Genomic DNA, 57671 nt, shown 5'->3' on the forward strand with positions numbered 1-57671 from the left:
AAAGCCTCCGCATCAAGCGGAGGCTTTTTTGTTTCTGAGATAAAGTGGATTTTTAAAATCCCTCGCACTCTTCATTGAAATCAGGCGTGCCAGTTCAAGCCCAACCACGGGTACCATCATTAAAGCCTCTGTATTAACGTACAACGTTTTTTAGCTACATTTTAGAATTACAGGCACTAAGCCTATCTGGTTTGCGGTAGCTTTTTAAATTGAACGTTTTTCAATCTCTTTAGTCTTACTTCTACGACTCAATAAAGACGGAGTTAGTTGTAGAACATTGCTCATGCTTTCATATATTGTTTAATGGAGGAACGATGAATATTATCTCTAAGCTTCTGTACCTATTTGCTTTTACATTAATTCTTTACCCATTGTGGGGCATGTTAAGTCCATTAACTTTTTTAACTGAATTAATCGAAGATTATCCAAAAGCAATAGAGGCCGCACCTTTGCAAGTTAGAATCGTCGCGTTACTTATGCTTATTGGTAATGGCTTCTTGGCAAGCGCATTATTTACTATTAGTGGATTTATCAATAATCCCAATAGACTCTACAAAATAAAATCGGCAGGCTTACTTTTGCTACTTTATCCGTTTGTATTAACGGTAATTAACGCATTGAGTGGGGTGGTTTTACATAGCCATTTAACTGAGGCGGCATTAGTCATTGAACTATCAGCCCAAACCTTATTTTATAGCGTTATGGGTCTTGCTTTAATTGGCATATATCAAGCGCAGAAAAAAAGGCTATATGAAGTTTAAAATTAGGAAAGCCCAATTTAACAGGGCTTTTTAAGATTTGATCATGGCAAAGTGAGTCTAAATACACTTAGCCGGTTTCGGTAAACCTGCGATTTTTGTCGCTTGCTTTGCGGGTCCTACTGGGAATAGGGTGTAGAGGTACTTAGAGTTACCTTTATCTGCTCCTAACTTTAAACCAATAGCTTTAACTAACACTCTAATAGCTGGGCTGGTTTTAAACTCTAAATAAAAGTCTCGGACAAAGTTGACCACTTCCCAGTGCGCTTCAGTAAGAGTGATGTCTTCTTCAGCGGCAATAATTGGAGCAAGCTCAGGAGTCCAGTCATTAACAGACTTTAGGTAGCCTTGGTGATCCGTTTCGATTTGTGTTCCGTTGAATTCAATCATTTTACCAACTAATAACTTTATTAAATTTAAGACTGAGAGAGACAAACTCATCGTAATTGATTTGTTTTGTGTCTTTTAAAAGGCTTGTAAGTCCACGAGCAATGATATCTTCTTGCAATGCAGCCACATTATACTCTTTTAACTGTGTGGCCCAAGCTTGTTTTAGCAAGCAGTTAACCGAATTACCCGTCAGCAAAATAGAATCCGATTGCCTCGCATAGCGTAAGCAGGTCTTTAATGCAGAACTTTGCTCAGGTGAGCTTTGTATTAGGTGTAAAATCATTAGAAAACGATAACCTCATCCACTGCATTTAAATGGCTAGCAATCTCTTCTGGTGCGCTTAAGGTTACGCCAATCCGCAGTTCTTGTTCTGACAGTCCCAACTCTTGCATAGACTCGCTACACACCAAGACTGTATCTATGTCATACAAAGGTAATGCGCCTAATGTCGCAATATAGTCTTTAGCTCCAATAGACTCAGGATCTTGGTCTTTAAGCAGAGTTAACACTGCCTCATTAGTAAATAACAAGCTAACTTCTTGCTCAAAACTTGCGCTGAGCAAAGAAAAATCAAGGCCTTCTCGGCCATGTGCAGTACCATGAGGTGGCTGCTTGAAAACAATACACAATTTTTTCATAAACGCTTTTGACCTTGCAAAAAAGATTAACTCAAAAGTTAAAAGCAGACTAATCTATCAGCCGATTCTATGCCGATCACTAACTCACCCAGACCGCCCATAATAAACGGCGCCTGCATATTCCAGTGGCCGTGGCCACTCTCTTTTGCATCAGACTCGGACATAACGCCACGACGCAGTGCAGCGGAAACACAATTAACTAAGGCTGTACCGTATTGGTTATGCAATTCAATCCAAGCTTGCATTAGGTCGAATTCATCGCTGGCTGGACTATTGAGGTAATTGGTATTCAACACACCATCCTGATAGAAAAAAATCTTATCAATACTGTGGCCACTCTCTAATGCGGATTTGGCGAAACGGTAGGCACTGTAACTTGCTGCGTTACCGTATGCGGCAGAGTTAACCTGGATTATAAATTTGCTCATGGTAAAAAAAATGGCCCTGTAATAGGACCATTTTAACTCAATTAAATTTAATTGGTATTAGTCATCGCCGCCAATGCCCATTAAATGCAGTAGGGCAACGAAAAGGTTTAAGAAATCTAAGTATAAAGCGATAGTAGCGCGAATATAGTTAGTTTCGCCGCCATTAACGATTTTGCTTGTATCGTAAAGAATAAAGCCCGTCATTAACAGTGCGATACCCGCATTGAGTGCCATAAACACCATGCCGTTACCTAAGAATAAGTTAACCAGTAGGCCTACAACCATAATCACAAGACCAGCGATTAGGAAACCACGCATGAAAGAGAAATCTTTCTTAGTCGTTACTGCATAGCCAGAAAGTGCAACAAAGATAACAGACGTTAAGCCTAACGCTTGCATAATTAGCTGTGGACCGTTTGCCATACCAGCATAGTGGTTAAGGATGTAACCAAGCGATGCGCCTTGCATACCTGTGAAAGCGAATACCCAGAAGATCCCAGCACTAGAATCAGCTTTTTTAAGGGTTACAAACAATAACACTAAGCTACCAAGAGATAGACCAAGAGACATCATAGGGCTGATGGCTAGAGCCATTGCCAAACCCGCACACACTGCAGAGAATGCAAGTGTCATAGAGAGCAGCATATACGTATTTTTCAGCAGTTTATTTACCTCTACGGTAGTACTGCTATACGCGGTTTGTTGTGTCATATCTTTCATTTCTTTCTCCGAAGACAAATATTCAAGCTATATAATTTGAGCACAAGATTAACAAGGAGTTCCCTAAATTAGATAAAAGGAAGTAAACCTTGCGTTAAGTTATTGAATCATACAGCAGCTAAACCAAGGTATAAAGCGCTTAACCGCCAAAATTAGCTAAGTTAAGCGTAGTTAATCTAACCAGTCTTTATGAAGTTTCTCGCTATCGCCCAAATAATCAAGTACCCAAGCCATGGCAGGGGACTTATTGGTAGCGTTCCAGGCTAAACAGCACGGACTTGTTTTATTGGGCCTTTCAAGCTGCTTTTCAATTAATGCACCGGTTTTAATAAAGGGAAACGCAAAGTGGGCAGGCATATAGCCCACACCTAAACCTTCTCGAAAGCAGTTAATGGCGCGGATCCAGTCAGGCACAACTAATCTACGTTGATTTTCTAACAACCACGTCATGCGTTTAGGGATCTCTCGAGAGGTATCTTCTAGACAAATAGAGGGGTATTGTCTTAACTCATCGTCAGAGAGTGGACGGTCGATATCAGCAAGAGGGTGATTTTTACCGACGAGAAAACACCATTCAATTTCGCCCATGTCTCTAAAGTGATAATCACCACCAACAGGAATAGCCGTTGTTGCACCAATCGCAATGTCACTGCGCCCAGTCGCAATTGATTCCCACACGCCGTTAAACACTTCAATGCGAATAATTAGCTCAACATTGTCAAAGGTTCGATAAAAATCGGCGATTAAATTACTTATTTTGTCTGCGCGTACGATGTTATCGAGCGCAATTGATAGAGTGGGTTGCCAACCATTGGCAACACGTATGGTGTCTGCACGCATTGCGTCAATATCAGTGAGTAATGAGCGTGACTGTTTAACGAAGTGCTCTCCGGCTGCAGTTAAGCTAACGCTTCTGTGGTGGCGAACAAAAAGCACCACGCCCAGTTCTTCTTCTATTTGTTTAACTGCATAACTTACAGCTGACGGGACTTTATGTAATTTATTGGCTGCGGCTGTAAAACTGCCCACCCGAGCTACCATATCGATAAGTTGAAGAGACTGTTCTGAAAGCATGGTTCACATCCTGCTGTGATTTTTTTTGATAGCTAATGTGAAAAATAAACGTTTCACAGCACATTAGCAAGTGTTTACACTGCGCGACTTTAATAAATCAAGATCAGAATTTCGAATTATGAACTCACTAACAAGTGTAAAATACTACATTTTTCTAGCATATCTAGCAGTATTGAGCATGTTGGGCTTTATTGCCACTGACATGTACTTGCCTGCATTCAAAGCAATTGAAGACACAATGGCAACATCACCATCACAAGTCGCAATGTCTTTGACATTCTTTTTAGCTGGCTTAGCGCTAGGGCAGTTACTGTATGGTCCTTTAGTTGAGCGTTTTGGTAAACGCAATTCGCTAATCTTAGGCTTAGTATTGTTTGCTGCAGCCAGTTTCTCAATAGCCGTTAGTGATTCGATGTTAGTGTTCAACATTTCACGTTTTATACAAGCATTAGGTGCATGTTCTGCAGGCGTTATTTGGCAAGCTATCGTTATTGAAAAATATGATGCTGCAAAAGCTCAGGGTGTTTTTTCTAATATTATGCCGTTAGTGGCGTTATCTCCAGCACTTGCTCCAATCCTTGGCGCATTTATTTTGCAGTCGTTAGGATGGCAGAGCATTTTCATTACTTTAACCGGTATGGCTGCAATAATGATTTTACTAACGGTTTGGTTTGTGCCGGCTGAAACTAAAGCTATTAGTCATGATAAGAAAGAGATTAACTACTTATCTATTCTTAAAAATACTAAATACCTAGGTAACGTAGTTATCTTTGGCGCGTGTTCTGGTGCATTTTTCTCATACCTAACGCTTTGGCCAGTTGTGATGGAGCAACATGGTTTTGATGCGACTGCAATTGGACTGAGTTTTATTCCGCAAACTATTACCTTTATTTTAGGTGGTTATGCGAGTAAAACCCTTATTCGTAAAATTGGTGCAGAGAAAACCCTAAAGCTTTTACTATCGGTATTTGGCACATGTGCAATGTCTATTGCTGTTGTGACTATTTTACTTCAGGGTCTGTCTATCTACCCGTTACTGGCTATATTTTCTGTTTTAGCAGCATGTAGCGGTGGTATTTATCCGATTGTTGTTAACGGTGCATTACAGGAATTTCCTGACAACGCGGCAAAAGCTGCTGGTCTACAGAACTTCCTTCAGATCAGCTTATCGTTTGGTGCTTCAAGTTTAGTTGCTATGTGGGCCACAAGTGGTGAAGTCGCGATTGGTTGGGGGATCATGATCTGTTCTTTCATCGTGTTTATCGGCTTTAAACTACGTAACTACAAGAGCTGGAATGAAGTGAGTGAAGAGATTGTAATGCCAGATCCTGCACGTATCGCAATCAATCAGGACGAGAAATAACCAAGTAGGTCTTCTCTAACAGTAAAGTGATAATATTTTCTAATTATCACTTTACAAGATTATAAGAGCGCTATATTATTCGCGGCGTTCGGAGAGATGGCAGAGTGGTCGAATGCACCGGTCTTGAAAACCGGCATGGGTTTATAGCCCATCTAGGGTTCAAATCCCTATCTCTCCGCCATATTTATGATAAAGCCCTTAGCAGAAATGTTAGGGGCTTTTTCGTATCTATAACCATGGTTTACAGCGTACATATGTAGGGGCCAAACCCCTATCTCTCCGCCACATTTAGAATAAGCCCTTAGCACGAATGTTAAGGGCTTATTCGTATCTACAAGCTAATCGGTTAATAACGTATCCATAAGCTCGTGGTTTATGCCTTATCTATGTAAGATTCAAATCTCTACCTTTCTTAATTTGAAAATTAGCGAAAACGCTAAGGGTAGCTGTTGTTTACCGGACTTATCTTGGCGCGAAATAAATAATACGATTCTAAAAGCGCACTCAAATTATCTTTAGAAACCTTCAATTCAAGTCTATTATCAAATATTTCTATAAACTCATTCGTTAACCTAAGCGCTAGAAAGCTAAAACAAAAGCTATTATTGTCATTGCAAATCAATCGCCAATAACTAAGGTTTATAAGATGCAAAAGACAATACTCGTGACAGGCGCAACGGATGGCATTGGCTTAGAAACCGTAAAAATGCTGGCAGAGCAGGACCACAGTCTAATTATTCACGGCCGAAACCCGACTAAGCTTGAAGCTGTTGCAAAGATGGTTATCGATAACTATGGCATTGATGTAGCAACAATAGTTGCAGATCTATCGAGTATTCATGCCACACAAGCCATGGTGGCAGAAATCAAACAACGTTTCCCTGTTATTGACGTATTAATTAATAATGCTGGGGTATTTGCTGCTAGTGAAACCACGACGGCCGATAACCTTGACGTCCGCTTTGCGGTAAACACAATTGCTCCTTATATTTTGACAAAGGGTTTACTGGCTTTAATTGCTGATGATGGCCGGGTTGTTAATCTATCTTCTGCTGCACAAGCAAGTGTTGAAGTCAGCGCGTTAAAAGGTAATAAATCCCTAGCAGATGGTCAGGCCTATGCGCAAAGTAAACTGGCATTAACTATGTGGTCTCACGCATTGGGCTTAGCTGAAAGTCAAAAGGGCAGTAACAAAGTTATAGTGTCTGTTAATCCAAAATCATTGCTTGGCAGTAAGATGGTAAAAACAGCTTATGGCATTGCTGGCGGCGATCTGTCTGTTGGCGCAGATATTTTAGTTCGTGCAGCGCTGGCTGATGAGTTTCTCACTGCCTCAGGGCAATATTTTGATAATGATATTGGCGCATTTGCATCACCGCATCCAGATGCTTTAGATTCCTCAAGAGCAGCGGAGCTTATCAAAACTATTAATGAGCTGATAATCCTTCAATAGCCTCATAACTAAATACTCGCTAAAAAGGCCTGCATGTTTGCAGGCCTTTTTATTGCCACGACGAGTTATTCCAAACCCAACTCACCGACAAAACAATTATCAATAATAAGCATAAAATGATTATCTATTAACGGACATTATCAATTTTATAGAAGTGGTTAGACTAACATTCTCAGTTTGCAGAAGTTGATTCATCAACAGAGCAATAGAGCAGTCGCAGCGCCATAAGGTCGTAGCGCGTCTTAATTTACAAACGAGAGATTGAAAAATGAATTACCAAGGAAAAGTGTATCGCCCTTGGGCAGAGGCGAAAAGCATACTTATACAAATCACCCTAGGCTGCAGCGCTAATACCTGCACGTTTTGCAGTATGTTTGATGATAAGCGTTTTAAAGTTAGAGAGTTAGAAGATGTATTTAACGATATAGAACGATTAAGGCATTACTATTCACATATAGACTCTATATTTCTGATTGATGGCAATGTAATGGCGGCACGAACTGATTACCTATTAAAGGTATTTGATAAACTGCGAAGCACCTTCCCTGAATGCAGTAAAGTTTCAATGTATAGCGGCTTAAATGACTTTAGACGTAAGTCGGTAGCCGAACTTAAAGAACTAAAAGATGCTGGATTAACCATGACATATTCGGGTCTAGAGTCAGGTGACCGTCAGGTACTTGATAAAATCAAAAAGAATATGAGCCCAGAGCAAGCCATAAAAGGCATGCAAATGGCTAAAGAAGCGGGAATACAAACCCTGCTATCTTTTATCTTTGGCTTAGGTGGTAAAGAGCGTTCTCATGAGCATATAGCTGCCACTACCGATCTGTTAAACCAAATGCAGCCTGATGAGATAGCCCCTATGGCATTAGCCATTCAACCAGGAACAGTGCTAGAACAAGAAGTTAAGCGTGGAGAGTTTATCATGCCGACTGAACTACAAATCTTGCAAGAAGAGCAATACTTACTCAATCATCTCGATTTTAATACTTTCTATTGGGGTGACCATGGCAATAATATTGTGTCACTAAAAGGCGCATTACCTGATTGCCAAGCAGGCTTCTTAGCTAAGGTAAACTCAGCCATTGATGTTAGATCGCAAGCAGAAGATAGAGTCATCCAGACTTTCTCTTGGTGATGCAATTGGCGACAAACAAGGTTAGCCATTGTTAATCTCAGATTAAAAGCCTTATAAATAAACCGTCCGCTACCAATAAAACGCGTTAAGCAGTTACCTGTTAGCGGACAATTAGAGCTAGCCTTAAGGTTTGCTCACAGGGCCAATATAAAATGTCTATTTCGATCTCTATTTCGATGTTTATGACTTAGCAGCTTTTAACGCTGTTTCCCAATAAGCTGGCTGGCCATAGTATTGGTTAAAGAAGTCGATAAACGCTCTTACTTTAGGCGCGATTAAGCGAGAACTTGGGTAAATAGCCCAAATAGAGGCGTTTGAAGCAAACGGATAATCTGTCAATACTTCAACTAATTCACCGCTTACCAGTTGTTGGTACACACTCCAAATAGAGTTAACCGATAGACCCAAACCGTCTATGGTCGCATCACGCATTGCATCACCATTATCTGTTCTAAAACATCCTTTAGTCTTGATACTAAAAGGTCCTTTATCTGTTTCAAAACTCCAGGTATCTAAGTTCATTAAGTTAATACATTGATGATTGCTAAGTTCTTGTGGCGTAGCCGGGGCGCCGTGCTCTTTTATATAAGCTGGCGAGGCGCATACAACGCGTCTGTCAGATGCAAGTTTACGCGCAATTAACGATGAGTCTTTCAGTTCAGCAATGCGGATGGCGACATCAAAACCGCCATCAACTAAATCAATAATGGTATCTGAAAAGCGTAAATCTACTGTCAAATCTGGATATTGCTGCATAAAACTTTTCATCGCACCCACCATATGCAATCGGCCGAACGAAGCGGGGGCTGTGACTCTCAGTGTGCCACTTGGTGATGAAAAGCCGGCGCCAACAGCGGCTCTAGCTGCTTCAGCTGTTGCGAGCACTTCTAGTGCATGGGGCAGGAAGGATTCACCTTCTTCAGTTAATGACACTTTACGCGTGGTACGGTGCAAAAGGCGTACACCTAGACTTTCTTCTAACTTATTAATATGTACACTTGCAACCGCTGGTGAAAGCCCTAGCTCTTGCCCCGCAAGACTAATATTGTGGGTTGAGGCTAAACGTACAAACAATTTTAAGTGTTCTAGATTCATAGCACCTTATTTATTTCCTAAAGAGTTCTGCTAAAAGTAACTCAATTTTCTTTAAATGCTAATCAAAACTTTACCTATATAAAGCTAATTCAGCCTTGAATTGCCTTTCCATGTGCTTATTAATACATTTCGGGAATGTTATCAGGTTGAGCTTCAGACTCACATTTTTAAAATACATACTTTTAAAACAAAAAAGCCCGAGTGCTTAGCCCGGGCTTTCAATTCAGTAAGAACCATTGTTTAACTGACAGTTGCTGGTTCGCTTATTGGCTCTTCAACCCGCGATTTACTGCCTATCATGCGCTTGATATCTTCAATCATAATGTACAAGCAAGGGATTAACACTAACGTCACTACAGTCGCAAACAACACACCAAAGGCTAAAGACACTGCCATAGGGATCACCATCTGCGCTTGCATACTGGTTTCCGTCATAATCGGCACTAAGCCAATAAAGGTTGTTAGTGAAGTCAGTAAGATTGCTCTAAAACGTCGACAACCGGCTTCAAGTACCGACAACTTCATGGCTACACCGGATTCTCTGGATTTATTGATGTAATCTACCATCACCAAAGAGTCATTCACCACTACACCCGCTGCTGCGATAATACCAAACACCGAAAGGGCACTTAAGTCCAAACCAAGTAACATATGCCCAAGCACTGAGCCAATCACACCAAATGGGATCACAGCCATAATCATAATCGGCTGTGAATAGGATTTAAGTGGAATAGCGAGTAGGCTGTATATCACCAACATAGAGATTAAGAAGTCTCTTAATTGCGTATCAGCGCTATCAAGCTGCTCTTGAATATTGCCTGACACCTCACTTTTTACGCGAGGATACTTAGCTAATAACTCAGGTAGGAAGTTATCGCGAATATCTTTTGCTAATTTAAATGGCTCTGCTTGGTCAGCATCAACCGAGCCCCACACATTAATCGTACGGTTACCATTTTCGCGGCGAATACTATTCACTCCATCAGTCACCACAATAGCGGCAACTTCAGACAATGGGATTTCAGCGCCTTGTGGAGTTTTAATCATCACATCAGAAACCTGAGCAATAGAGTTACGTTGCTCCTCAGGGTAACGCAGCATCACTTTAATCTCTTCACCGTTGCGCAAAATACGCTGGGCTTCAAGACCGTAAAAACTATTACCCACCTGACGAGCGATATCGGCAAGGGTTAATCCTAAGCTATGGGCTAGGGGTTTTAGTTCAAACTGGATCTCTTTAGCACTCGATTGACGACTATCATTGACATCGCCAACACCTTTTAGGGTATTTAACTTAGCCTTTAACTCTTTTGCTGCTGCAACTAGCTGAGCGTCATCTTTACCTTCTAACCTAAAGCTAATATCACCGTCATCACGGCCACCACCAAACAAGTTGTCTTGAATAGTGAAAGACTTCATTCCAGGGATAGACGGCATGTTTTGACGCCAAAGTTCGGCAACGGCAAAAGTATCGATAGGACGAATTTCAGGGTCAACGAGTTTTGTTCTGATCTCTGCAGCCGTTCGACCGCGAAGCTCAACCTGAAGATCTGAAATCATATTCTGGCCGTACTCAGCTTCAATTTGCTTATCGACTTGTTTAAGCGCTTTCTCAATGGCCAAAGCTGCCGACAAGGTAGAACGCTCAGACGCATCAATGTTCATCTCAAATGAGATCCGCGGGAAATCGTGTGGGATTTTAGGTTGACCAATAAAGCGCACTAAACCACCGGCATATAGGCCTGCGCACACCATAATCAAGCTAATGAACACCATAATAACCGTGTAGCGATACTTAACTGCAACTTCTAACGACGGGCGATAGTACTTAATGATTAAAATCTTTAAACCGCTATCGACTTTATCTTGCAAGAAGTTAACGATGTTTCTTAGCCAATCTAAAGGATTCTTAGAGCCAGGTTTAACTATGGTCTTTTGTTTCATTCTCGCCAAGTGAGCCGGCAAGATAAGCTTAGACTCAATCAATGAGAAGATAAGACAAAGAATAACCACAAATCCGATAGCTTGGCCAAATGCTGAAGAAGGGCCGTCATCCATGGTTATCGGTAAAAATGCCGCAATGGTAGTGAGAACACCAAAAGTTGCAGGCATCGCAACACGCTTAACACCGCGAATAACATTATCTAATGTCTGGCCTTTTTCTTCGCATTCTGCGTGAGCACTTTCTCCCATCACAATGGCATCATCGACCACAATACCCAGCACTAAGATAAAGGCAAAAAGACTAATCACGTTGATCGTGACATCTATCATTCCTAGCGGCATGAATAGCAGGGTACCAAGGAAACACACAGGCAAGCCCATCATTACCCAAAACGCTAGACGAACACGTAAAAACAGAGCTAACAATATGAAGACTAATACCGCGCCGCTTTTCATGCTGTCTAACATGAGATCTAAGCGACCCTCAAGGTAATAAGTCATATCCACCCAAGGCTCTAACTTAACGCCTTGTGGTAACACTTTTTGTTTTTCTGCAATGTATCCTTTAACGACATCAGCAACATCAGTAAGACTTTGATCGTTAGCAGCACCAATAAAGAAAGTAACTGAGTTTTTCCCGTTAAACTTTGAGTATTGAATGCCTTCTTCAAAACCGTCGATAACAGTTGCTACATCACCAAGTAATAGCGTAGTACCATCTTCAAGAGTAATAAGCGGTAAGCTTTCAAACTCATAACCGACATAAGCTTGGTTTTGTACGCGAAGGTTGATATAGCCGTTTTCTGCGCGAATTTGTCCAGCAGACATATTACGCGAATAACCACGCACTGCTTCAGCGACATCGTTAAACCCTAATCCAAATTCACGTAATCTATCTTTACTGACTTCTATAGCGATTTCATAACCGAGACCACCGTAAAAATCTGTGATGTTTACTTTTGGAAGTTGTAGCAATTCATCATGAATTTTTTCGCCAAGATCTTTAAGTTGCTTTTGCGATAAGTCACCATAAAGACTCATATACATTACTTCTTGACGGATCTTAATCCGTTCAACCTTTGGGCGCTCCATCCCATCAGGGAAACTGGAAATAGAGTCAATTTCAGATTTTACTTCCTCAAGCACTACCTGAGGGTCGTATGAATCTTCAATTCTAAAATAACCCGACGACATATTACGGTTAGAGTAGGTGATAACGCGTTTAAGACCTTGAACACTTTCAAGTGCTTCCTCAATCTTAATCGTGATCCCTTCTTCTACTTCTTGCGGCGCTGCACCAGGATAGACCGCATTGAACTCTAACCAGTTAATTTCAACTGCGGGGAAAAACTGTTTACGGATCGTATTAGCGGTAAGAAGACCACCTAACAAGATGATAATCATCAGTAAGTTTGCCGCAACACTGTTCCGGGCAAACCAAGCGATAATGCCTTTATTAGTATCGATCATGAATTAGTCCTTCTCTTCCATCGCTAATTGCGTGGCTTGCGGCTCTTTCGTATCATCATCGAGCGTTGCTTCTTGCGGCAAAGCGAGCTGCATGCCTTCAATAGGATAATCAAGCGCAGAAGTGATCAAATTGGCGCCTTCTTCAAGGCCAGCAGATACAATCACTTTTGAACCTATTTGGCGCACAATAGTAATGTCTTTATACCTAAGCTTACCTTCATGATCTAAGATAGCGACTTGGTTATTTATGACTAGATGCCTTGGTAGTTCAGCGACTTGTCCTGCATGGCTACCGTCAATACTTGCGGTGACATAAGTGCCATAACGCAACTCACTACCATTTGAGCCCTTGCTATTCGTTTTAAGACCGTAAGGGTCAACAACTTCAGCCACTAAATAAGTCATTCGGCTACGATTATCAATAACGCCTTCACTTCTCACGATTGTTGCAGGCCATTGCTGCATTTGCCCTGCAAATTCACCGGTTAATACAACCTCGGCGCCTTTGCCTTTACTATCTAAAAACTGCAGCTCTTTATCGGCGATTGGTAAGCGTATTTCGGCGTGAGCAGTACTTAATACTTTTCCAAGGGGAGTCCCCATACTCACGTATGATCCTAAGCCGATATTGCGCGCTTCAATGAGTGCATCATATGGTGCTTTGATAATGGTTCTTTCTAAATTACGATTAGCGCGTTTAAGCCCAGCTTCTGAAGAGTTAAGCTTGGCAACTTCTTGCGCCAGCTGTGGCTTACGTAAACTGAGTTCTGTTGGAACGCCATTTTCAATACGTTTCCATTCTTCCTCAGCAACTTTACCAAATGCTTTTTCTTGCACTAAAGTTGCTCTGGCTGAAGCCATATTAGCTTTGGCATCGATTAGCGCAGCTTCATAATCACTTGGATCGATTTTAGCTAAAACATCGCCCTTTTTAACAAATCCACCTTTGACAAAGGCTTCTGATAAATAAACAATTTCACCGTTTACTTGTGATACCAGTTCTGTTTCATATTTGGCACTGACAACACCGTAGGAGCTAACAGCAAAGCTCATTGGATGGATCTCTACCGCTTGAACAGACACAAGTGGGGTCGTATCCAATTCTTCTTTCTCTTCTGGTGGTTTTTTCATTGCTGACATGCCAATAAACCCAGCTACGCCAACGGCGATAACGACTATAGGTAAAATGATCTGTTTTTTTGTAGCCACAAACACGTCCTCTTGTTGAAGCACTCCACTCTATACACAATCTTTTACTGCTTGCTAAAGATAATATGAGCAAATCTAATTAGAATTTTGATTGTATGTTAATTGAATTGGTGAATTGTGACAGGCTGATTATGTAAACGTGTGTGACGAAAAACGCGTATTACCTCGATTACGTTTTAAGTTTTATCTTCACAAAATCTGTGCGCCAATTGAGAGGTGTTATCTATACTATTGATATAAAACCATTTTGTTAAAATTTATTTAAGTTTCAAACTAACCCATGTTCAAAACTACTCTTTTAACGGTTATTTACATTTATGTAAATAATTAGCAATTATGGGCATTCAGCTGCCAATGATTGCTGTGAATTAGGCGTAGTTAATATTATTTCTGCTCATTTTGTCTTATTTGTTTACCTTAAAGCGTAAAGTCATGCTTGCTAATGGTTGTTTTTGATTGAACTGAACAGCTAAAACGACTCATCGGTCTTCGTAGCACATAAGCAAAACATTGGGTTAGTTTAGAATACGGTAGGGCAGTTAAGTCTGTATGGATGTGTTGCGATGTTCGGGCTATATATCGAAACTGCTAATAGGTAATATTCTGGTAATAAGTAGTATTCTGGCAATAGGTAATATTAAAGGGGGGATTAATCGCTGCATAAGCCTAAAGCTGGCCAACCTGCAGGTTTTGAACTTGATTATTGCTGCCTAAGCGACCTTAAACGTAAAAGGGCAACCATTATTAAAGGCGCCCAAATAAAAAAGCCCTAACTTCGATGACTCAGTTAGGGCTGATAAGTTTTGCGTTAAAACACGAATTTATCCGCAGCACTTTTTATATTTGTTACCGCTTCCGCAAACACATGGGTCGTTACGGTTTGGTGTTTTTTCAAATCGAGTAGTTTGAGGCTTATTTAATAAACCTTCAAGTAACACGATGTTTTCAGCTTGGTCAGCATCAACAGTGATCACGCCCACCAGCTGGTTATCAGCAAGTAACTGGTTCACTTCAGCTTCTCTTTCTGCTGTTTGCACAACAAGTTGTAGCGGGTTTTCAGTCGTGCCCACTTTTATTTCACGCTTTGTATTGTAACCATAGCTTTCGTGCTTAGGCTTTGGCGTTTTACGGCCTTTAAAAAAGAATTTGTCAGACATCGCTATGGTGCTCAGTGTAGATAAACATAAATTTAGGCAAGCTTATACTATAAAAACCGTTCAAGTGGTACTTAAGTCGGTATTTATCGCCTTTTTTAAGCCAAAAATTAGCCGTTCTGTGATTTAACGTTACCAGTTACGGCTATAGCTGGTGGACATATTTTGCAGAACCAACTTTTAGCAAATCTGTCTAAATAGTCAGTGCTGTAATACACTTTTTTAGGTTTCTGGCGAAGAAACGGCTGCCACTTTGTCATATAAGGCTAAATTTATTGCCTTAGCGAGATATCTTAGACGTTTTGGTATTTCCGCATCAGCTAAAACTTTGTTAAAATCGGCGCAAATTAAAGGAGAGCTTTACTATGCCAGTTTATGTTGTGGGCCACAAAATCCCAGATTCAGATTCAATTTGTGGTGCTATCGCACTTGCACACCTAAAAAACCAGATCGGTGAAGAGTCAGTTGCTACGCGTTTAGGTGATATTTCACCAGAAACGGCTTTCATTCTAGAAAAATTTGGTTTTGACGCACCTGAGCTTAAGCTTAGCTATGCTGGCGAAGAAGTGTATATCGTTGACCACTCAGAGCTAACTCAAGCACCGGATGACATCGCTGAAGCGACGATTGTTGGTATTGTTGATCACCATAAACTGGGTGACTTAACAACTTCAACACCACTAGAGTGCTGGATCCGCCCAGTAGGTTGTAGTAACACCGTCATTAAGATGATGTACGATTTCTACAATGTTGAGATCCCAAAAAATATCGCAGGCATTATGCTTTGCGCTATTTTAAGCGACACGGTTATCTTCAAGTCACCAACTTGCACTACCGCTGACATTAAGTGTGTAGAAGCACTAGCTGAAATCGCTGGCGTTACAGATTTCAAAGAGTTGGGCATGGATATGTTCAAAGTAAAATCTGCAGTTGAAGGTACACCAGCACGTGATCTTGTTATGCGTGACTTTAAAGACTTCAACATGAACGGTAACCTTGTCGGGATCGGTCAGCTAGAAGTTATCGATTTATCAGTGTTTGACGATATTAAAGCTGAACTAGAAGCTGATATCGCAGCACTTAAAGCCGAAGGCAACCGTCACAGCGTACTATTGTTACTGACTGATATCATGAAAGAAGGTTCAGAAATGCTAATCGTCAGTGACGACCTGCAAAAAATTGAATCTGCTTATAACTGCAAGTCAGAAAACAACAAAGTTTGGTTAGATGGTGTATTAAGCCGTAAGAAGCAAGTAGTACCACCACTACAAGATGTTTTCGCTTAATTAAGCAAACAACACATATTAAAAAGGCCGAACGCATGTTCGGCCTTTTTGTTTACTGCGTTAACACGTAATCAAAGCGCTAGTCTTTACTGTCTTGCTTTCGTAAACTATTGAGCCTTGCATATGCCAAACCAAGAATACTGGTTTTAGGGTATTGCCCCTTAGCATTAACATTACCCACTTTAGTATCGGTAAGCAGTTCGATTGCTTGATCTACATGGCTAATGGCCCAGATATGGAACTTTCCTTTTTCAACCGCTTCCACAATATCTTTACGTAACATCAAGTTATGTACGTTTGATTGCGGAATGATGACGCCTTGAGTATCTTTACGACCTTTGATTTTACACACATCAAAGAAGCCTTCGATTTTCTCGTTAACGCCACCAATTGGTTGCGCTTCACCAAATTGATTCATTGAGCCGGTAATCGCAATATCTTGTCTTAAACCGACATTGGCAAATGACGACAGCATGGCACAAAGTTCTGCCATCGTGGCGCTATCACCGTCCACACCACCATAAGATTGCTCAAAGGTGAGGTGAGTAGACAATGGGATTTTATCCGTTTTACCCAAAATAGATGCAATATAAGCGGTTAGGATCATCACACCTTTAGAGTGAATGCTACCACTAAGCTCGACATTACGTTCAATATCAAATACGCGGCCTTCGCCAAATGCGGTTGTGGCAGTGATCCGACTTGGTGCGCCAAATTGATAATCTGTTGTCGACATAACAGAGAGCGCGTTAACCTGGCCAACTGTGGTGCCAGCAGTACTCATTAAGGTTGTACCGTTAACGAAGCTTTGCATAAAGTCGTCTTTAGCACGGCAAATACGCTTTTCTTTGTTCGCCAACGCTTGTTCAACATGGCTAACACGGATCATATTGGCATTCACCGCTTGGGCGCAGTAGTTGGCCTCTCTAAGCAAGTTAGCAATATCAACTGAGTGCAACGACAACATATTCTGGTCGTCAGCCTGTCTTGAACTGAACTCAATCACCCTTGCTATCGCTTTTCTGTCGCAATGCAGCATTTTATTGCTGTGAACGATGCTCGAGATAAACTGGGCATATTGCGTTTCAGATTTATCCGTTCTTGGCATTCTATCTTCAAAATCGGCGGTTACTCTAAATAGCTCAGTAAACTCAGCGTCGTACTGTTGCAGCAACTTATAAGTGGCAAAGTCACCAAACAAAATGATTTTTACATCCAGTGGAATCGCTTCAGGATCGAGCGAAATTGTCCCTGAAAGCGTCACTTCACGCTCAAGTGAAGTCAGGCTTAATTTACGTGAGCGCAGCGCACGTTTTAAACCATCCCATACATAAGGATGCTCAAGCACTTTAACCGCATCAATCATTAATACACCACCATTAGCTTTGTGTAAGCTACCTGGGCGGATCAGTGAAAAATCGGTAAATACAGTGCCCTTATAAGTGGCGTTTTCAACATAGCCGAAAATGGTGTGGTAGTTAGGTGTTTCTTCAACAATGATTGGCTGCATTTGCGATGCTTGAGAAACCAAGACATTAATCTGATAACGTCTTGGCATCTTTTTACTCATCGAAGCGTAGGCAAGGGCAGCTTGCTCCTCACTTTCTTCTAAAAAGATGTCGAGGTTATCCAGAATGTCCTTATGCATGGCTTTAATGTACGCCTTAACATTGGGATGTTCTTTGTATTGTTCAACTAGCGCGTCAAGCACATGCGCCAGCACGCCGTCTGCGACTTGCTCATCATGCTTTTGTTGCTTTTCAGCATACTCTTCTTCCCAAACCGTAATTTGGCGTACTATGCCTCTAAGCTGTGCCTCAAATTTAGAAATCGATGCCTGCATCTTATCTTGCTCTTTGGCAGATAATGCAAGGTAGCTTTCTTCACTGTGCGGCTCTTCACCATTCATGGCGACGAGCTCATAACTGCCTTGTGGCGAGATGGAAAGGCCGATGCAATCTTGCTTAGCTTCTTCGGTGAGCAACACTAATGCTTCTTCTTGCTTAGCAGCAAGCTGGTTCTTAAGCTTATCGGCGCGGGTATAATACATTTCGTTATCGAACGCTAATGGCAGCGACTTAAGCAGTTTGCCCATTAGTTTTTCAATATCTTTTTTAAAGGTTAATCCCATACCAGCTGGTAGCTTAAGCACTTTGGGGCTACGGGTATCATCAAAATTAACTACATAACACCAGTCATAAAGCGTGCGGCCATTAGCATTAGGCGCTTGTCGATTTAGATGGCGCAGCACCATAGTGCGCTTTCCAAGGCCATTACGGCCTAAGGCATAGATGTTGTAGCCTTTTTCTTTCATTGATAGGGCAAACTCTACCGCTTGTTGCGCTCTAGCCTGACCGACGATTTCATCTAACGGTTCTAAGTGTTTAGTTGACTTACAGTCTGAAGATAGTTTTTTAAGCGCTGATGCGCGGTACAGCTTGGTGCTGTTGAGAGGTTTAATTGGCATAATGCATCCTCCTGATGACTGTCAATAATTTTACTCTATACCAGTTACCTGCAAGATTTCGCTATTTTTTTTCTAAAAGGGGAATATTTAAACAATTAAAGCACTTAACTGCCGATAAATTAATCGAAAGGCCTATTTCATTGTCATTAAGCTAAGTTTGCATCGTTATTAAACTAAGCTTGCTCGGAATTTATACAAGTAAGTTTCAAAGGTTGGCTGCAAACGCATTTAGAACGCTGATTTAGCAAACGGCTTAATCTTTCAAATACAAAAAGATGGCTGATTAGCCTAGATAGCTGGTCTAGATATCTGGCCTAGATAATTGCCGAGCTGGATATCGAGAAGTTTGAGGTTATGTAGAGGAGTGACTGTAAAAGCGTTCAGTAAAGCTTGAGGTGTTGAGTTTACCATTTAAGCTCGAGGTTAAATTTGCTCAGCATTCTTTAATAATCAGAAAATAGCTAACTTAAGGAGGTACATTACCGAGATAAATTAGCTATTGAGATCCCCAATAAAGTTAAAGTCCTTTTGTTAAAGTCCTTTTAGGTATTGAGCATGGGTTGTATCAGTAATTAATTCTGCTAGATCACTAGCTAGATCGCCGTTAAGTTGCTCATTAACTTGTATAAGCGCAGCCAATGCGCTTGTTTTCCAGCGACTAACGGTATCAATTGAACGCAAATCAAATAGTACTGAGTCAAACTTGCCGCTAAGTTCGGTCAATATAGCAGGGTTATAAAAATGCTGATTGCCATAAAGCGCATTATGCTCACGACGTTTCTTATCAATAACAAAATCAACGCCTTTTACGTTTGTAATTGATGTCGACTTTTTACACACAGTTAAGCATTCGTCGTCCATTACAGATTTATCGCAACCAGAGGACTGTATAAATAGGCACTGGCGGCTGCTCATCAACATGATTGGGTGATAAACACTGTAATGCAGACTGAAATTATGCAGCGCCTTTATCGACTTTAGCTGGTTTTTATTAAGCTCATTCGATAAAAATGCGCCGCTACAGCCCTGTTGCTGCAAGCAATATAAGCTTATCGAATTACTGATATTTAAATAAGGACCGGCAATCCAAGCAATGCTTAGTTCATTGGCAATAACGCCAACGCCGCTATTATTGGTGACGATGCGCTTAGGCTTAATCTGCTTTAATAGCGTTTTCGCGGCTGCTAAGTCATTTTCCATTATCACTGCGCCAAACCAAGGAATAAGATCAGGCTCCTCTGTGAACAACCATGCAAGTTTGTCTTGCTCAGCTGTAATAGCATCCGGCACAAGATAGTATGCCGTTATTTCAGAACTTGAAGCTTGTTCTAAGCATTGCTGTTTTAGCTGTTTATATAGGGCTAAATCACGGCGATTGGCAATTAGTACCGAAAGCGCAGTGCTTTGGTTAACTTGCTCTAATGGCTTAGCGTTGAATTGGTTTGAAGTTTCCGCCGTACGTGCATCAATTAGCGTTAGCTGACTACGAACATCTTGTAAGGTTATTGGCTCAACGGCTTGTCGACCTTGGTTTAAGCCGAGAACTACCTGGCGTTTCATCTCTGTTAGGTCTTTAAAAGGTACAAACAGATCTTGGCCTAGATTTTCAAAGCAAATATGGCCCAGCTGATACTCAGCATTACTAAAGCTTTGAAAGCGCTTAGCTAGCTCCTCATGGGTTAAGCCATACTTATCTGACTCAGTTAAACATGATGTCGAACTTACCGAAAACTCACGATTTTGAGCCGGTGTTAACTGATGATACTGATGTTCATTAACTAATACTTTTATGGTTAATGGCTGATTTGCATTGCCAGCAATAAACAAGCTAATAACAGGCTTATCTAAACTCAATTTAGCAATTTTATCGCCAACAGTTGTAATAATTTGGGTTTTCTCGTCATAAAGTGCTTTGGCAACTGTGATGCTCTCATTCGCTAACGGCTTTAGTGATGCTATGTGGCTAAAATGCTGTACCGCATTATCTCGAGGATTATCGATATACATGCTTTTACCGATAGCGCCTTGCAGGTAGCCATTTGAAAAGTCGCGATTAAACACAGTATATAAAGGGGTTTTATCCAAGCTTGTTGTTAAGTTTTGCTCAAGACGACTTATCTGTTTACGCCAAGTTTCGATTACCCGAAAAACATAATGCGACTTCTTAATTCTGCCTTCGACTTTTAACGAGTCTGCGCCTGCAGCGTAAAGAGCATCAAGATCGGCAAAGGCTGAGTTATCTTTGAGATTTAAAGGGTACTGAGCGCCCACATCTGTCGTTTGGTATTGGTCACGGCAAGGCTGGCTGCAGCGGCCACGATTACCTGAGTTGCCTCCGTGGGCTGAGCTGAAATAGCAAAGGCCAGAGAAACCAATACAGTTTGAGCCGTGCACAAACACTTCAGTCATCATGTTTATTGCATGGGCTTTGTCTGACATCTGTTTGATTTCATTAAGGCTTAATTCACGCGATAAATTAGCGCGCGACGCGCCAAGATCACCTAAAAACTGCAACTGAGCAGTATTATGGGTTGTCACCTGCGTGGAAGCATGAATGTCGAGAGTCGGATAGTGATGTTTTAACAAATAGAAAAGACCAAGATCTTGAACTATCACGCCATCAATAGCGGTATTAACCAATTGGTTTAACAGTTTAAGCAGTGCAGGTAGTTCTTGTTCTAATACAATAATATTCAGCGTTAAGAACAGTTGGCAATTATGACTATGGGCAATACGCAGTAATCCATGTAAATCGTCAAAACTTAAATTTTCTGCACGCGTACGGGCATTAAAACTGTTTAAGCCACAATAAACAGCGTCAGCGCCTGCCACAATAGCGGCCTTAATTGACTCAATGTCACCACCTGGTGCGAGTAATTCAAGTTTTCTCATGGTTTTCCTAGTATGTAACTCGTTATTGATGCCAACGATAACGTGCAGAGATAAGCGGGGATTTCTGGACAGAAAATGCAGTGTCATTGTAAAAGCTGAGCGACTGGATATCTATGTCAGTGAAATGTATTTTTCTAAACTATGATATCGATCCTATAGCTTGCTAAGCACTCGCTTAACTTCTGTCTTGGTATAGATTAGTTTTTTGAATACATTTTTGAATACATATAGAAATAAAAACCGCCTAAGTCTCAAACCCAACTCAGGCAAAATGTCGCTAAGGTGCGATAAATATAGCATTAACGCAGAATTGTTTAGCATTAATACAATTCATGCGCAATTTATACGCATAAGATCCTGCTTATAGGTTTTTTTAAAGAGTATTAGTCTGGTTTAGTGTAAGCTAAATGTTCTTGTTCTCAAGTAATTACTACTCGGAATACCACCTGTTTTCACTTAGAAGTCCACTATGTTTTACAATCAAAATATCGCTGAACGTTTTCCAAAAGGTAGGTTTGCTATGTGGAGCGTATACAGCTTCACGGGCGCGTCTATTTTAGCCTCAATCATCTTTTCATTATTACTATTTCTATCGATTGATGACGACCCTGTCATGCAGTTATTGTTTGGTGGATTAGCGGTTATTTTTGAACTGGGCAAATTCTTTGCTTGGTATGAAGTAGGCGAGCGTTATTCACGTAAAAACTTCTTTGGTATGTTTTCGGCGCTAGGCTTTTATGCGGTATTAGCGGCTATTTCTATCGGCGGCTCGATTGGTGGCATTAATAGTGCCACCAACAAAGCCCAAGAGCATGTTCAAGTACAGCATAGCAAGGTAAACGCCTTTAACATGCAAATTGCTGCGATCGACAAGCAGATTGAGCTAAATAACGTTGCCGCAGAAAAGTACATTCAAATGGAACGTATTGCTACTGGCGTAACTCGCATTCAAAAAGAAAACAATATATTGCGTGAGCAACAACAGAAGTTAGCGATGCAGCGTGATAGTGTACCTGTTGTTAGCCAAGGTTCTATCGTTGGCTTGATTGACAGTTTAGCGCAGTCACTTAACATCAAAGCGGAAACAGCCCAATTAGGTTTAGTGGTATTTTTATCGATTCTTCTAGACTTTTTTGCCGCTTTCTTTGTTGGTTTAATCGGTGAAGAAAATCGATTTAGACAGCGTTTCAAGCAGCAATCGCAACAGTTGGAGCCCATTACATTGGATGCATACCGTCGTATACACAGTGAGCATTCGGAGTATATTCCACACTTTGAGCCTAAGCAGTTACCAGAAGCTGAGCCCAAAAGTATGTATGAGCAAGTTATTGATGTTCTTACAGAGAAGCGTGTGAACTGTACCAAGCGTGCAGTAAGTCAATATCTTAATATTACAACTGAAGAAGTTGATGAGATTTTTGCAAAAATGTTCGCCGCTGGCGTAGTCAGTAAAAAACCAAATAATCATTATCAATGGCATGGCGTAACAAACGCATCGAGTGATGAGCCAGAGGCCGCTTAATTAGCCTAAAAGACAAAAGTTCATCATTAACAGGAAGCCAGTGTAAATGGCTTCCTTTTTTTATGACTTTTTGCGCTAAATATGGGCTTTATTGTTAAATTGCTATTTGAATAAAATCCCTAAAGCCCTTAGGATCTGGCCAACGAAAATATCAACAAGATAACAGTCAATGCCAGTCAATCAGATAGACACACATAATGAACCTTTAACGCTTTATTTTATCTATGATTCACACTGCCCGTGGAGCTACGCAACCACACCAGTGGTTGCAGAACTCCTGCAAGCTTTCGACTATTCAGAAACTCACTTGCTACATTGTGCCTATTTCAATGGTAAGAATGCGCCAAAGCCTAAGCAAATAGAGCAGGTTAGTGCACTTAGTTCAGTAGAGTTCTCAGATGCTTTCAAGCAAGCCAATCATAAAGCTAACTCAATTAAAGTGGCAAACTTTATGTCTTGGGCGCAATCTAAACAGGCTGATAAAGAATTTGAGTTACTGCAAATGATTCAGCAGCAACATTTTGTTGAAGCAAACCCATTTAACACTCGTGAAGACTTCGACAAGCTCATCAATCAATATAAGTTGTCACCGTCGAACAAAGTCTTTAAGGATGCGATCAGCCACGAAGCGGAAAGTGTATTAGCGGGTATTGCTGAAATTGGCGAGGCGATTGGAACTGCTGCGTTCCCAGTACTAGTCATGACCCAAGGTGATGAAGCCATCTTTATTGACCACTCACTCTATCTATCTGAGCCTAAAGCAGTAGTAGAAGCAGTGCGTGCTGAGCTAGCTGCACTTGAAGGCTAGTTTTTAGTGATAGCGTATAGAGAGTCAACGACAACCTTTGTTTAACGGTTTATTTGACTCTCAAACCTCTCTTAACTGCCTTCAGGTAAACTAAAGTAAATGGTCAGCCATTTAGCAGCATCTATCTCAGTTTGAAGACATGCATTAATTGGTATAACAAAGCCGAACTAACGCAATATAAAATACAACTAATCCAAGCCACTTAAACACTAACAGGGTATCTAGCATCATACAGTTACTCCGTAGTAAATCACTATCACTAGCTAGTCACTAGGGCCATGTTGAGCCGGTACTGCTAAAGCAGTCGTTACCCTTTAAACTAGCGTATTTAACGTCAACCACCCTTAACTATCAGTTACTACTTCAATGTAGATTAAGAAAAGCTACCTCTTTCAAATCATCATTTTGTAATACCAGCATTGAGACTTGAACCATTAATCTCTTTAGCCTGCATGGTTAACAAAATAGAGCATAGCAAGCCAAGGTTAACTTCAGATTAAATCGGCTAATATTTACGCTAAAAAGAGTGGCTTAGCTCACAAAATTGAAGCCATTACGGCTTTTTTCGAGCATAAACGTGAATGTATCGCCCTAACGACAAAAACGGCTCCTGACGACACAGTTTTTGCTCCATCGCGACAATCTGCTCAAAGGTAAAATCGCCCATATCATGATTTTGCATGTAATCATGGAAAGTCCTAACACCCGTTTTGCCCAAGATCTCAAAACCTGCTTGCTCTAAACACTGATATACAGATTCTGGCGCGATCCCTTGTTGTGGTTGTAGCTTAAAACGCTTACGGTGCGGCATGCCTTGTTCAATATGATTCAAGTTGCCACAAATAAGGTTTTTAAACAAAAGACCGTTGTAGTTGTAGAACATCACCGAAATGATCCCGCCAACTTTAACTTGCTCAGTTAATGTAGCTAATGCGCCAATAGGGTCGGCAAGCCATTCCATCACCGCATGAAACAAGATTAAATCGACAGGTGCAGAAAGATGCTCAGCAACCTGCTGCACAGGGCAATGAATAAAACGGTAGTTATCGATTAATTGATTTTCAGTGATATCTTGCTTAGCGAGTGCCAGCATCTCGCTGGAAAGATCGCACAGGCTAACATTGTGGCCTAACGCTGCAATTTTCTGTGACAGCTGCGCCAGCCCGCCACCGCCATCTAATACAGATAGAGTACTAGATTGCTCAATGTTGCCAACGGGCACACCTAACGCTAGTAAAATTTGCTCAATATCTTGCCAAACTACTGTTTGTCTAATTTCACCCTTTGCGGTGCCATAAATACTGGCGGCAAACTTATGGGCTAAGTCGTCAAAGTTTCTGTCTTTTTTAATCACTGCAGTGTTACGTTTTCAGGCTAATTTGATAGGGCGCGGATTCTCTCACAGCAAGACAATAAAATAAAATTTTGTCGTGAGTAAAAGTGATACCAAGATAAAGTAGCTAAGTTTAATGGGGGCTTTTAGCGCTAAAACGGTTATTCAATGAGGTTGCACGGTTTTTGCCTTGGCGTTACTTATGCTTGATTTTGAATAAAAGTCTCAAATTTCCCCGGCGTTATATTTTTATTTTTGCATAACTCATACATAAATATGCGTAACGGACATGTGTTCTGTTGAAAGCAACAAATAAAAAAACGGCTAAGTGAACATCACTTAACCGTTTTTATCACACTGCATTAACGTATCGCCTAACGACGGAAAGTCACAGCTTCGACTTCGTTAAGATGAATTTGGGTTTGTGCAATTTGCGTCTCGGCTAACACCTTACCTTGGCGAACTGAATAACGGACAGGCACCTGACGACGCAGCGCATCAAAGCCATTATCTGCAGGTAAGATCAGCAAGTTACCCGGCTTACCCAATTCGATACCGTAGTTATCTTGGATATTAAGGGTGCGAGCAGACTTGTTAGTGATCAGCTCAAGCGAGTTGTTGATTTGATCGTAACCCATGATTTGGCAAACATGTAAGCCCATGTGCAACACTTGCAGCATGTTAGCCGTACCCAGTGGATACCAAGGGTCGAAAATATCGTCGTGACCAAAACAGACGTTAATGTCAGCAGCAAGCATCTCTTTTACGCGGGTAATACCGCGGCGCTTTGGATAGTCATCGAAGCGGCCTTGCAGATGGATGTTAACCAGTGGGTTAGCTACAAAGTTAATACCTGACATACTAAGCAAACGGAATAAACGCGAGGCATACGCGCCATTGTATGAATGCATTGCTGTTGTGTGGCTTGCGGTTACGCGCTCGCCCATTTCATATTTGTGGGCAAGGGCAGCCACGGTTTCAACAAAGCGTGACTGCTCGTCATCAATTTCATCACAGTGAACATCGATTAATCGGTCATACTTACGCGCAAGTTCAAACACATAATGTAGCGACTCTACACCGTATTCACGGGTAAATTCAAAGTGCGGAATGGCGCCAATGACATCTGCACCTAGCTTTACCGCTTCTTCAAGCAGCTCTTTACCGTTCGGGTAAGACAAAATACCTTCTTGTGGGAAAGCCACAATCTGGATATCTACCCAGTCTTTCATCTCTTCTTTTACTTCAAGCATGGCTTTAAGTGCAATAAGAGTCGGATCAGACACGTCAACATGAGTACGAACGTGTTGAATACCGTTAGCAATCTGCCACTTTAAGGTTTGCTTAGCGCGCGATTTTACATCTTCAATCGATAGCATCGATTTACGCTCAGACCAACGTTCAATACCTTCAAACAGGGTACCTGAAATATTCCAGCTCGGTTCGCCCGCAGTTTGGGTGGTATCTAAATGAACATGCGGCTCACAAAATGGTGGCACAACCATGCCGCCTTCACCATCAATCACTTGTAAAGAGTCGGCACTTGGAAGTTCGATGCTTTGCGTCATAGCAGCAATCACTTTGAACTTACCGTCTTCAATCAACAATTGTTGAAGGCCTTCTTGACCTTTTAGAGTCACATTTTTGATCAACATACTTGCTGATGACATGGAGTTTTCCTTATGCATTGGTAGCATTTGTACAATCTGATTTAACTAATTTTTGTTTATTAATGCGTTTTTGCGCTTCATCTATTAATAAATAGCTGATGGCACCCGCAAGTACGGCATTAATTGGCACTATGCCTGGTAATAAGTGACCAGCTAGCACGCCTATCACGACACCGCTAATGGCGGCCCAATTGACCGTTGAAAACTTAGCATTGGCGAAGTCTTTATATTTCTCACGGTTACGTAAGTAGTCGGCGATAATAATGCCACCAATCGGTGGGATAGCTGCCGACAGGAAGGTTAACCAACCAACGAAGTTATTATATAGCCATAGTGCACACAGGGTGCCGATAACGCCGTTAAAAATCGACAGATACTTACTTGGCAAACCGGTAATGTTGGAAAAGCCTAAGCCTGAAGCGTAAAGCGCATTGTCATTGGTGGTCCAAATATTAAGACCTAAGATGATAATCGCTGGAATTAATAGGCCCTGAGCTATCATGACCTCAGAGATATCTGCTTGGCCAGTGGCTGCAGCGCCCGCCGCACCGAAGATAAACATTAGTGAGTTACCCACGAAGAAAGCAAACATAGTAACAAATACGGCAGTTTTAGGATTTTTACCGAAGCGGACAAAATCAGCCGTTAACGTACCAGCAGAGATAAAGGAGCCGACAACCAGTACCAATGCCGTATTAAAATCGATTGGATTTTCAGGCTCAACCGCCATTAGACCTTGCATGCCGCCCATGGTATCTACTGCTTGAATAACTGAGAAACCACCGAATAGCGCAATAGCAGGCACAGCAATGGCAGATAAGATCATGATAGCGCCAATGCCGAAGTAAACAGTGAAGGTCATGAGTAGACCGGAGATGATAATGAGGAGATTAGTATCGATGCCAGTGGCTTTTTGAACTGGGATAGCAAACATTGCCACGCCAACACCAAACCAACCAACTTGAGTGCCACCAAGAAGTAGCGAGGGTAACCAGGAACCTTTTAAACCGAAAGAGTAACGAGCGAGGAGGTGGGTCGAAAGACCGGATTGAGCGCCAATATAACCAAGAAAGGAAGTATAGATACCGAGAATTAAATTACCAATAAGAACTGCAAGAACAAAATCATTAAAGGAGAGACCAGTGCCGAGCGTTCCTCCGGTCCACATACTCGCTGAAAAAAAGGTTAACCCTAACATCACCATTGTTAGAGAAAGCACCCCTTTGCGCGCTGAGATAGGTACCGGGGTTAGACTGTAATTATTATCGCTTGCCATTTATTGTCCTTGGGTAGAATAAAGAAAATACACGGCTTACCTAACAATGCAAAAACGCCAGCAATACAGGGCTACAGCAGTTACACGTCAGGCAAACGGCGCGTAGTTTAGTCATAATCAAAAACGAGTCAAGCAATTAAGTATGCTAATTTACTAAATAAAGATATACGTAACAGCAACGTAAACACAAGGGCGCCGCAAGGTTGCTGTGCATTACTAAATGGGACACAACCAATGTAAAAATGTTAGCTTTTTTCGCTTCAAAACCCACGGCTCACACAGGTGTAACTAAAGGTATCAAGCTGGCCTAGTCATACTTTTAAGTGCAGTACAGATCATTATCTTGGTTAAACGAGAAGATTAACCGATTAAATTAACAGCAGGGAGGTAGCGACTATATTATTACGCTTTTGCTTTGGGCTTAAAAAAGGCAAGCAGCGGAATTAAGCATAAGTAAGACACTAATAGAAAGCCAAAGGTATACACAAATGCTAAAAGGGTGGATTGCTGCAATAACATATTTTGCAGTTGAGCGATAAAACCCGGATCGGTAATGCTAACGCCTTGCTGATGGGCTGCATTTTGCAAAACAGGATTACTCGGAGACAACGCGCCACCAAGTTGATTCCATTCTTGCTGCTTTATTCGCGTAAAATAAGTATTGACGATTGAAATACCAAAAGAGCCTCCTATGGTGCGGCACAAGTTAAACACCACCGCGCCGCCTACGGTATCTTTAGGCGATAAACTGGCGTAAGCCAATTGGCTTAAAGGCGCGAACACTAATCCCATACCCGCACCTTGAACAATACTCGGCAATAGCACCCAGTAAATATTAATCTCCAGCGAATATTGGGTCATTAAGTAAGTACCAAATGCATTTAAACTCAGTCCTATAACAATTAATAGTCTTGCATCGACCTTATCCATATAACTGGCCATAGCAATCAACACAAAAGCGGAGGTTAACCCGCGGGGCGCCATTGCAAAGCCTGTGGTATCGACTGGATAGTTTAATAACTGCTCTAACATCATTGGCTGTAATTGGGTAATGCCGAACATCCCCATAGAGAAGCCAGCCATCACCAGGCAAGACATGGCTAGGTTTCTGTCTCGTAATAACCAAACTGGCGCAATATCGCTTTTGGTAATAAACGAACGCGCAACGAAAAATATAATTGCGATTACACTAATAATCGCTGACAACAAAATGGTGTTTGATTCAAACCAAGATTCATCGTTACCGCGATCTAGCACCATTTGCAGTAAACCAATTCCTATGGTCATCGCTATTACGATGGGCCAATCAATTTTGGGCTTACCTTTGCCGTTTAGCTTTACAAACAGATAAATCAAACTCAGGCACACTGCGCCTATGGGGAGGTTAACGTAAAAAATCCAGCGCCAGTCCATGTTCTCAGTAATGATGCCGCCAAGTGTTGGCCCAAGAATAGGCCCAAGTAACACGCCAACACTAAACAGTGCCATCGCCTTACCACGCTCGGCAGCGGGGTAAATCTGCACCATGATTGACTGCGACAGGGGGATCACCGATGCACCAAACGCACCTTGCATTACCCTAAATGTCACCATTTCGGCAATCGTATCGGCTTGACCGCACAGCGCTGAACTCACAATAAAACCGCTCACCGAAAAAAGGAGTAACTGACGAATACCAAATTTGAGCGCAAGAAAGCTCGCAAGTGGGATAAATATGGCCTCCGCCATTGAGTAAGATGTCAGTACCCAAGTGACCTGATCTGATGTGACTCCCAAAGCGCCCATCATGTGAGGTAACGCCACATTGGCAATGGTCATATCAAGCAGTACCATAATTGCAGACAGCATTACAGCCAAAGTCACCAATTTACGGCTGCCTTCACTTAAAACCTGACTTTCTTCAGCCGTATTATCAGATTTAGCACTGACTGCTCCTTGCGATTCTATAGCCATTGCGTTGCTACTCTACAAGGTCTACTGAATTGTTTGTTTTGCTGGTTTTAGTTAAATCCCGGTTTTCAACATTATCATTTCTGACGACTTTCGCATCTATGTTGCTAAGGTTACTTGTGTTGCTGTTCGCTGTAGCAATGGGCGAGACCGTATCAATTGTCACATCGGCACTCGCGCCAACACGCAGGGGAAAGTCGGGGTGTTCATGTTCGTTGATTAAACGGATTAATACAGGAAAGCGCTGCGGCACTTTAACCCAATTACCGGTTGCATTTTCTGGCGGTAATAAAGAAAAAGACGAGCCACTTGCAGGAGAAATAGCTTCAATATGACCGCTATAATCGACCTTAGGATACAGATCTAAGGTAATGCTGGTAGCTAAACCCGTTTTAAGTCGCTCAAGTTGAGTTTCCTTAAAGTTTGCTTGTACCCAAAAAGTGTTGTCGACAACTAATGGCACTAATGCTTGTCCGGGCGATACAACACTACCAGCATGAACCGCTAGTTTACCCAGCTTGCCGTTATGGGCGGCAAAAATGTTCGTGTAAGATAACGACAAGCTTGCCTGGCTTAGAGTTGCAGCGGCTTTTTTAACTTCAGGCGCGTCGTCTCCTTGTGCCCCTTGAGCTTTTATTAATTGCGACATCGTTGCTCGCGCTGCGATGACATTTTCTTCGGCTGTTGCCTGTTTTGCACGGGCATCATCTAGATCTTGTGCTGGCAGTAATGCTTGCGCTACCAATTGTTTAATCCGCTGATAAGTCGCCTGGGCGTCATTAAGTTGAGCTACCGCACTTCTTACATTTGCGCTTGCCGCTAATATCGCATCGCCAGAAGCTGCATTATTTTGTAGCGCCATAGAATAGGCTGCGCGCGCTTCATCTAGCTTTGCCTGAAAAGGGGCGGGGTCGATTTGTACCAGCAAGTCGCCTTTACTAACGGTTTGATAATCTGAGGCGTTCACGCTGATAACCTTGCCGTTTACCTGCGGTGCAATATATATAATATTGGCGTGCACATAAGCGTCATCGGTGCTTGGGTAATTTTTTTGATGCTGAATATAGAAGTAACTCAAGCAAAAGACTAAAACCAATAAACTCAGTGCGATGAAAAGGTTTCGCATTAGATGCGATTGCTTTGGATTATCACTCATAAGGGTAAACCTAGGTAATGAACAAATACCTGAGCTTCTCTAGCTCAGCATATACAAGCAGGACACATTTAACGCCTTCAACATATCCATTAGCGCAAACTTAGCCTGCAATAAAGACTAGACCATGATTGTGACTGTAACTATATAAATGCCTAATAAATCGACTAAAGGAGGAGGGCGCCGGTATCAGTTTCCTGAGTTATAGACTCAACGAAAAAGCTCAGTTAAGCGTCTAATTGACCTCAGTCTCGGACGTTTGCAGTTTGAATAGCTTTTTAGCCTAGACTGATACCATAACGACCTTGCTTACGTTATATTGAAACCACCAACGACTCACATGCAAAAAATCGAAGAAACCGTTATGCAACAAGAAGCTTTAAAAGAACATATCCAGCTTTGGTTAAATAGGCCCATTGACAATGGCGCAGTACGCGAGTTACTCAACGCATCGGTCGCCATGGCATCTGATATCGGTAATATTAGACCTGAAAATCAAGACAGGGTTGTATGTGTGCAAGTCCAAGTTTCTGCGTCAACGTCGTTTATCATAGGTGTATTGTGCGACGGCATGGGTGGAATGGCATCAGGCGCGAACTGCGCAAGCCTCAGTATTGCCACATTTTTAAGTAGTTGTATCAAAAACCAATTAATGCCTATTGGCCAGCGCTTAATTACTGCTGTCGAAGACGCCAATAATGACGTTTACACTCTTTATAACGGTAATGGCGGCGCAACGTTATCGGCGTTTATTTTTGATAGCGATGGCCAGTTTGAGGCAATCAATGTTGGTGATAGCCGAATCTATGCCAATTTAGCTCATGGGATTAAACAGTATTCAAAAGATGACACCTTTGCAGGGCAAAATGCTGATGCCGCCGGTGTGCATTTAAGCAAAGGCTTATTGCAATTTGTTGGCGTTGGGCCTGACATCAAGCCGCAACTGGTTACGTTTCCTAAGATCCGCCAAATCAAACGTCTTATTTTAACCTCTGATGGCGCGCATTACATTGAGGACAGTACCTTTAAACAGATCCTCAATCAGCGAACATCAGCAGCAGAGCTTTGCAAAAGAATGATTGATGTCTCTAAATGGTGCGGCGGCTTTGATAATACCTCGATATTAATCGCTAATGATGTACTTAAGATATTCGCCAATACTGACGAAACAGCAATCCCGATTGGCACAGTTAAGCTAACTGACGCGTTTGGTGAGATTCACTTTATTGGCGTTACCGCATTAGATACCTTAGATCCAATTATTAGAGCTTAAGACGTCATTTCTTTAAACCGCTCACTTAAATGAAAGTGAGCGGTTTAAAGCCGTTCGGTGAACAGTAAAATTACAAGATAATTTAGCTCAAAGCAGGGCACTTAACTCGATAAAAAATCATGGCCATTGGTGTCATGGTTAATAACTATGTTGTAATACATTCAAGTAGTTATTCGTATTCCACAAGACTCCCACTCTGAATAATATACCAAATCAGCGTTTAATAAACACCGAAAAATAGATGGCAATAGCTCAAATAGCATTGCTTCTCACAATGCACGCTGAATCAGCTATACAGGTGTAAAGTCACCTTGCTAAAGTATTACTCAATCAATCTATTGGGGTAATATATTTTGGGTATTAACGAGTTCTTTGAAAAAGTGCTTGGACAAAAACTGCCTAACCAATACTCCTGAGGATGCTTTGTGCCGACAAGAAATGCTATGTGTTTAACGATTTGGCAGGAAGAAATTAGGCATGGACGCGCTGAAGTGCATTCTGAAACACCATATCGCACGAAAGCTGGCCATATAAACCATAATTGGACTGCACGTAAAAAAGACCTTGAGCTGGTTCAAAGCGGAGTTGCAACGTTTGGTGTAATGATATCGTGTGGCAAACTGGTCGATGAAGATAAATGGAATATTATGCAACTCAATTCTCATCAGATTTTTAAACTAACTGATCTCCAATTCGACAATGACTCGCAAAAATGGACAATGGCAGTCGATCTATGTGAGCCAGTAAAGATTGAAAAAGTTTGTTTTGATACCGAGGTTGCATTGAAAACACTCACCAAATCAAAACCAGCTTTTATCACAGTATCTAAAGCGATAAACCTAGGCTGGCAACTCGTAGGATTGAATGAAATCGTGGCGACACTCATACTTAACAACAAACAAAGAATGACAGTGTCATTATTCGATGGGAGTTACAGCCGATGATTAGCCAAGGCGATTTTTGTCCACATTGCGGATTCATTATTGTCATGCCGCCAGAGCTTGATCCCGAATGCCGTTGTTGTGGTAAGAGTGTTTTAGAATAATAAACAGCATTCGTTATAAACGTTGCTCAACATTGTACAGTGAAAGCTAACCATTAGAATGTCTAAGAACTGGCTATCAAAAGGCTTATCTATATGGTCAACAATTGCTTTTAAACAGCAATGACCAATTAGCATCTAGAGTTACCGAGACTATGTTATTCGAACAGAATAGGCGGCGTCATTCGATATACTATAGATAATCACAAACCCAATTTAACATAATATACATTGTGCGCATAACCGTGAAATGATACCTAAGTCATCGACTAGTGGTACTGATAACTTCTTTTGTAAGCTTTTAACGCTTTGATTGATTCTCACTAGGTTTGGAAAATGTCCAGTTATTACACCTCATTGAGTTAATAATTCGTCAATCCTAACGAAGCCGTTAATCTTATAGCCTAAATTTTTGTTGCTTCCCTTTATTAATGGCAACTGTCATCCAATTTGAAAATCTCAGTCACCGTTATGCCACTATATATGTAAACATGATTTCAGTTTGCGTTGTACACCCAAACAAATCTCTCGCCAAGTCGACCGCAGTTTTAGTTACATAATTATTGGCTAAGCAAATATTCGCGGCGCAGTCAGATCCAAGCCTGCATTTGTCTGCAATAGGACCATCGTAAAATGACGGAACCTAATGAAATGGCGAGCTTTGTTTTCCTGCCAGTTTTGAACTGCTAACTAGAAATAAACAATCATTTATTTATTAGCGCTAAAAACAGCGATTAAACCCTAAATTTAACTGTGCGCTACGTAAAATCTGGTGAGCTGAGCTAGGCAAAGTTTAAAAGCAGCCACACTGCGCGCGGTAATTATTTACTCTGCATCGGCTTGGAATCATATTTTGTCAGCTATGTAACTACGACTATGACTTTTTGCTTGAAAACTTGAGCTAGATAACTAGAGTTGTAATTCACTCAATTTACTCACCAAGGTTTTAATCTCAATAACTAGAGACGACTTTGTGCTTAGCTCGTTCTAAGTGTTAGTCCAAGTCCTAATCCGAGTATGAGCCCGGCCAATATAAAACTCTATTAAGACTTAAACCAGCATAAACCTAACTAAGCCATTTAAGTTATCAAGGCTAGATTGCAATAATGTATAGCGATAACTGAAGGCATGGTTAGCGCTGTTCCTATTAGGATTAAGTCCCGTTTTAGCAACAAAAGCCTAGGATGGATTTAACAACACTCGACAGCTAATTCAAATCGATTCGATATGGGTCTTCGCATGCTGCAAAGGTCGCTTGTTGTACGATAAACGGCATAACTACATAATAAAAAAGACATTAAACTGGCTGATAACATGAACGAAGATGCAATAATGATTGAGTATGCATGTTAGCAAAAGCCCTTTTTAGGCAATTGCCGATAATGTCACTTATCGGCATTAACTGGTTTCTGAAAAACCATAACTAGACCAAAGGCAAAACCAAGTTCAAAGCCATTAGCAATCTATGCAGAAACAAATGAGTTTATATATTTAGCTACTTGTTTAGACGAAGATGTTGAGCATCGAAAAGAGTCAAATTCAGATAGTTAATTCGAAAATAGGAGCTGATGCTGAATTGTAACTATCCTAACAACTCCCACATAAACAGCATGTTCCGTACGCATAAAAGGTATAGGTTTTGTTTGTTCCAATCGTAATATATCGTTCATTATGAACGATAACTATCAGCTTGCCGAGCCTTGTTTTCGAACTGAACGATCGACACCCATTCCCAGTAATACTCTGTGTGTAGTATGGTTTTCTGCATGCGCTCTAATATCGATGTGCCCTACTATCTTTTTGTTACCATCGAATGCCAGCCAAAGACGTCGCCAGCCTTGTTGGTACATTTCAGTGTTAATGCCATCAGCAAAACGTGATTTCATTGCTTCATTAACAGATGACTCTGTTTTAGACATAGGTTGGAAAAGATGAGTATCACCGACACCAATTACCAACTCTTACTCAATCCCCTGCAATCTATCAAATGATTTATTCTGCGCACTTTCATGGCGCTCAATTTGCGAGGTGTGCAAATATTGCGAGGTGGTATCGATACTTTCATGGCCTGCATCGGCTTGGACATGCGAGAGCGGTCTGCCATTAATATTGATGTCGTGAGTGATGCCTGTATGTCGAATATTATGAATACTTAGGCTACGCATCTGCTCTGCATCGCTTTCAAAGCCGTCACGTTCGATACTATTTGCTGCGATTTCGATGATCTTATCGACTTCTTCACGAATTTGACGTATTCCCAGGTTGGCGTTAATCATGCCGGCGTCGCGCCCTCGCCCGGCGGCTTTTTGCCTGACGATTAATGGATGCTGCTCAGTCGCAGTTGGATAATCACTTAGCTTTAAGTAACGTCGGTAATCAACTAACGCTGCTAATAATGCTTTTGAGATCGCCACGCTGCGGCTTTTACCACCTTTACTTTTTGGGATATGGAATCGCCAAATGCCAGTTTGATTATTATGCTTAAACTGACTCATCACGGGTGAATATCCCGCCCTTGCAGATACTTCCGATACTCGCAGATAACAAGAATAAATAAGCTTAATTAAAAACAAAGAACGCTGATGAAGTTCTGGTTGTTCTTTAGCCAGTTTTTCTACCGTTGCGACAATGTAAGACCATTGCAGCTCAGTGAATGCCAGTTGATTGTCATCGTCGTTATTTAAGCGATATTTTCTACTTGAAGAGAATCGGCTCTTATTAAGCCACATTTGAGCTGGGTTTTTCTCACAGTAATCTTCGCCCATCAGGTAACTGAAAAAGCTAGATAGGATCGCTACTTTGGTTTTAAGCGCACTATCACTGAGCACATAAGGATTGGTCTTGCCGTCAGTTTTACTACCGCGAAATGGCAGCCACGCAGGGTTAGGCGAGCGTTCTCCTGATTGTTTGTCCTGCTTGAATTGAGCAACATTAAAGTAGCCGACCAGTTCTTGTGGAGGATGCTGACAATAATCAACATAAAGGCCAATCTCTTTGCGACCTATTTGGCTGACGTTGAGCTGGGCGACATCAAAACACCAATGTAAAAACGTGGTTAATTCACTGCGATAAGCCTTGTAGTTATTTTCATTGTATTTCTGCTCGAACAACCAATCGGTTGCCAGCTCAAATACCAAACCGGCTTCATCTAGCTTGGCTAGACTCAATTGGGTGATGTGTTGGTTGACGATTGGATTACCAAGCTGAATGTAATCGATGGAGTCAAACAGAGGGATAACGGGAGGTAATAACATAAGTAGCGTCACAGTAGATCGGTATAACGCTATCTTAATCAGTATGTTCGTAAAACGATATGGCTAACTAACCCCATTTGAGATCTTGTTTAATCAGTAATCTAAATAAGCCTCTAAAAGCGAGAAATACTCGGTTATGTCCAATTAACGACGTCTATTACATCACCACACTGGCTATTACATTGTTCTTTGCAGTGCTTGTCGCAATGAATACGTTTTTCACAGCTCCATAGGCAAAGTTGCCATACGGCCTTTTTAGTATCGCGATCTAAACATTTGAAGTCAGCAGCGCAAAGTACGCCTTGCTGAATGAGTTGGGCAATTTTGTCTTCAGATATACTGATATTTAATTGTCTGGTTGGAGTGGTCATAATACCTCCAAGTTCACTGTAGTAGACATACTTATCACCAATATACCCAAATGATAATGATTATCAACAACTGTTTTATCATTTGCAGAAGATCAGAGCGTTCTTTATACAAACAATACCCTTTGCCAGCATTAACAACCTAAATAAAGCCGATATTGCAGCCACTAAATAGCTTAACCAGGATTGTCAGCTAAGAAATCAAACGCTGTAAACTTTTCAATTCCATCGACTTTAAAACTAACAATAGCACTCCAAACCATATAACCGCTGCTGCAAGAACCGTAGATTATATTAGCGTTATAATCAGTTTCTGAGCTTTGATCTAAATTTACAGGGATAATCCCCATAAACATGTCTCGGCCTTGTAATTTCACTTTTAGATCTGCCACCGGTTTAGAGGTATTTACAATGAGTGTTAAAGGCTTCTCACTCGGCGCGTGCCAAGGGTTTAAGCTTAACTGGATTTCAACATTAGCAACAGTTTTTATGCATGCCCCGCTTTTGAAAGTGCAAAGACTTGTATCTACAGGGCTTGAGCTAGCAGCGGGCTCTTGATTTGGCTTACATCCTAGTAAGAAAGTGGCTAAAACGAAACTGAGCCCAACCGTTAATACTGCTGATTTGTGAGGAACTTGCACGATAATTAACCTTTTCATCATTTCCTGTAACATTCTATTGAGTACCTTGATCTAGATCAACTTATGAAGCCCCTTAATTCCTATCTTTTTTGATATAGCTCAAGTATCATTGCGTTGCCTTGCGTTACTTCATGAAATGCAAGGTTACACATTGACACAACCCCATTGTTTCCGCTAGGTAACTGAGGTTTGTAGTCATTTAAACGGGTAGAGCTTTACTCTACACAACAATAAGTATAAGTAATAAGCAGTGGAAGCAATATGATGAACCATTCCCAGCCTCAAGGCGCTGATTACAACTACACCGTCGTACGCCAATTCGCTTTAACAACCGTGTTATGGGGAATTGTAGGTATGGCAGTAGGTGTACTAATCGCAGCCCAGTTAATCTGGCCGCAGCTAAACTTTGAAACTCCATGGTTAACGTATAGTCGTCTACGACCGCTACATACGAACGCCGTGATTTTCGCGTTTGGTACTTCAGCCCTTTTCGCCACATCCTATTATATCGTTCAACGCACCTGTCAAACTCGACTATTTGCACCTAAATTGGCCGCATTTACGTTCTGGGGTTGGCAAGCCATCATTCTATCAGCAGCGATCAGTTTACCGCTTGGTATCACCAGTGGTAAAGAATACGCAGAGCTAGAGTGGCCAATTGATATCGCAATTACCGTTGTATGGGTCTCCTATGCTGTGGTGTTCTTCGGTACTATCGTTAAGCGAACAACCTCCCACATTTATGTGGCAAACTGGTTCTTCGGTGCATTTATTATCACAGTAGCCGTACTTCACATAGTTAACTCTATGGCTGTGCCGTTAACAATGACTAAGTCTTACTCACTATACAGTGGTGCAGTAGATGCCATGGTACAGTGGTGGTATGGCCATAACGCGGTAGGTTTCCTGCTAACTGCAGGTTTCTTAGGTATGATGTACTACTTCGTACCTAAGCAAGCTGGTCGCCCTGTTTATTCGTACCGTCTTTCTATTGTTCACTTCTGGGCACTAATTGCATTGTATATCTGGGCGGGTCCACACCACCTACATTACACTGCGCTACCAGACTGGACGCAATCACTTGGTATGGTAATGTCACTAATCCTATTCGCTCCTTCTTGGGGTGGCATGATTAACGGTATTATGACCCTTTCAGGTGCTTGGCATAAACTACGTACTGACCCTATCTTGCGATTCCTTGTTGTTTCATTGTCTTTCTACGGTATGTCTACCTTCGAAGGACCAATGATGGCAATCAAAACCGTTAACGCATTATCTCATTACACTGACTGGACTGTTGGACACGTTCACTCTGGTGCATTGGGCTGGGTTGCTATGGTTTCAATTGGTTCTTTATACCACTTGATCCCAGTACTATTTGGCCATGGCCGCATGTACAGCACAAACCTAATTAACGTTCACTTCTGGTTGGCAACAATCGGTACTGTTCTTTATATCGTTTCAATGTGGATCTCTGGTGTAATGCAGGGTCTTATGTGGCGCGCAGTTAACTCTGACGGTACATTGACTTATAGCTTTGTTGAAAGCTTAGAAGCCTCTTACCCGTTCTACTTTGTTCGTTTCCTAGGTGGTGTGTTCTTCCTTACAGGTATGTTCTTAATGGCATACAACGTGATCCGTACTGTTAAGGCCCCTCAAGATTCTTTGCCAGCGATTGCTGAAGCAAAAGCAGCTTAAGGAGTAGATACGATGAAATTTAATCACGAGATAGTTGAGAAAAACATCGGTCTATTGGGGATCTTTACCGTAATCGCAATCAGCTTTGGTAGCTTGGTTGAGATCACACCCCTTTTATTCCAAGAAGATACGACAGAGCCTTTAGAAGGTCAGATCCCTTACACAGCTTTGCAAATTGAAGGCCGTGACATCTACGTTCGTGAAGGTTGTTATAACTGTCACAGCCAGATGATCCGTCCATTGCGTGCTGAAACTGAACGGTACGGTCACTACTCTGTAGCCGGTGAGTCAGTTTGGGATCACCCATTCCAGTGGGGTTCTAAGCGTACTGGTCCAGATCTAGCCCGTGTTGGTGGTCGTTATAGTGATAAATGGCATGAGGTTCACTTAATTGACCCTCGCGCCGTTGTACCACAATCAAATATGCCTGCTTATCCTTGGTTAGCTGAAAATAAGCTAACAGGTGACCTAACTGGTCAGAAGATGGATATCTTGCGTAACCTTCACCCTACACACAAGTTGTATACGGATGAAGAGATTGCTGGCGCTAAAGACGCAGTGAAAGATAAGACAGAGCTTGAAGCTTTGATCGCTTATCTACAATCACTAGGCCACGCGCTTAAATAAGGAGGCAAATTATGGATTACGGCACATTACGTGGAGTGATAACCATAGTAGTAATGGTGACCTTCGTCGGTATATTTGCTTGGGCATATAGCTCGAGTCGCAAAAAGCAATTTGACGATGCTGCTAACTTAGTTTTTTCAGATGAAGAACTAAAATCAGCGTCGAACGACTCAGGAGATAAAAAGTGATGAGTGACTTCTGGAGTGTATGGATTATCGTCCTGACAGTTGTGGTAATCATTGGTTGCGTCGTTCTACTGCGTGCTTGTTCTAAGAACAACACTGGTGTAGAAGAAGGCGAATCGATGGGTCACACTTTCGACGGTATTGAAGAACTGAACAACCCACTGCCTAAGTGGTGGAGTTACATGTTCTACATTACTATTGTGTTCAGTGTTATCTATCTAGCACTTTACCCAGGTCTTGGTAGCTTCAAAGGCTTTTTAGGTTGGACAAGTTCTAACCAAAGCGTGCGAACTATTGAAGAGTCTAAGCAAGCTGTTATTGACGCTCAAGCAGATGGCCGTTGGGTTCAGTATGACCAAGAAGTTAAGCACGCAGACGAAAAGTTTGGTCCTATCTTCAAGGCTTACGCAGACACGCCACTAGAAGAGTTAGTTAAGAATGAAGAAGCGCTGAAAGTTGGCGGTCGTTTATTCCTACAAAACTGTGCAATGTGTCATGGTAGTGACGCTCGTGGTAGCAAGGGCTTCCCTAACCTAACCGACGGTGCTTGGTTATATGGTGGTGAACTTGCAACTATCAAGACATCTATCATGAACGGTCGTCACGGCATGATGCCACCAAAAGGCGGTCTACCGATTGAAGACAGTGAACTTGAAGGTCTAGCTGAGTACGTTGTTAAGTTATCTGGTCGTGAACACGACGCAGCGCTAGCAGCTCAAGGGCAAGGTTCATTCATGAAAGGCTGTTTCGCCTGTCATGGTATGGACGGTACCGGTAACAAGTTTATGGGTGCACCTAACCTAACTGATAATGCTTGGGTATACGGCGGTAGTCGTGGCGCAATTATGCAGTCAGTTAAAAATGGTCGTACAGGTGTAATGCCTGCTTGGAAAGATGTATTAGGTGAAGAAAAAGTTCACGTAATTACAGCTTACGTTTACAGTTTGTCTAACAAGTAGTCACACTAGGTTAACACCGAGTGTAATAATTAGGCCTCGTTATCACGAGGCCTTTTTTTTAAGTGATAACTCACATTTTTATGGGTAAAATGTCGGTTCTTCTTTCCCATACTGTTACAACTATTTTAATAATTATAGGTGGTTAATAATGTCTACTCCGCAACCTTGGTATAAGCAATTTTGGCCGTGGTTTCTTATCATATTACCGCTGTGCGCTGTGGTCGCTAGTATTAACTTATTGATTGTTGCTATTGATAACCAAGACCCATTGGTTACTGAAGATTATTACAAAGAAGGTAAAGGCATAAATATCGATTTGCGTAAGATTAAACAGGCCAAACAGTTAGGAATGAACTACCTACTTGAGTTTGACGATGAGTATGTAGAAATCTCACAACATGGTGGTGACACGTACCTAGCAGGCCTAAGCATTAGCTTTTTCCATCCCACTCTTGAAGAAAAAGACTTCTCTCAAATTGTTACCGCCGATGCTAACGGCGTTTATCGAATCGACTTAACACAGTCTATTGAAGGACCTTGGGAAGTTAGAATTGAAGGGTACGACCAAACGTGGCGCATTCAGCAACGTGTTACTCTAAAAGATGACCAACAGTATTGGTTAAACTAATCTGCATATAGATTGACCCGCTTGCACTCGCGGCGGGTTTCAAATAATTATAAAAAAGAACAACAATCCATGAGTCAAGCAAGCTGCTTTCATTGTAGCGAGCCGGTTTTAACTGGTAAGCAATTTACAACCACGATTAACAATGTAGAGCAGCTAATGTGCTGCCCTGGTTGCCAAGCTGTGTCCCAAGCCATTATAGATGCAGGGCTGACTAATTATTATAAATTCCGCACTGAGCCTGGTAGTAAGCAAACGGCTTTAGTACCAGAAGAGCTATCTAACTTTAGTGCTTACGACCTTCCTGAGGTGCAGCAAGACTTTATTCAGAAACGCGACTCACTTAATGAAGTCTCACTGACAGTTGATGGTATTACGTGCGCAGCGTGTGCCTGGCTTATTGAGCATAAAATCAATAAACTTGCTGGTGTTGCCAAAATTCAAGTTAATTCCACAACCCAACGAGCATTAATCTCCTGGGACGCTGACAAAATTAAGTTAAGTGAGATCCTTAATCAAATCAGCCAGATTGGTTATCAAGCCTCACCTTTTCAAATTGATGAGCAAGAAACAAAAAGCAAAAAAGATAGCCGTAAGTTTTTACTGAGGCTTGGGCTTGCTGGCTTTGCAACCATGCAAGTCATGATGTTCGCCCTCGCCCTCTATTCTGGTTATTTTAGCGATCTTGATACCGAATACCGAGATTACTTTCGCTGGGTAAGTATGCTGTTTGCTGCTCCAGTGGTTTTCTATTCTGCTCAACCATTTTATTTTAGTGCGGTGCGCTCGATACTCATGGGCCGACTAAACATGGATGTCTCGGTTAGTATCGCTATTTGTGGCGCCTATATCGCCAGCTGTATAGAAACTGTAAATGGGACTGGTGAGGTGTATTTTGAATCTGTATCCATGTTCACTTTCTTTTTATTACTCGGCCGTTTCTTTGAGCAGAATGCTCGCCAAAAAGCGTCTGTAAGTTCTAGCAACTTACATAAACTCGTGCCGTTAACCGCGCAGCTTAAAACTGAGGACGGTTTTGATGAAGTTCCCGCAAAACGCCTAGCCATAGGCGATATTATTCTAGTTAAACCCGGTGAGGTGATTGCCGCTGACGGCATAGTGGTTGAAGGTGTTTCCGCTGTAAATGAAGCCATGCTAACTGGCGAGCAGATGCCGCTAGCGAAAGAGTTAGATGCCGAAGTGTTTGCGGGTACTATTAATATAGAACAACCAATACTGGTTAAAGTGACAGCACTTGGACAAGACCAGCTCGTTGCTGAGATTATTCGCTTGCAAGAAATCGCCTCTAACAATAAACCTAAAATTGCGTTATACGCTGATAGATTTTCTAATTACTTTACTGCTGCTATTTTGCTTATTGCGAGCCTCACTTATCTATTTTGGTATTTTTACTCTCCTGAAGATGCGTTTTGGATCACCTTGTCGGTACTGGTTGCAACTTGCCCATGTGCCCTCGCGCTTGCTACACCAACGGCTGTAACTTGCGGAACAGCAATTATGACTCGGCTTGGCATTATTACCCGCCGCTCAGGTGTATTTGAACGTTTACCTAAAATTCAGCATGTTGTGTTTGATAAAACCGGTACGCTAACCCTCGGCTCATTATCTATCTCAAATATTGAGTTAACCGGTCATTTAACAGAGCAGCAAGCGCTGAACTATATTGCAGCATTAGAGTCAGGCTCCTTGCACCCAATCGCTAAAGCTTTTACAAGTTTTTTAGATAAATCAATGCTAGTGACTGAGCGCCAAAGTGTTGTAGGTAAAGGGTTAACAGCCAAAGTTAATGGCCTATATTGTAAAATTGGCAGTCAGCAGTATGTTAATCAAACTAATGAGGTTGAAAGCGCTACCACTGTTTGGTTAAGTGTTGACAATATAGTGCAAGCTAAAGTCAGCTTAAATGACGAAGTCCGCCCAGAAACCGCACAAGCTGTTAAACAATTAAAAAGTATGGGTTGTAAACTGAGTATTGCCAGTGGTGACAATTCAACTGAAGTTGTCGCTTTGGGTCAACGCCTAGGGATTAGTGATACCCATCAAGGATTATCCCCAAAAGGTAAACTAGAACTGATTGATAATTTCCAACAACATGGTCAAGTGGCGATGTTCGGTGACGGTATTAATGACGCCCCCGTTTTGGCTGGCGCTAATTTGTCAGTCGCTATGGGGAGCGGCGCCGCAATTTCGAAAAATAGTGCTGATATTATTTTGCTGGGCGATAACCTTTCACGTTTTGCTGATGCTGTTAACGTAGCAAAGAAAACCAGTCGTATTATCAAACAAAACTTATTCTGGGCGCTAGGATATAATCTATTTATAATCCCACTGGCGGTTACTGGTCATGTTGCCCCATATATTGCTGCATTGGGGATGTCTGCTAGTTCATTAATCGTTGTCAGCAATAGCCTTCGACTACTTAAGGTCCGTTTATGAGTATTATCTATGTCTTGATCCCAATCGCGATGATTTTTGTTTTAGTCGCTGTAGCTGTTTTTTTCTGGGCGGTTAAGTCTGATCAATTTGATGATTTAGAAAAGCAAAGCGTGTCCATTTTATTTGAGGACGATAAAGTATCAAGCGATACAGCTAGCGCACAAACGCATACAGCAACAATAAATAAACTCAGTGAAACATCCCCATCGGCTAGTGAGCAGCTTGAGCCACAACAACCGAGCAAGAAATAGTGGACGATTACAGTTTAATTGGCGCTTTGTTAGTTGGGCTGATGGGAGCTGGTCACTGCATTGGCATGTGTGGAGGCTTGGTAGGCGCATTATCAGCAAACCTGCCTAAACAGCAAACAGGAAATGCCTTGGTTAATCAACTTGGTTACCTGCTTAGCTATAATAGCGGCCGAATAATTAGCTATGCCCTCGCCGGCGCATTAGTAGGCGCAAGCACTAGTGCACTAGGAGTATTATTCGATGCGGACTTATACCTCCTTGTATTAAGATTTATTGCCGGTGTGATGATGATTATAACCGGACTTTATATTGCTCAAATTTGGGCTGGTGTAGTACAAATCGAACGCTTAGGAAAATGGCTTTGGGGTTATATTGCCCCTATCGCCAATCGATTTATTCCGATAAAAAATAAAACTCATGCTTTTATTGCGGGCGGATTATGGGGGTGGCTACCTTGCGGCCTAGTCTATAGCATGCTGACCTGGTCTGTTGCCGCCGGTAACGCGCTAGATGGTGCCTTGATCATGCTTGCATTTGGTTTAGGCACACTTCCCGCATTATTAAGTGCAGGTATTGCTGCCAGTAGCTTTAGCCGCTTAGTGCAGAACCGAATTGTTAGATTAGTTAGCGGTGCGACGTTAGTCGCATTCGGGATCCAAACCTTGTATGTCGCTATCGGTCAGCTTAGCTAGCTCCAAATATCAAATTAGTTTAACATAGTAGATGAATAGTCAAAATTGAGAGAGACAATGTCAGCAGATAACAACAAGAATCGTCGCCAAATGGCTTCAGGATGCGCGATTCATTGTCATGATTGCAGTATGGGTACACTTTGTATTCCGTTTACGCTGAACTCTAATGAATTAGATCAGCTTGACGAAATCATCGAGCGTAAAAAGCCCATTCAGAAAGGTGAACCTATTTTTAAATCGGGTGACCCGCTAAAGTCTTTATTTGCAATTCGTTCTGGCACAATCAAAAGCTATACCATTACTGAACAAGGCGATGAGCAGATCACAGGCTTTCACTTAGCTGGTGATGTTATCGGTTTTGACGGTATTCATTCACAGTTTCACCAAAGCTTTGCACAAGCACTAGAAACTTCAATGGTATGCGAAATTCCTTACACTACGTTAGATGAGCTAACAGGTAAAATGCCTAAGCTTAGACAACAGATTATGCGTTTAATGAGTAACGAGATCCAAAGTGATCAAGAAATGATTCTATTACTCAGTAAAAAGAACGCAGAAGAGAGACTGGCAGCGTTTATCAGTAACTTAGCGAAACGATTCGGTAGTCGCGGCTTTTCTCCAAGAGAGTTCAGACTGACCATGACTCGTGGCGATATTGGTAATTACCTTGGACTGACAGTAGAAACTATTAGCCGTTTACTCGGACGTTTCCAAAAAGCCGAACTAATTGAAGTTAAAGGTAAATACATTACAATATTAGATATTGACGCATTGAGCGAACTATCAGGTAACAGCAATATCGCAAGATAAGCATTATTCGACAATCCGCTTGATCTAAAACAATACAAATTCATCTTAATGGTGCAAGATGAGAATAGATGCTATTAGATAAGGAACAGTTATGATGGACTATCAAAAACTCCTTGTGGTTGTCGACCCAACGACAGAAGAACAAGCGGCTCTAGCAAGAGCCGTAGAACTTGCTATCGAAAGCCAAGCAGAAATTACCGTCTTTTTGTCTATTTTTGACTTCTCCTATGAAATGACTTCAATCCTGTCAGGCCAAGAACGTGAAGCTATGCGCGAAGGTGTTGTTAATCAGCGTAAAGCTTGGCTGTCCGACATCGTTAAGCCTTATCAAAAAGATGGCATTGTTATTAACCTCGAAGTGATTTGGCATAATCGCCCTTTTGAAAGCATTATTAAGTTTGCCATTGATGGTAACTTTGACCTCATTGTTAAAAGCACCCACGAGCATGACAAATTAAAATCGGTTATTTTCACCCCGACCGATTGGCATTTAATGCGTAAGGCACCAGTCCCAGTATTATTGGTTAAAGAACATGATTGGCCTGTAGCGGGTAAAATTGTTTGTGCTGTGAATGTTAGTGCCGAAGATGATGCTAATGAATCTTTAAATGGCAAAATTATTGCCCACGCGATTAAACTAGCTAAACAATTCGACGCTCAGGTGCACTTAGTTAATGGCTACCCTGGCACTCCCGTAAATTTAGCTATCGAACTACCGGATTTCGACGCCCACACTTATAGCGAAACAATTCGCTTACAGCATGAAGAAAGGATTAACTACCTTGCTAATGCTTATGGCATTGCAGTTGAAAATTGCCATGTGAAAGAAGGATTACCCGAAGACGTCATTCCCGACCTCGCCACTAAGCTAGATGCTGAATTAGTGATTTTAGGTACGATAGGCCGAACAGGCCTTTCAGCAGCATTAATAGGTAATACCGCTGAGCATGTTATAGATAGCATTAACTGTGACCTGTTAGCGATAAAGCCAGATGGCTATAAATCGCCATTAGAAGAGCTATAACCACTTTCTAGGCTTTACCAAAGCCCATTAAGCTGGAATAATACGCGCCCTGAACTATTGTGTACTAGGCGCGTTTTTTTATGTCCGAAGAATTAACTACAAAACAAGTAACCCGCATGTCAAAACTTCAAAAGCGTTTGCGCGCAGAAGTCGGTCGTGCAATTGGTGATTACAACATGATTGAAGATGGCGATCGTGTTATGTGCTGCCTTTCAGGCGGTAAAGATAGCTACGCCATGCTTGATATTCTGTTAAATCTTCAGAAACGTGCACCTATACAATTTGAGATTGTTGCGGTTAACCTTGACCAAAAACAACCAGGTTTCCCTGAAGATATTTTACCCGCCTATTTAGATACTTTAGGTGTTGCTTACCATATTCTGGAAAAAGACACTTACTCTATCGTTAAAGATAAGATCCCTGAAGGCAAAACTACTTGTTCTTTATGCTCACGTCTACGTCGTGGCACACTTTACGGTTTTGCTCAGAAAATAGGTGCAACTAAAATTGCTCTAGGTCACCACCGTGATGACATTATTGAAACCATGTTCCTTAACATGTTCTTTGCAGGCAAAATGAAAGCTATGCCGCCTAAGTTATTGTCTGATGACGGTGCTAATATGGTTATTCGTCCATTAGCTTATAGCCGTGAAAAAGATATTGCAGAATATGCGGAATTAAAAAAATTCCCAATTATTCCTTGTAATCTTTGTGGATCGCAAGAAAATCTTAAGCGTGCAGCAGTAAAAGATATGCTCGTTCAATGGGATAAGGATCATCCTGGCCGTATTGAAACTATCTTCACTGCAATGCAGAATACATCACCTTCTCAAGGTGTTGACCGTGAGCAGTTTGATTTCTTATCGTTAACTCGGGATCCTGATGCACCAATGAGCGGTCAAGTTGCTGAATCGGACCTACCCGCTTTTGATTTTGTTGATGTAGCCAATAACGGACATATTAATCTTGATGCTGCGGCGCGCATTGATGTAGTTAGCACCTATACGCCTGAGTAATTCAGTTTCAGTCAGAGAGCTGAAATTAGCTAATAAAAAGCCCTGCAATGCAGGGCTTTTTTGTACTCGCTTATCTATGCTAAAGGTTATTTACTCGTCCAAGGGCTAATCACTTTTGGAGCAATCGAAGTCGTTAAACTTGTTAGCTTATTAAGCTGACTGGTTTCTATGCGGTATGTGCCAGTCACCGGGATTACCTTGTCGTCAATTGTAACAGTCGCGTCACCGGCAAATTCTAGGTTTAGGCCAGCAATATCTGATGCAAACAAGCGCATAGGAAAACCTTGCATCTGACTCAATAAGGCGTTCATTTCATCGGCTATTTGAACTAACTCGGCTTGGCTATAGTTTTGTTTGGTATTTTTAGCTCTAACTTGCATCGCGATTGCGCAAGATTCAGCATTGCCTTCAACATCCAAGTTAATCAACGCTCTATCAGACTTTAACTGCCCGTCATAAGGTAAAAATAAACGTTGGTCCTTGGTAATCGTCAACGGAAATGAATCCTTCTCGGTGCTGATTGTGCCGCTTTTGACTCTACAGCCATTTGCTTTAGACACAGAAAAGGCCAACTCGACTAGCTGATAATTACCTTTATTCACTTGCTTAAGTCTTTGATAAAAACTTTGATACTCAAGTGAGATAGGTGCAGCCTGACTTGTTGTTGCAAGTCCTAAAAGAATACAGCTAAACAGCAGTTGTTTTTTCATTATTATCCACTAAAAATCGTTGGTTTTGACGTAACATTTCAAGCAACTCATCAATGTAAGCTTCTTGACGCTCTGAATAGTTAATTAATCCATAAACAAGATCTTGCGCTCTTGGGGTTTTATTCTGCGCACGCAAATCGGCTCTAATTGAGCGCAGCAATGAATAAGCTGCATTTGAGTTAAGGTTACGCATATAAGACGCGACAGAGTCCTCAACCGTTTTAAATAGTGCAACCTCATGAGATAGGCCTTGTGTTCGAGATTGTGGCACTAAACCGCAACCCTTTCTAAAGCACCACTGACCAAAGAAATTTAACCCCTCACGAGCAAAACGAGAGGTACCCCAGCCAGTTTCATTTGCCGCTTGTATAAGCACCATTTCCTCAGGGATCACATCAACTCTAACAAGTAAGATATCAATATTCGTGATAGTTAAGCTTCTTAGCGTATATTGATATTTTTCAGAAATTTGTTGTAATCTAAATTCGTCAGCTTCTGTAAGCGTTTTGCCATTGTTGACCTGATTCTTAATACTGATCAAGAAATTACGTTCATCTTGAATAATTGCATTTTGATGTTTTATTGAGGGCCTTAAAAATTCAAAAAATGCAGTTTTCTTATCACTTACTACTTTAATTGCGCCAAAATCTGGCACAACGCTCGCAATTTCAGTGTTTTTTATCGCTTTAGCTAAGGTTTGTACCTGTTGCTGACTTGATGGCACGAACACCAACCTGGCGAGTAATATTAGTGCGACCACTAATCCAATTGCGATAGTAAATAAACCAATTTTGCCTGTTTTCACTCATTATCCTTTATCATATGGACAGTATATTAATACTTGTGACGGTTATTATATGCTAGCTAGCGCTTATAATACATCGAGAAAAAGATTCTAACTTTAGGTATAATCACCCTTTGATATGAAACGACTTCGGGTATTCAGGAAGGAGACCCCCTGTAATGAAAACAAATGGGCTTAATCAATATAACCATGTAGTAGCCATAGGTGGCGGACATGGCTTAGGCCGAGTTCTATCAGCGCTTTCCTTTTTAGGTCCTAAACTAACTGGCATCGTTGCGACAACCGACAATGGCGGTTCAACAGGTCGACTTCGCGCAGAACAAGATTGTATTGCTTGGGGCGATCTACGTAATTGCCTATCGCAATTAGCAAGACGTCCTTCAGTAGGATCTCTGATGTTCGAATATCGTTTTGGTGGCGAAAACGAACTTACTGGACACAATTTGGGAAATTTAATGCTGATGGCATTAGATGAACTTTGCGTAAGGCCATTAGATGCCGTTAACCTAGTTAGAAACTTCCTTAATATCGACACCCGCTTGATCCCTATGTCAGAGGAACCGACGCATCTAGTAGCGCTTCAGGCTTGTGGCCAAAGTGTTTTTGGAGAAATCAATGTCGATAAAATGCAAGATACACCAATTGCATTATCTCTTGATCCTGAAGTGCAAGCTACGTGTGAAGCATGTGAAGCAATCAGAAATGCCGAGCTAATCATCTTAGGGCCAGGCAGCTTCCTTACCAGTATAATGCCTCCCTTGTTATTACCCAAAATTGCACAGGCCTTAGCTGAATCAAAAGCTAAAGTCATTTTGGTTGAGAACTTAACAAAAGAGCCCTCTTCTATCGCCAATTGCAGCCTTGAGCAAAAAATTGATTTTTGTCATCAAGTACTCGGACTAAAAATTATTGATCAAGTCCTATGTAACGGTGAAAGCTCATACCAAGACGGTAATGTGATTTATTATCCCTTGCGTAGCAGCCACCATAAAGGGCTACATGACAGGCAAGCATTAGCAGATGCTTTATCTTATATGGTTAAGGAAACCGGTTCTAGTTCGCCAGTAGAAGTTTCAGCAAAGCTTATTTAGTGAAAAAGTGTTATTAAAATAACTTATAACGAAAAGGCCCCTATGGGGCCTTTTTATTACTCAGCATACTTAAGTAGAGATTTACAATACCTTAGCAATTGCTTCGCAGATTACTGGCATATTTGTTTTAGTCATACCAGCAACACTAATACGACCAGAACCAACAATATACACAGCGAACTCTTCTCTTAAGCGGTTTACCTGATCCTTGTTTAGACCTGAAAAGCTAAACATACCATTTTGACCTGAAATGAAATCGAAGTTCTGGGTAACACCTGCAGCTTTTAGCGACTCAACAAACAGTGTACGCATTTCTGCAATACGCTCACGCATTTCTTGGAGTTCGTCATGCCATAATTGCTTAAGCGTTGCATCTTCTAAAATTGTGCTAACAATTAATGCACCGTGCGCTGGCGGGTTTGAGTAAGAAGCACGAATTGTGCTTTTTATCTGACTAAATGCGTTAACCGCCTCATTGCTAGTGGCTGCAACAACGGTTACAGCACCGATACGCTCATTGTATAAACCGAAGTTTTTAGAGAAAGAGTTAGCAACGATAAGCTCTGGAACAGTATTTGCGACGACACGTAAACCTTGAGCATCTTCTTCAACACCTGCACCGAAGCCTTGATATGCAAAATCAAATAAAGGCACAAGCTTGTTTTGCAAACAAAGATCCGCTACTTGTTGCCACTGCTGTAGATTTAAATCAATACCTGTTGGGTTGTGGCAGCAACCATGTAGTAAAACTAAGTCACCTTCTTTAGCGCCTTGAAGATCTGCCATCATAGCGTCAAAGTCTAAACCGTGAGTTTCAGCTTTATAATAACGATATTCTGCAGTCGTTAATCCGGCAGTATTAAAAATATTATTGTGGTTTGCCCAAGTTGGGTTACTTACCCAAATGGTTTTAGATTCAGTATGGCGAACCAAAAACTCCGCTGCTACACGTAAAGAGCCTGTACCACCTGGTGCCTGCGCCGTTAAAGCACGGTTTTGAGTAACAACTTGATGCTCAGCACCAAATAATAGAGTTTGTACAACACGGTTATACGCTTGTACCCCTTCCATCCCTAAATAGCTTTTACTTGTTTCTGTTCCTAATAGTTTCTCTTCTGCAAATTTCACAGATTTTAGGATAGGTGTCTGGCCAGATTCATCTTTATATATACCGACGCCTAAGTTCACCTTGTGCTCGCGAACATCAGCTTTGAATGCATCTGTTAAACCTAAAATTGGATCGGCAGGGGCCAGTTCAACCTGGGAAAATATCATGACGGCTTTCCTAAATATTAGAAGTGTAGGGTTTTCGGCTGTATTTATAACATTGTAGACAAGCAGTAGAAAGAGAGATTTTTGACTATTGGTAATATTTGCGGGACTAGCTTAGTTTCATCAATTTGATTGGCTACTAACTGTATAATCCTCAATAAATTTTAGATTAACTTACAAAAGTATAAACACAGATTTTTCTAGCTCTGGTTTACGAAGTTAGGTTACAAATAGCGAGTTCTTTAAAGAGCTGATACAAAATAGCCTTCACAAAGTGAAGGCTATTCAATTATTAAGATTATCGACTGATTTAGCCGATTTTATCTAAACCGCCCATGTAACCACGTAACGCTTCAGGAATGGTGATTGAACCATCTGCGTTTTGGTAGTTTTCCAATACGGCAACCAATGTACGACCAACAGCTAAACCAGAACCGTTTAGTGTGTGAAGCAAAGTAGGCTTCTTATCGGCTTTACCTTTGTAGCGAGCTTGCATACGACGTGCTTGGAAATCCTGCATGTTGCTACAAGATGAAATTTCACGATACGTATCTTGAGCAGGTAACCATACTTCAATATCGAATGTTTTAGCTGAACCAAAGCCCATATCACCAGTACACAAAACAACGGTACGGTATGGAAGTCCTAGCTTTTGTAGCACGGTTTCCGCATGACAAGTTAACTCTTCTAGAGCTTGCATAGAGTCTTCTGGCTTTACTAGCTGAACCATTTCTACTTTGTCGAATTGATGCTGACGGATCAAGCCACGTGTATCACGGCCATAAGAGCCTGCTTCACTACGGAAACATGGTGTGTGAGCAGCTAACTTAATAGGTAGGTCTTCTTCCTCAACAATAGCGTCACGAACTAAGTTTGTTAGCGGCACTTCAGCTGTAGGAATAAGGCTTAGGCCTTGTCCTTCTTCAGTTGCAGGCTTAGTGTGGAATAGGTCTTCACCAAATTTTGGTAACTGACCAGTACCTAGCAAACTGTCTTCGTTTACGAGTAAAGGCACATAAGCTTCGGTATAACCATGCTCTGTCGTATGCAAATCAAGCATAAATTGTGCAAGTGCACGGTGCATACGCGCGATTTGACCTTTCATTACGATGAAGCGTGAACCAGTGATCTTGACTGCATTTTTAAAATCTAAGCCACCAATGTTCTCACCAAGTTCAACATGATCTTTAACTTTGAAATCGTACTGTTTAGGTGTTCCCCAGCGACGAACTTCTACGTTTTCTGACTCATCCGCGCCAATAGGTGCAGATTCATCAGGTAAATTTGGAACACTCATCGCAATAGCGTTAAGCTCGTCTAATAACGCGGCAAGCTCTAGTTTGTTAGCATCAAGTTCTGCACCTAATGTACCTACTTGAGCCATAATAGGTGCAACATCTTCACCTTTTGCTTTAGCTTGACCAATCGACTTAGAAATAGCGTTACGCGATGCTTGTAATTCTTCAGTAGTGACTTGAAGGGACTTACGCTTTTCTTCAAGTTTGCTTAGGCGATCAACATCTAAAATAAATCCACGAGTCGCTAGGCGCTCAGCGGTAACTTCTAATTCATTACGTAAAAATTTTGGATCTAGCATATTTTATTATCTTAATAGTTAAAAACGAGAAAACACCAATTGTTGTCCGAGATAAACGACGAATATACACACGCCGACGTTAACAACAACATTCAATATGGCTTTTGCCAAGAACCCTTCTTGCATTAACAATAAGGTCTCGTTGGAAAAAGTAGAAAACGTAGTTAGGGCTCCAAGCATACCCACCCCAATAAACGCCTTAATCTCTGGGCTAAGTTCGCTAACTTGTCCAAGGGCAAAAATCACCCCCATTAAAAACGAACCCAAAATATTGACGACCAGTGTACCAAAAGGAAAACCAGTACCAAATAGCTGAAGCATCAATAATGAGATAAGATAACGAAAAACTGCACCAATCGAGCCGCCTAGAGCGACAAAAAGAACATTATTCATACCTTTTCACCTCACTTTGCTCATCAAGAACATTAAGTTGCGCCAACTTGTCTTTAATTCGTTTTTCAAACCCACGCTCTGTTGGATAATAAAAACGTTGTCCAACAAGTGATTCAGGCAAATACTTTTCGCCACTTGCGTATGCATTCGGTTCGTCATGTGCATAACGATAACCTTCACCGTAACCAATATCTTTCATCAGTTTAGTCGGTGCATTACGTAAATGTTCAGGTACTGGCTCATGACCAGTTTCACGGGCTAGTTGTCTTGCATTCGAAAACGCGGTGTAAACGGCATTACTCTTAGGCGCGCTAGCAAGGTATAACACTGCTTGCGCAATAGCGCGTTCACCTTCCGACGGACCAACTCGATGAAAACACTCCCACGCATTAACCGCTACAGTCATCGCCATAGGGTCCGCATTACCGATATCTTCAGAAGCTATCGCCAATAGACGACGGGCAATATACAAAGGATCGCAACCGCCTTCTAACATTCGGCAAAACCAATATAAGGCAGCATCTGGGGCTGACCCACGAATCGACTTGTGCACCGCTGAAATAAGGTCGTAGTATTGATCGCCATTCTTATCAAAACCTGCAAGCTGCTGCCCTGCAACCTCAGTTATCATTTCCTCAGTAAAAGTACCACCGTCTTTAAGCATATCACTCATCAATTCAACGAGGTTCAGTGCTTTACGAGCATCACCATCGCAGATCTGAGCAAGTTTTAAAGAGACATCGAGTGGCATTAATAACTTGCGCTTACCTAAACCTCTTTCTTCATCTGCTAAAGCTTGCTGAACGATATGAGTTATTTCATCCAACTGCAGTGGCTTTATTAGATAAACACGAGCACGAGATAATAATGCGTTATTAATTTCAAAAGAGGGATTTTCTGTGGTTGCTCCTATAAAAATTACGGTACCGTCTTCAATAAAAGGCAAGAAAGCATCCTGTTGGCTTTTATTAAAGCGATGGACCTCATCAACAAACAATAAAGTACGTTGACCTCGTGACTGTGCAACATTTTTAGCATGTTCAATAGCTGCACGGATCTCTTTTACGCCAGAAGTAACGGCAGAAATCCGTTCTACATGGGCATTAGCGTAATGCGCGACTAATTCTGCTAAAGTCGTTTTCCCTGTACCTGGGGGTCCCCAAAACATCATCGAATGGGCGCGACCAGCTTCTAATGCTTGGCGTAAAGGCTTTCCCTCTCCAAGTAAATGCGCTTGTCCAATATACTGCTCTATCTTTTCAGGCCGCATTCTTGCGGCCAAAGGTCTAAAATCGGGGGCGAAATCAAAACTGAAACTAGACACTAGCTACTCTTAATTAGTCATCTTTAAACGTTGATCGTCAATATCAACGTCATCAGGCACAATAAATTTAAATAAATCACGATCCGTTTCTGCTATAGCGCTCTGATTTGTTAAGCTAAAATCACTAATATTGCCTTGCTGATCTTTTAGTACCATTTGAGTTAGCTGATTAGCATCAAAACACACTTGAACTTCTGACACTCCGCTATCTGTATCTTTTGGACTAATATCAAAGCAGTTGCCCTTTTGGCTAACCGTATATTGCGACCAAGTCGCATCGTCAGAGTGAACTAACAAGGCTATAGGTGAGGCATTAATAGCTTGATTAATATCCATTACAGAGACTTCTTCGGCAAAAGGGTTATACACCCAAACATCCGCTCCATCTGCCACAATTAGAGATTCGTCAGGTGCAGTCAAATGCCAATAAAATTGGTTAGGATGAGATAAAGCAAAGACGCCCTCACCCGTTTGAATAACTTTGTTATTGATGTCTGTGACCGTCTGATTAAAGTTCGCTTTTAAGCTGTTAACTTCTGTCAGCTTAGCTTTTAATTCATCAGCATCAGCATCAGCAGCAAAAGCTGGTGTTTGGTAAAACATTGGCAGGCTTAGTGCCGCAATCGTTAATATCTTTTTCATTCTACTCTCCGAGTTAAGCCTATCGTAAACTTAACACTGAAATAATTCTGTGATCATTACCAATCGTTAATCTTTCTAAACGTAATCTTTTGGTGGTGGCGGCGCGAGTACTTCTCTATTACCGTTATGCCCTTGGCTACTCACGACTCCTTGCATTTCCATCTGTTCAATAATACGAGCAGCTCGGTTATAACCAATCTTAAATTTACGTTGCACACTCGAAATAGAGCCCCGACGTGTTTGGGTAACAAACGCGACAGCTTCATCATAAAGAGCATCCACATCTTCTTCTGATTCACTTGTTTCACCAGGGAGTAATACTTGTTCGCCTTCTGCCGAACCTTGCAAAATTTCATCAAGATATTGCGGCTTACCACGAGCGCACCAGTCAGCAACGACTTTATGTACTTCATGGTCGTCAATAAATGCACCGTGAACTCGATTAGGTACGCTAGTCCCTGGCGGCAGGTACAGCATATCGCCCATACCTAGAAGTGTTTCAGCCCCTTGCTGATCTAAAATCGTACGAGAGTCAATCCGAGACGATACCTGGAACGCCATTCTCGTAGGGATGTTAGCTTTAATCAAACCCGTAATAACGTCTACTGAAGGTCTTTGCGTCGCAAGGATTAAATGGATCCCTGCTGCACGCGCTTTTTGTGCGATACGTGCGATTAACTCTTCGACTTTCTTGCCAACAATCATCATCATGTCAGCGAATTCGTCTACGACCACTACAATTGACGGCAACTTGTCGAGTTCAGGGGCCTCTGGGTCCATACTGTCAGATGCTTTCCACAACGGGTCAACAATCGGCTGACCAGCCTCTTTCGCATCTTTTATTTTAGCGTTATAACCTTTTAGATTACGTACACCTAGCGCTGACATCAGTTTGTAACGACGCTCCATTTCTCCGACACACCAGCGCAAAGCGTTTGACGCTTCTTTCATGTCAGTGACAACTTCACATAATAGATGTGGAATACCTTCGTAGACTGATAGCTCAAGCATTTTTGGATCAATCATGATGAAACGAACATCATCAGGGCCCGATTTGTACAGTAAACTAGTGATCATCACGTTAACGCCGACCGATTTACCTGAACCCGTTGTACCTGCAACCAATAAGTGTGGCATTTTACCCAAATCAACAACAACAGGTTTACCACCAATATCAGCACCTAACACCATACTTAAATGTGAAGGGTCATCTCTGAATGCTTCACAGTCTAGTACGTCACGCATAAACACTGTCTCACGGAATTTATTAGGTAATTCAAGGCCCACATAAGCTTTCCCCGGAATAACCTCTACCACACGCACGTTTTCAGCAAGTAGAGAACGGGCTAAGTCTTTAGATAGATTAGTAATTTTAGATGCTTTAATTCCTGGTGCCAGTTCAAGCTCAAAACGTGTCACAACAGGACCGGGATATACGCCTACAACGTTCGCAGTAATGTTAAAATCTGCTAGTTTTACCTCAACTAGCTTACCAATCTGGGCCAGTTCTTCTTCGCTGATTGGGTTTTTCTTGCGATCAGGGATATCGAGCAAAGAAATACATGGTAATGGCGCCATCGGCGCACGAATCTGCTCAGTTTCTTGTCCTGGTAATACTACGATGCCATCAACAATTTTAACTTTATCGTCAACTGCCGGTTTTGCTTTACTCTGCGTACTAGTTGAAGCAGCACTATTAAAATCTATCGTTTCAATACCT

50 protein-coding genes and 1 tRNA gene (1 of these 51 running past the window's edge) are annotated in these 57671 nt (G+C 41.6%); 22 read left to right on the forward strand and 29 right to left on the reverse strand.

Annotated features, from left to right (window positions below; all coding sequences use genetic code 11):
• The first annotated feature begins 314 nt into the window (after positions 1–314).
• Positions 315–761, forward strand: a complete 447-nt coding sequence (locus AB4298_RS12310) for a hypothetical protein (protein ID WP_371986924.1) — start codon at positions 315–317, stop codon at positions 759–761.
• A 57-nt stretch (positions 762–818) separates the two neighbouring features.
• Here AB4298_RS12310 and AB4298_RS12315 read toward each other — a convergent pair whose 3' ends face one another.
• The 6 genes from AB4298_RS12315 to punR form a co-directional block, all read right to left on the reverse strand.
• The gene (locus AB4298_RS12315; protein ID WP_248997125.1) at positions 819–1148 is read right to left on the reverse strand and encodes a TusE/DsrC/DsvC family sulfur relay protein; all 330 of its coding nucleotides are present in this window, start codon (positions 1146–1148) and stop codon (positions 819–821) included.
• A 1-nt stretch (position 1149) separates the two neighbouring features.
• A complete protein-coding gene (gene tusB / locus AB4298_RS12320; protein ID WP_371986926.1) occupies positions 1150–1431 on the reverse strand; it encodes a sulfurtransferase complex subunit TusB in 282 nt (93 codons plus the stop codon).
• A complete protein-coding gene (tusC, locus tag AB4298_RS12325; protein ID WP_371986927.1) occupies positions 1431–1787 on the reverse strand; it encodes a sulfurtransferase complex subunit TusC in 357 nt (118 codons plus the stop codon). The genes tusB and tusC overlap by 1 nt, the downstream gene beginning before the upstream one ends.
• A 38-nt stretch (positions 1788–1825) precedes the next feature.
• Entirely contained in the window at positions 1826–2215 is a 390-nt protein-coding gene (tusD, locus tag AB4298_RS12330; RefSeq protein WP_371986928.1) for a sulfurtransferase complex subunit TusD, read from the reverse strand.
• Positions 2216–2272: 57 nt separating this feature from the next.
• Complete coding sequence (locus AB4298_RS12335; protein WP_371987032.1) at positions 2273–2926, reverse strand: Bax inhibitor-1/YccA family protein; 654 nt, start codon at positions 2924–2926, stop codon at positions 2273–2275.
• A gap of 180 nt (positions 2927–3106) precedes the next feature.
• Positions 3107–4009, reverse strand: coding sequence for a DNA-binding transcriptional activator PunR (punR, locus tag AB4298_RS12340; RefSeq protein WP_220781365.1), 903 nt, complete (start codon positions 4007–4009; stop codon positions 3107–3109).
• Between the two features lie 118 nt (positions 4010–4127).
• Here punR and punC point away from each other — a divergent pair, with 118 nt between their 5' ends.
• From punC to AB4298_RS12360, 4 genes are all read left to right on the forward strand, one after another.
• The gene (punC, locus tag AB4298_RS12345; protein WP_371986929.1) at positions 4128–5372 is read left to right on the forward strand and encodes a purine nucleoside transporter PunC; all 1245 of its coding nucleotides are present in this window, start codon (positions 4128–4130) and stop codon (positions 5370–5372) included.
• Positions 5373–5462: 90 nt separating this feature from the next.
• Positions 5463–5553 (forward strand) — tRNA-Ser (locus AB4298_RS12350).
• A gap of 465 nt (positions 5554–6018) precedes the next feature.
• A complete protein-coding gene (locus AB4298_RS12355) occupies positions 6019–6825 on the forward strand; it encodes an SDR family NAD(P)-dependent oxidoreductase (protein ID WP_371986930.1) in 807 nt (268 codons plus the stop codon).
• A gap of 268 nt (positions 6826–7093) precedes the next feature.
• Positions 7094–7966 carry a B12-binding domain-containing radical SAM protein gene (locus AB4298_RS12360; RefSeq protein WP_371986931.1) on the forward strand — a complete coding sequence of 291 codons (873 nt, stop codon included), beginning with the start codon at positions 7094–7096 and terminating at the stop codon, positions 7964–7966.
• Positions 7967–8146: 180 nt separating this feature from the next.
• On the opposite strand, the gene AB4298_RS12365 is transcribed toward AB4298_RS12360, so the two are convergent.
• From AB4298_RS12365 to AB4298_RS12380, 4 genes are all read right to left on the reverse strand, one after another.
• Positions 8147–9061 (reverse strand): LysR family transcriptional regulator, encoded by a 915-nt coding sequence (locus tag AB4298_RS12365; RefSeq protein WP_371986932.1) that lies wholly within the window; start codon positions 9059–9061, stop codon positions 8147–8149.
• 240 nt (positions 9062–9301) lie between these two features.
• Positions 9302–12475 carry an efflux RND transporter permease subunit gene (locus tag AB4298_RS12370; RefSeq protein WP_371986933.1) on the reverse strand — a complete coding sequence of 1058 codons (3174 nt, stop codon included), beginning with the start codon at positions 12473–12475 and terminating at the stop codon, positions 9302–9304.
• Positions 12476–12478: 3 nt separating this feature from the next.
• Positions 12479–13684 (reverse strand): efflux RND transporter periplasmic adaptor subunit, encoded by a 1206-nt coding sequence (locus tag AB4298_RS12375; RefSeq protein ID WP_371986935.1) that lies wholly within the window; start codon positions 13682–13684, stop codon positions 12479–12481.
• 821 nt (positions 13685–14505) lie between these two features.
• Entirely contained in the window at positions 14506–14841 is a 336-nt protein-coding gene (locus AB4298_RS12380) for a PBPRA1643 family SWIM/SEC-C metal-binding motif protein (protein WP_248997134.1), read from the reverse strand.
• Between the two features lie 362 nt (positions 14842–15203).
• Here AB4298_RS12380 and AB4298_RS12385 point away from each other — a divergent pair, with 362 nt between their 5' ends.
• Entirely contained in the window at positions 15204–16124 is a 921-nt protein-coding gene (locus tag AB4298_RS12385; RefSeq protein ID WP_371986936.1) for a manganese-dependent inorganic pyrophosphatase, read from the forward strand.
• A gap of 79 nt (positions 16125–16203) precedes the next feature.
• On the opposite strand, the gene AB4298_RS12390 is transcribed toward AB4298_RS12385, so the two are convergent.
• Positions 16204–18591, reverse strand: a complete 2388-nt coding sequence (locus AB4298_RS12390) for an AAA family ATPase (protein ID WP_371986937.1) — start codon at positions 18589–18591, stop codon at positions 16204–16206.
• A 531-nt stretch (positions 18592–19122) separates the two neighbouring features.
• Complete coding sequence (locus AB4298_RS12395; protein ID WP_371986938.1) at positions 19123–21483, reverse strand: peptidase U32 family protein; 2361 nt, start codon at positions 21481–21483, stop codon at positions 19123–19125.
• 469 nt (positions 21484–21952) lie between these two features.
• On the opposite strand from AB4298_RS12395, the gene AB4298_RS12400 reads away from it, so the two are divergent.
• Together AB4298_RS12400 and AB4298_RS12405 are read left to right on the forward strand one after the other, a co-directional pair.
• A complete protein-coding gene (locus AB4298_RS12400; protein WP_371986939.1) occupies positions 21953–23005 on the forward strand; it encodes a Preprotein translocase subunit SecY in 1053 nt (350 codons plus the stop codon).
• Between the two features lie 169 nt (positions 23006–23174).
• Positions 23175–23813, forward strand: a complete 639-nt coding sequence (locus AB4298_RS12405; RefSeq protein WP_371986941.1) for a protein-disulfide isomerase — start codon at positions 23175–23177, stop codon at positions 23811–23813.
• Positions 23814–24366: 553 nt separating this feature from the next.
• Here AB4298_RS12405 and cmoM read toward each other — a convergent pair.
• The 5 genes from cmoM to AB4298_RS12430 all read right to left on the reverse strand — a co-directional run bounded on the left by cmoM (position 24367) and on the right by AB4298_RS12430 (position 31198).
• Entirely contained in the window at positions 24367–25167 is an 801-nt protein-coding gene (gene cmoM / locus AB4298_RS12410; protein WP_371986942.1) for a tRNA uridine 5-oxyacetic acid(34) methyltransferase CmoM, read from the reverse strand.
• Between the two features lie 353 nt (positions 25168–25520).
• A complete protein-coding gene (locus tag AB4298_RS12415; RefSeq protein ID WP_371986943.1) occupies positions 25521–26816 on the reverse strand; it encodes a cytosine deaminase in 1296 nt (431 codons plus the stop codon).
• A gap of 10 nt (positions 26817–26826) precedes the next feature.
• On the reverse strand, positions 26827–28092 hold the full coding sequence (gene codB / locus AB4298_RS12420) for a cytosine permease (protein ID WP_371986944.1): 1266 nt from the start codon (positions 28090–28092) through the stop codon (positions 26827–26829).
• Positions 28093–28494: 402 nt separating this feature from the next.
• Positions 28495–30045 (reverse strand): MDR family MFS transporter, encoded by a 1551-nt coding sequence (locus tag AB4298_RS12425; protein ID WP_371986945.1) that lies wholly within the window; start codon positions 30043–30045, stop codon positions 28495–28497.
• A gap of 7 nt (positions 30046–30052) precedes the next feature.
• Positions 30053–31198 carry an HlyD family secretion protein gene (locus AB4298_RS12430; protein ID WP_371986946.1) on the reverse strand — a complete coding sequence of 382 codons (1146 nt, stop codon included), beginning with the start codon at positions 31196–31198 and terminating at the stop codon, positions 30053–30055.
• 337 nt (positions 31199–31535) lie between these two features.
• Between AB4298_RS12430 and AB4298_RS12435 the strand changes: the two genes are divergently transcribed.
• Together AB4298_RS12435 and AB4298_RS12440 are read left to right on the forward strand one after the other, a co-directional pair.
• Positions 31536–32468, forward strand: a complete 933-nt coding sequence (locus AB4298_RS12435; protein ID WP_371986947.1) for a PP2C family protein-serine/threonine phosphatase — start codon at positions 31536–31538, stop codon at positions 32466–32468.
• A 425-nt stretch (positions 32469–32893) separates the two neighbouring features.
• Positions 32894–33412: a hypothetical protein gene (locus tag AB4298_RS12440; RefSeq protein WP_371986949.1), complete on the forward strand. Its 519-nt coding sequence runs from the start codon at positions 32894–32896 to the stop codon at positions 33410–33412.
• Positions 33413–35195: 1783 nt separating this feature from the next.
• Here the strand turns inward: AB4298_RS12440 and AB4298_RS12445 are convergent.
• The 4 genes from AB4298_RS12445 to AB4298_RS12460 form a co-directional block, all read right to left on the reverse strand.
• Positions 35196–35468, reverse strand: coding sequence for a hypothetical protein (locus AB4298_RS12445; protein WP_371986951.1), 273 nt, complete (start codon positions 35466–35468; stop codon positions 35196–35198).
• Positions 35469–35471: 3 nt separating this feature from the next.
• Positions 35472–36764, reverse strand: coding sequence for a tyrosine-type recombinase/integrase (locus AB4298_RS12450; protein ID WP_371986952.1), 1293 nt, complete (start codon positions 36762–36764; stop codon positions 35472–35474).
• A 134-nt stretch (positions 36765–36898) separates the two neighbouring features.
• Complete coding sequence (locus AB4298_RS12455) at positions 36899–37135, reverse strand: hypothetical protein (RefSeq protein ID WP_248997151.1); 237 nt, start codon at positions 37133–37135, stop codon at positions 36899–36901.
• A 173-nt stretch (positions 37136–37308) separates the two neighbouring features.
• Positions 37309–37773 carry a hypothetical protein gene (locus AB4298_RS12460; RefSeq protein ID WP_371986954.1) on the reverse strand — a complete coding sequence of 155 codons (465 nt, stop codon included), beginning with the start codon at positions 37771–37773 and terminating at the stop codon, positions 37309–37311.
• A gap of 261 nt (positions 37774–38034) precedes the next feature.
• On the opposite strand from AB4298_RS12460, the gene ccoN reads away from it, so the two are divergent.
• From ccoN to ttcA, 11 genes are all read left to right on the forward strand, one after another.
• Positions 38035–39471 (forward strand): cytochrome-c oxidase, cbb3-type subunit I, encoded by a 1437-nt coding sequence (gene ccoN / locus AB4298_RS12465; protein ID WP_220781815.1) that lies wholly within the window; start codon positions 38035–38037, stop codon positions 39469–39471.
• Between the two features lie 12 nt (positions 39472–39483).
• Positions 39484–40098: a cytochrome-c oxidase, cbb3-type subunit II gene (gene ccoO / locus AB4298_RS12470; RefSeq protein WP_220781816.1), complete on the forward strand. Its 615-nt coding sequence runs from the start codon at positions 39484–39486 to the stop codon at positions 40096–40098.
• 11 nt (positions 40099–40109) lie between these two features.
• Positions 40110–40286, forward strand: a complete 177-nt coding sequence (locus AB4298_RS12475) for a cbb3-type cytochrome oxidase subunit 3 (protein WP_248997153.1) — start codon at positions 40110–40112, stop codon at positions 40284–40286.
• Positions 40286–41242, forward strand: coding sequence for a cytochrome-c oxidase, cbb3-type subunit III (gene ccoP / locus AB4298_RS12480; protein WP_248997154.1), 957 nt, complete (start codon positions 40286–40288; stop codon positions 41240–41242). Before AB4298_RS12475 ends, ccoP begins: the two co-directional genes overlap by 1 nt.
• A gap of 148 nt (positions 41243–41390) precedes the next feature.
• Positions 41391–41870, forward strand: coding sequence for a FixH family protein (locus AB4298_RS12485; RefSeq protein WP_248997155.1), 480 nt, complete (start codon positions 41391–41393; stop codon positions 41868–41870).
• A 69-nt stretch (positions 41871–41939) separates the two neighbouring features.
• Entirely contained in the window at positions 41940–44324 is a 2385-nt protein-coding gene (locus AB4298_RS12490; protein WP_371986956.1) for a heavy metal translocating P-type ATPase, read from the forward strand.
• Positions 44321–44575, forward strand: coding sequence for a cbb3-type cytochrome oxidase assembly protein CcoS (gene ccoS, locus AB4298_RS12495; protein ID WP_371986958.1), 255 nt, complete (start codon positions 44321–44323; stop codon positions 44573–44575). Before AB4298_RS12490 ends, ccoS begins: the two co-directional genes overlap by 4 nt.
• On the forward strand, positions 44575–45267 hold the full coding sequence (locus AB4298_RS12500) for a sulfite exporter TauE/SafE family protein (protein ID WP_371986959.1): 693 nt from the start codon (positions 44575–44577) through the stop codon (positions 45265–45267). Before ccoS ends, AB4298_RS12500 begins: the two co-directional genes overlap by 1 nt.
• Before the next feature lie 57 nt (positions 45268–45324).
• Positions 45325–46077, forward strand: coding sequence for an electron transport transcriptional regulator EtrA (gene etrA, locus AB4298_RS12505; protein WP_248997159.1), 753 nt, complete (start codon positions 45325–45327; stop codon positions 46075–46077).
• A gap of 91 nt (positions 46078–46168) precedes the next feature.
• Positions 46169–47101 (forward strand): universal stress protein UspE, encoded by a 933-nt coding sequence (gene uspE, locus AB4298_RS12510; protein ID WP_248997160.1) that lies wholly within the window; start codon positions 46169–46171, stop codon positions 47099–47101.
• A gap of 80 nt (positions 47102–47181) precedes the next feature.
• Positions 47182–48117 carry a tRNA 2-thiocytidine(32) synthetase TtcA gene (gene ttcA / locus AB4298_RS12515; protein ID WP_248997161.1) on the forward strand — a complete coding sequence of 312 codons (936 nt, stop codon included), beginning with the start codon at positions 47182–47184 and terminating at the stop codon, positions 48115–48117.
• 86 nt (positions 48118–48203) lie between these two features.
• Here the strand turns inward: ttcA and AB4298_RS12520 are convergent, their stop codons facing one another.
• Positions 48204–48827 carry a DUF2987 domain-containing protein gene (locus AB4298_RS12520; protein ID WP_248997162.1) on the reverse strand — a complete coding sequence of 208 codons (624 nt, stop codon included), beginning with the start codon at positions 48825–48827 and terminating at the stop codon, positions 48204–48206.
• The gene (locus tag AB4298_RS12525) at positions 48805–49632 is read right to left on the reverse strand and encodes a glucosaminidase domain-containing protein (RefSeq protein ID WP_371986960.1); all 828 of its coding nucleotides are present in this window, start codon (positions 49630–49632) and stop codon (positions 48805–48807) included. The genes AB4298_RS12520 and AB4298_RS12525 overlap by 23 nt, the downstream gene beginning before the upstream one ends.
• 158 nt (positions 49633–49790) lie before the next feature.
• Here AB4298_RS12525 and yvcK point away from each other — a divergent pair, with 158 nt between their 5' ends.
• Positions 49791–50723, forward strand: coding sequence for a uridine diphosphate-N-acetylglucosamine-binding protein YvcK (gene yvcK / locus AB4298_RS12530; RefSeq protein WP_371986961.1), 933 nt, complete (start codon positions 49791–49793; stop codon positions 50721–50723).
• A gap of 81 nt (positions 50724–50804) precedes the next feature.
• Here yvcK and AB4298_RS12535 read toward each other — a convergent pair whose 3' ends face one another.
• From AB4298_RS12535 to AB4298_RS12560, 6 genes are all read right to left on the reverse strand, one after another.
• Positions 50805–51998 carry an amino acid aminotransferase gene (locus AB4298_RS12535; protein WP_248997165.1) on the reverse strand — a complete coding sequence of 398 codons (1194 nt, stop codon included), beginning with the start codon at positions 51996–51998 and terminating at the stop codon, positions 50805–50807.
• 307 nt (positions 51999–52305) lie between these two features.
• The gene (gene serS, locus AB4298_RS12540; protein WP_248997166.1) at positions 52306–53592 is read right to left on the reverse strand and encodes a serine--tRNA ligase; all 1287 of its coding nucleotides are present in this window, start codon (positions 53590–53592) and stop codon (positions 52306–52308) included.
• A gap of 18 nt (positions 53593–53610) precedes the next feature.
• Complete coding sequence (gene crcB, locus AB4298_RS12545) at positions 53611–53985, reverse strand: fluoride efflux transporter CrcB (protein WP_248997167.1); 375 nt, start codon at positions 53983–53985, stop codon at positions 53611–53613.
• Positions 53978–55309 carry a replication-associated recombination protein A gene (locus tag AB4298_RS12550; protein ID WP_371986962.1) on the reverse strand — a complete coding sequence of 444 codons (1332 nt, stop codon included), beginning with the start codon at positions 55307–55309 and terminating at the stop codon, positions 53978–53980. Before AB4298_RS12550 ends, crcB begins: the two co-directional genes overlap by 8 nt.
• Positions 55310–55318: 9 nt before the next feature.
• Positions 55319–55951: an outer membrane lipoprotein periplasmic chaperone LolA gene (lolA, locus tag AB4298_RS12555; protein ID WP_248997169.1), complete on the reverse strand. Its 633-nt coding sequence runs from the start codon at positions 55949–55951 to the stop codon at positions 55319–55321.
• 75 nt (positions 55952–56026) lie between these two features.
• Positions 56027–57671: the 3' portion of a DNA translocase FtsK gene (locus AB4298_RS12560; RefSeq protein ID WP_371986963.1), read on the reverse strand. 977 nt of this gene lie beyond the right edge of the window; only the last 1645 of its 2622 coding nucleotides appear in the window; the start codon falls outside the window, past its right edge — the gene reads right to left on this strand; its stop codon occupies positions 56027–56029.

The sequence above is a fragment of the Shewanella sp. 10N.261.52.F9 genome (assembly GCF_041471165.1).
GTDB lineage: Bacteria > Pseudomonadota > Gammaproteobacteria > Enterobacterales > Shewanellaceae > Shewanella > Shewanella marinintestina.

What these genes read in the sequence shown, in the direction of transcription:
- AB4298_RS12310 (WP_371986924.1), top strand. Translation starts at nt 315, where the DNA reads ATGAATATTATCTCTAAGCTTCTGTACCTATTTGCTTTTACATTAATT.
- AB4298_RS12315 (WP_248997125.1), bottom strand. Translation starts at nt 1,148, where the DNA reads ATGATTGAATTCAACGGAACACAAATCGAAACGGATCACCAAGGCTAC.
- tusB (WP_371986926.1), bottom strand. Translation starts at nt 1,431, where the DNA reads ATGATTTTACACCTAATACAAAGCTCACCTGAGCAAAGTTCTGCATTA.
- tusC (WP_371986927.1), bottom strand. Translation starts at nt 1,787, where the DNA reads ATGAAAAAATTGTGTATTGTTTTCAAGCAGCCACCTCATGGTACTGCA.
- tusD (WP_371986928.1), bottom strand. Translation starts at nt 2,215, where the DNA reads ATGAGCAAATTTATAATCCAGGTTAACTCTGCCGCATACGGTAACGCA.
- AB4298_RS12335 (WP_371987032.1), bottom strand. Translation starts at nt 2,926, where the DNA reads ATGACACAACAAACCGCGTATAGCAGTACTACCGTAGAGGTAAATAAA.
- punR (WP_220781365.1), bottom strand. Translation starts at nt 4,009, where the DNA reads ATGCTTTCAGAACAGTCTCTTCAACTTATCGATATGGTAGCTCGGGTG.
- punC (WP_371986929.1), top strand. Translation starts at nt 4,128, where the DNA reads ATGAACTCACTAACAAGTGTAAAATACTACATTTTTCTAGCATATCTA.
- AB4298_RS12355 (WP_371986930.1), top strand. Translation starts at nt 6,019, where the DNA reads ATGCAAAAGACAATACTCGTGACAGGCGCAACGGATGGCATTGGCTTA.
- AB4298_RS12360 (WP_371986931.1), top strand. Translation starts at nt 7,094, where the DNA reads ATGAATTACCAAGGAAAAGTGTATCGCCCTTGGGCAGAGGCGAAAAGC.
- AB4298_RS12365 (WP_371986932.1), bottom strand. Translation starts at nt 9,061, where the DNA reads ATGAATCTAGAACACTTAAAATTGTTTGTACGTTTAGCCTCAACCCAC.
- AB4298_RS12370 (WP_371986933.1), bottom strand. Translation starts at nt 12,475, where the DNA reads ATGATCGATACTAATAAAGGCATTATCGCTTGGTTTGCCCGGAACAGT.
- AB4298_RS12380 (WP_248997134.1), bottom strand. Translation starts at nt 14,841, where the DNA reads ATGTCTGACAAATTCTTTTTTAAAGGCCGTAAAACGCCAAAGCCTAAG.
- AB4298_RS12385 (WP_371986936.1), top strand. Translation starts at nt 15,204, where the DNA reads ATGCCAGTTTATGTTGTGGGCCACAAAATCCCAGATTCAGATTCAATT.
- AB4298_RS12390 (WP_371986937.1), bottom strand. Translation starts at nt 18,591, where the DNA reads ATGCCAATTAAACCTCTCAACAGCACCAAGCTGTACCGCGCATCAGCG.
- AB4298_RS12395 (WP_371986938.1), bottom strand. Translation starts at nt 21,483, where the DNA reads ATGAGAAAACTTGAATTACTCGCACCAGGTGGTGACATTGAGTCAATT.
- AB4298_RS12400 (WP_371986939.1), top strand. Translation starts at nt 21,953, where the DNA reads ATGTTTTACAATCAAAATATCGCTGAACGTTTTCCAAAAGGTAGGTTT.
- AB4298_RS12405 (WP_371986941.1), top strand. Translation starts at nt 23,175, where the DNA reads ATGCCAGTCAATCAGATAGACACACATAATGAACCTTTAACGCTTTAT.
- AB4298_RS12415 (WP_371986943.1), bottom strand. Translation starts at nt 26,816, where the DNA reads ATGTCATCAGCAAGTATGTTGATCAAAAATGTGACTCTAAAAGGTCAA.
- codB (WP_371986944.1), bottom strand. Translation starts at nt 28,092, where the DNA reads ATGGCAAGCGATAATAATTACAGTCTAACCCCGGTACCTATCTCAGCG.
- AB4298_RS12425 (WP_371986945.1), bottom strand. Translation starts at nt 30,045, where the DNA reads ATGGCTATAGAATCGCAAGGAGCAGTCAGTGCTAAATCTGATAATACG.
- AB4298_RS12430 (WP_371986946.1), bottom strand. Translation starts at nt 31,198, where the DNA reads ATGAGTGATAATCCAAAGCAATCGCATCTAATGCGAAACCTTTTCATC.
- AB4298_RS12435 (WP_371986947.1), top strand. Translation starts at nt 31,536, where the DNA reads ATGCAAAAAATCGAAGAAACCGTTATGCAACAAGAAGCTTTAAAAGAA.
- AB4298_RS12450 (WP_371986952.1), bottom strand. Translation starts at nt 36,764, where the DNA reads ATGTTATTACCTCCCGTTATCCCTCTGTTTGACTCCATCGATTACATT.
- AB4298_RS12455 (WP_248997151.1), bottom strand. Translation starts at nt 37,135, where the DNA reads ATGACCACTCCAACCAGACAATTAAATATCAGTATATCTGAAGACAAA.
- ccoN (WP_220781815.1), top strand. Translation starts at nt 38,035, where the DNA reads ATGATGAACCATTCCCAGCCTCAAGGCGCTGATTACAACTACACCGTC.
- ccoO (WP_220781816.1), top strand. Translation starts at nt 39,484, where the DNA reads ATGAAATTTAATCACGAGATAGTTGAGAAAAACATCGGTCTATTGGGG.
- AB4298_RS12475 (WP_248997153.1), top strand. Translation starts at nt 40,110, where the DNA reads ATGGATTACGGCACATTACGTGGAGTGATAACCATAGTAGTAATGGTG.
- ccoP (WP_248997154.1), top strand. Translation starts at nt 40,286, where the DNA reads ATGAGTGACTTCTGGAGTGTATGGATTATCGTCCTGACAGTTGTGGTA.
- AB4298_RS12485 (WP_248997155.1), top strand. Translation starts at nt 41,391, where the DNA reads ATGTCTACTCCGCAACCTTGGTATAAGCAATTTTGGCCGTGGTTTCTT.
- AB4298_RS12490 (WP_371986956.1), top strand. Translation starts at nt 41,940, where the DNA reads ATGAGTCAAGCAAGCTGCTTTCATTGTAGCGAGCCGGTTTTAACTGGT.
- ccoS (WP_371986958.1), top strand. Translation starts at nt 44,321, where the DNA reads ATGAGTATTATCTATGTCTTGATCCCAATCGCGATGATTTTTGTTTTA.
- etrA (WP_248997159.1), top strand. Translation starts at nt 45,325, where the DNA reads ATGTCAGCAGATAACAACAAGAATCGTCGCCAAATGGCTTCAGGATGC.
- uspE (WP_248997160.1), top strand. Translation starts at nt 46,169, where the DNA reads ATGATGGACTATCAAAAACTCCTTGTGGTTGTCGACCCAACGACAGAA.
- ttcA (WP_248997161.1), top strand. Translation starts at nt 47,182, where the DNA reads ATGTCCGAAGAATTAACTACAAAACAAGTAACCCGCATGTCAAAACTT.
- AB4298_RS12520 (WP_248997162.1), bottom strand. Translation starts at nt 48,827, where the DNA reads ATGAAAAAACAACTGCTGTTTAGCTGTATTCTTTTAGGACTTGCAACA.
- yvcK (WP_371986961.1), top strand. Translation starts at nt 49,791, where the DNA reads ATGAAAACAAATGGGCTTAATCAATATAACCATGTAGTAGCCATAGGT.
- AB4298_RS12535 (WP_248997165.1), bottom strand. Translation starts at nt 51,998, where the DNA reads ATGATATTTTCCCAGGTTGAACTGGCCCCTGCCGATCCAATTTTAGGT.
- serS (WP_248997166.1), bottom strand. Translation starts at nt 53,592, where the DNA reads ATGCTAGATCCAAAATTTTTACGTAATGAATTAGAAGTTACCGCTGAG.
- crcB (WP_248997167.1), bottom strand. Translation starts at nt 53,985, where the DNA reads ATGAATAATGTTCTTTTTGTCGCTCTAGGCGGCTCGATTGGTGCAGTT.
- lolA (WP_248997169.1), bottom strand. Translation starts at nt 55,951, where the DNA reads ATGAAAAAGATATTAACGATTGCGGCACTAAGCCTGCCAATGTTTTAC.